The sequence below is a fragment of the Roseateles sp. P2_H4 genome (genome assembly GCF_056403315.1).
Genome location: NZ_JBFUFR010000027.1, coordinates 1 through 55,534, shown reverse-complemented (window position 1 = coordinate 55,534; position 55,534 = coordinate 1). Strand labels below are relative to the sequence as shown.

The window sequence follows — 55,534 nt, the reverse complement described above, 5'->3', positions numbered from 1 at the left end:
CTTCCGCTTCCCAGCCCCAGGCGTGGCTGCGCGATGCCGGGTTGCCGAAATGCTCGCGCAACCAGGGAATCATCGCGTCCACCACGCGGGGATCGCACGGCGTCGTGGCGCCATAGTCGAGGTAGATCGGGAAGTGCGGGGTCATGTCCATGGAACGACTTCTTTTGAGTTCTTCTGAAAGACTTACTTGCTGAACGCGCCACCCAGGGCAAAGACCGAGTTCGGCGCCGTCACGCGGATGGGCTTGAGCACCGGCTGGCTGGAGATGGCCCGCTTGACCGGCGCCGCCTCGACCTCGAAGCCCTTGGCGAGTTGCTCGTCGGCGAGCTTGCGCAGCGAGACCGAGTCGAGGTACTCGATCATCTTGGCGTTCAGATTGGTCCAGAGTTCATGGGTGATGCAGCGACCGCTGTCCTCACCCATGCAGTTTTCCTTGCCGCCACAGCCGGTGGCGTCCAGCGCCTCGTCCACGGCGACGATGATGTCGGCAACGGTGATGTCCTCGGCCTTGCGACCGAGCGAGTAACCGCCGCCCGGGCCGCGGGTGCTTTCCACCAGCTCATGGCGGCGCAGCTTGCCGAACAGCTGCTCCAGGTAGGAGAGGGAAATCTGCTGGCGTTGGCTGATCGCCGCCAGCGCGACCGGACCCGTGTTCTCGCGCAGCGCCAAGTCCAACATCGCGGTGACTGCAAACCGGCCTTTGGTGGTGAGACGCATACGAAACTCCTTTGCGAGGTGCCTGAACACGATTTGTCCAGGTCAAATGATTGGGGGTTAACCCGGAATAACCGGGACAATAGCCGAGCAAATCATTTCCGATCATTTTACTCGACTAATCGAGCCTCTCCCAGGGTTACTCACTAGCCCCTAGGTTTGGACGGGTTTCTTTGCTGCGCCGCAGCAGCCTCAGCGCGCCCCCACCTTGCGAGCACTGTCCAGAGGCACGATGTTGTCGTGGACGCGGGCCCCGAAGGCCTGCTCGCGAAGTTGCCCCAGTTGATCCCGAATGCGGGCCGCCTGCTCGAACTCCAGGTTGCGAGCGTGCTCCAGCATCTGCTTTTCGAGCTGGGCAATACGTTTGGCCAGATCCTTCTCCGACAAGTCCTCGATCTTGGCCGCTGCCAGCAATTTCGCGTCGTCGCGGCCGGATTCGGCGGAGTACACCCCGTCGATGAGGTCCTTGATGCGCTTGGTCACGCTGCGCGGCGTGATGCCGTTTTCCTCGTTGAAAGCCACCTGCTTGGCGCGGCGACGTTCGGTCTCGCCGATGGCCTTGCGCATCGACTCGGTGATGCGGTCGCCGTAGAGGATGGCCTTGCCGTTCAGGTTGCGGGCTGCGCGGCCAATGGTCTGGATCAGGCTGCGCTCGGCGCGCAGAAAGCCTTCCTTGTCGGCATCCAGGATGGCGACCAGCGACACCTCGGGGATGTCCAGGCCTTCGCGCAGCAGGTTGATGCCCACCAGCACGTCAAAGGCGCCCAGGCGCAAGTCGCGCAGGATCTCGACCCGCTCCACCGTGTCCACGTCGGAGTGCAGATAGCGCACCTTGACGCCGTTGTCGCTGAGGTAGTCGGTCAATTGTTCGGCCATGCGCTTGGTCAGCGTCGTGATCAGCACCCGCTCATTAACCTCGACGCGCAGGCGGATCTCCTGCAGCACATCGTCCACCTGCTGGGTGGCCGGGCGAACCTCGACGATGGGGTCGACGAGGCCGGTCGGCCGCACCACCTGCTCGACCACCTGGCCAGCGTTGTCCTGCTCGTATTGGGCCGGCGTGGCCGACACGAACACGGCCTGGCGCATCTTGCGTTCGAACTCGGCGAACTTCAGCGGCCGGTTGTCCAGGGCCGACGGCAGGCGGAAGCCGTACTCCACCAGCGTCGTCTTGCGCGCCCGGTCGCCGTTGTACATGCCGCCGAACTGGCCGATCAGCACATGGCTCTCGTCCAGGAACATGATGGCGTCCTTGGGCAGGTAGTCCACCAGCGTCGGCGGTGGGTCGCCAGGCTGGGCGCCGGACAGGTGCCGGGTGTAGTTCTCGATGCCCTTGCAGTGCCCCACCTCCTGCAGCATCTCGAGGTCGAAGCGAGTGCGCTGCTCGACGCGCTGCGCCTCGACCAGCTTGCCCTCCTTGACGAAGAAGTCGACGCGCTCGCGCAGCTCCGCCTTGATCGCGTCCGTCGCCGCCAGCACGCGGTCCCGCGGCGTCACGTAGTGGCTGCTCGGGTAGACGGTGAAACGCGGGATCTTCTGGCGGATCTGGCCCGTCAACGGGTCGAACAGCGACAGCGCCTCGATCTCGTCATCGAACAGCTCGATGCGGATGGCCAGCTCGGAGTGCTCGGCCGGAAACACGTCGATGGTGTCGCCGCGCACGCGGAAATGCCCACGCACGAACTCCATCTCGTTGCGCGTGTACTGCATGCGGATCAGGTGGGCGATGACGTCACGCTGGCCCATCTTGTCGCCCACGCGCAGCGTCATCACCATCTGGTGGTAGTCGCTGGGGTTGCCGATACCGTAGATGGCCGACACCGAGGCCACGATGATCACGTCGCGCCGCTCCAGCAGGCTCTTGGTGCAGGACAGGCGCAACTGCTCGATGTGCTCGTTGATCGCGCTGTCCTTCTCGATGAAGAGGTCGCGCTGCGGCACATAGGCCTCGGGCTGGTAATAGTCGTAATAGCTGACGAAGTATTCGACCGCGTTGTTCGGAAAGAAGTCCCGGAACTCGCTGTAGAGCTGGGCGGCCAGCGTCTTGTTGGGCGCAAAGATGATGGCCGGGCGGCCCAGGCGGGCGATGACATTGGCCATCGTGAAGGTCTTGCCCGAGCCCGTCACGCCCAGCAGCGTCTGGTAGCTGAGGCCGTCGTTGATGCCCTCGATCAGCTGGGCAATGGCCGTGGGTTGATCCCCCGCCGGAGGGAAAGGCTGGAACAGTTGGAACGGCGAGCCTTCGAAGCTGACGAATTCGCCCTTGCGTTCCTCCGAGTCACTTTCGGAGCCGGGCATGGCGTTCAAGGCTTCTTGCATGGGGAATTCCCTGGGTTCACGGGCAAAATTGCTGCGCTGCGAAACCAAACAGGTTAGCGCAGACCCTGATTCTTCAAGCCTCCCCTCCTGCCAACGTCCTTTCAGGAATGCCGTCATGTCTTTGTTCGCCGATGTCGCCCTTGCCCCTCGTGATCCCATCCTCGGCCTGAACGAGCAGTTCAATGCCGACACCCGCCCGGGCAGGGTCAACCTCGGCGTCGGCGTCTATTACGACGAGAACGGCAAGCTCCCGCTGCTGAAATGCGTTCGCGAGGCCGAAGCCGCCATGGCCGCCGCCCCCAAGCCGCGCGGCTACCTGCCCATCGACGGCATCGCTGCCTATGACAAGGCCGTGCAGAAGTTGGTCTTCGGCGCTGAGCTGAAGAAGGTTGCCACCGTGCAGGCCATCGGCGGCACCGGCGCGCTGAAGATCGGTGCCGACTTCCTGAAGCAGCTCAACCCCGGCGCCAAGGTGCTGATCTCTGACCCGAGCTGGGAGAACCACCGCGCGCTGTTCACCCAGGCCGGCTTCACGGTCGAAACCTACCCCTATTACGACGCCACCAACAAGGGCGTGAACTTCGACGGCATGCTGGCCGCGCTGAATGCCGCGCCCGCCGGCACCGTCGTGGTGCTGCACGCCTGCTGCCACAACCCGACCGGCTATGACATCACCGCCGCCCAATGGGCCCAGGTCGTCACCGCCGTCAAGGCCAAGGGCCTGACGCCCTTCCTGGACATGGCCTACCAGGGCTTCGGTTTCGGCCTGAAGGAAGACGGCGAGGCCGTGCGCCAGTTCATGGCGGCCGGCGTGGGCTTCTTCGTGTCGACCAGTTTCTCCAAGAGCTTCTCGCTGTACGGCGAGCGCTGCGGTGCGCTGAGCGTCGTCTGCAGCAGCGACGAGGAAGCCGTGCGCGTGCTGTCGCAGCTGAAGATCATGATCCGCACCAACTATTCCAATCCGCCCACCCATGGTGCTCAGGTCGTCGCCCAGGTGCTGTCCGACGACAAGCTGCGCGGCCTGTGGGAGGAGGAACTGGCCGGCATGCGCGTGCGCATCAAGGCGATGCGCGGTGCACTGGTGGCGGCGCTGAAGGCTGCCGGTGTGACCCAGGACCTCTCCTTCGTCACCGAACAGCTGGGCATGTTCAGCTATTCGGGCCTCACCGCCGCCCAGATGCAGCGGCTGCGCGATGAGTTCGGTGTCTATGGCGTGGACTCGGGCCGCATCTGCGTCGCCGCACTGAACGAGGGCAATTTGCCCACTGTCGCCAGTGCGATGGCGGCCGTCATCAAGGGCTGAATGCACCTTTGAAGTGCGCAGGATTGGCGGTTTGACCGGCAATCGAATGTTGCAGCGCACAAGGCCGAAAGCGTTTTCTGGCACCATCGGGGCATCCCAGGCCCCCTAGTTCAAGGTTTGCCATGCTGTATCAGTTCTTCGAAACCCAGCGCGCGCTGATGAGTCCCTTCTCGGAATTCGCAGCCGCGTCGGCCAAGCTTTACAGCCATCCACTGTCGCCGTTTGCGCACACGCCGATGGCGCAGCGCCTGTCGGCCGGCCTGGACCTGATGCACCGTCTGGCCAAGGACTACGAGAAGCCCGAGTTCGACATCAAGTCGGTCGAGGTCGATGGTGTCGACGTGGCGGTGCAGGAGCTGGTGGCGCTGGAGAAGCCCTTCTGCCGCCTGCTGCGCTTCAAGCGCTACACGGACGATCTGAAGGTGCTGTCCAAGATGAAGGACCAGCCCACCGTCCTGGTCGTGGCGCCGCTGTCGGGCCACCACAGCACGCTGCTGCGCGAGACCGTCAAGCAGCTGCTGAAGGACCACAAGGTCTACATCACCGACTGGACCGACGCCCGCATGGTGCCGCTGGAAGTCGGCCCCTTCCATCTGGACGACTACATCGCCTATGTGCGTGAGTTCATCGGCCACGTCGGCGGTGCCGACTGCCATGTGATGTCCGTCTGCCAGCCCACCGTGCCCGTGCTGGCCGCCATCTCGCTGATGGCCAGCGCCGGCGAGCCCACGCCGCGCAGCATGACCATGATGGGCGGCCCCATCGACGCCCGCAAGAGCCCGACGGCCGTCAACAACCTGGCCATGAACCGCAGCTACAGCTGGTTCGAGAACAACGTCATCTACCGCGTGCCGACCAACTTTCCCGGCGCCGGCCGCGAGGTCTACCCCGGCTTCCTGCAGCACACCGGCTTCGTTGCGATGAACCCGGACCGCCACCTGTCCTCGCACTACGACTACTTCCTGGACCTGGTGCGCGGCGACGATGACAGCGCTGAAGCCCACCGCAAGTTCTACGACGAGTACAACGCCGTGCTGGACATGCCTGCCGAGTACTACCTCGACACCATCAAGACGGTGTTCCAGGACTTCGCGCTGGTCAACGGCACCTGGGAGGTCGACGGCCACTTCGTGCGCCCGCAGGACATCACGACCACGGCACTGTTCACCGTCGAAGGCGAGCTGGACGACATTTCCGGCGCCGGCCAGACCAAGGCGGCGCACGACATCTGCTCCGGCGTGCCCAAGGCCCACCAGTTCCACTACGACGCCATCGGCGCGGGTCACTACGGCATCTTCTCGGGCCGCCGCTGGCGCGAGAAGGTCTACCCCGAGGTGCGCGACTTCATCGCCAAGTACGAGGCTGCGCCGCTGAAGAAGACCGCCAAGGTCACCGTGGCCAAGACCGCAGCCAAGCCGGCCGCCAAGCGAACACGCAAGGCGTGAAGCTCGCCGAGCTGATCGACGCCGCACTGCCGCAGACCCAATGCACGCGCTGCGGCTACCCGGACTGCCGCCGCTACGCCGATGCCATTGCCGCGGGTGAGGCCGAGATCAACCAATGCCCGCCCGGCGGAGCCGAAGGCGTGGTCAGGCTTTCCGAAATCACCGGCCGCCCTGCCCTGGCCCTGAATCCCGCCAACGGCATCGAAGCCACGCGCGGCGTCGCCGTCATCGACGAAGCCTGGTGCATAGGCTGCACGCTGTGCATCAAGGTCTGCCCGGCGGATTGCATCGTCGGCGCCCCCAAGGCCATGCATGTCGTCGTCACCGCCCAGTGCACGGGCTGTGAGCTCTGCGTGCCGGCCTGCCCGGTGGACTGCATCTCCATGCCCGAGGTGACGGCCACGACGGGATGGGCGGCCTGGAGCCCGCCCCAGGCCAGCGAGGCCCGCGAGCGTTACGCCTTCCGCCAGTTCCGCCGCCATCGTGAGGCCGAAGAGAACGAAGCACGCCTGGCCGAGAAGGCTCAAGCCAAGCTGGCGGATCTCCCGGCAGCGTCGGCAATCACCGACCCTGCCCAACTCGACCGCAAGCGCGCCGCCATCGAAGCCGCCCTTGCCCGTGCGAGAGCTAAACGGACATGACAATCGCGGCATGAACGCTGCGCAAGTCAAACGCTTCTTCGCTACCCTGAAGGCCGCCAATCCGGCTCCGCAGACCGAGCTGGAGTTCTCCAGCGTCTTCGAACTGCTGACCGCCGTGCTGCTGTCCGCCCAGGCCACCGACGTCGGCGTCAACAAGGCGACAAAACGCCTCTTCGCCGTCGCCAACACGCCGGCCCGGATCCTGGCGCTGGGCACCGCAGGCCTGGAGAGCTACATCAAGACCATCGGCCTGTACCGCAGCAAGGCCAAGCATCTGCTGCAGACCTGCCAGAGGCTGATCGATCTGCATGGCGGCGAGGTGCCGCGCTCGCGCGCCGAACTGGAAGCCCTGCCCGGCGTCGGCCGCAAGACGGCCAATGTCGTGCTCAACGTCGCCTTCGGCGAGCCGACGATGGCCGTCGACACCCACATCTTCCGCGTCAGCAACCGCACGGGCCTGGCGCCCGGCAAGACGCCGCTGGCCGTCGAGCTCGGCCTGCTGGAACGCGTGCCGACGGACTATCTCGTCGACGCCCATCACTGGCTGATCCTGCACGGCCGCTACATCTGCCAGGCGCGCAAGCCGCTGTGCAATGTTTGCGCCGTCGTCAACGAATGTGACTACGGTCGGAACCTAAAATCCGCCGCTGCCTGAACCCTCACACGCCATGGCCCAACTCAGCGATCTCCTTGAACGCGTCGAACGCCTGCTGTTGCGCCACGACGAGTTGACCCGCACCAACACCCTGCTGCTCGAGCAGGTGGCGGCCCTGACTCAGGAGCGCGACAGCCTGCGCTCGCGCCTGAACGCGGCGCGCGCCCGCGTGGACGCGCTGCTGGAGCGCCTGCCCGTCGAGACGCCCAAGGAAGACGCATGAAGCAGATGGAAGTAACCATCATGGGCCAGAGCTATCTGCTCGGCTGCCCCGAAGGCGGCGAGGCCGCCCTGACCTCGGCCGTGGCCCAGGTGGATCGCGAGATGAGTGCCATCCGCGACGCCGGCAAGGTCAAGGCGCGCGAGCGCATCGCCGTGCTGGCGGCCTTGAACCTCGCTTATCAGCTCGCCGACACCTCGCGCGAAACGCCAATGTCAACGCCCGAGCTCGATGCCCTCGTCAAGCGCCTGGATGAAGCACTCGGACACGATGGGCAACTGCTCTGAGTCGTAGAATTCACCCCGTCCATCGCTTTCCCCGGGGCTTTATTTCCTTCATCCGATGCTCTATGAGCAAGGGCTTGGAAAATGCCGGACGGGCGTGATCGTCTCGCGTCAGATGAACCCGAAGTCCGGTTGACCTCGCCCACCTGATTACCCCTGGGTGTTCAGGATCTCGGCCCCCAGGATTGCGGTGGACACCTTCTTCCCAGCGGCTCGCCGTTAGCATCAGCGCATGAACTACTGGCTGATGAAGTCGGAGCCCGACGAGGCTTCCATCCTCGATCTGCAGCGCGCCGGCACCCTGCCCTGGACGGGTGTGCGCAACTACCAGGCGCGCAACTTCATGCGCGATGACATGCAGCTCGGCGATGGCGTGCTCTTCTATCACTCGTCCTGCCCCGAGCCCGGCATCGCCGGCCTCGCCGAAGTCAGCAGCGCGGCCTATCCCGACGCGACGCAGTTCGATGCCAGCAGCCACTACTACGACGCCAAGTCCAAGCCCGAAGCGCCGCGCTGGGTGCATGTCGACGTGCGCTGGCGCGAGACGACGCGGCTGCTGAGCCTGAAGGAAATGCGCGAGGCGCCCGAGCTCGCGACCATGCGGGTGCTGGAACGCGGCAGCCGCTTGTCGATCACGCCGGTCACGCCGGCCGAATGGCAGGCGGTGCTGAAGCGACTGCACGTCAAATGACGGTCACCCTCGTCGCGGAGCTGCTCGCTCTCGGGCTGGCGGCCGGCTTTCTCGCGGGCCTGCTCGGCATCGGCGGCGGCATGCTGATGGTGCCCATCCTGACCTTCATCCTGAGTGGGCGCGGCGTCGAGCCGAGCCTGGCGGTGAAGATGGCCATTGCCACGTCGATGGCCACCATCATGTTCACGTCGCTGTCCAGCGTGCGCGCCCACCACCAACGCGGCGCGGTGCGCTGGGATCTGGTCAAGGGCCTGGCGCCCGGCATCCTGATCGGTGGCCTGCTGGCGGGAGCAGGTCTGTTCGCCCTTCTCAAGGGCGCCTGGCTGGCCCTGCTCTTCGCGGCCTTCGTCAGTTTTTCGGGCTGGCAGATGCTGCGCAACAGGCGCCCGGCGCCCAGCCGCCAGATGCCCGGCACGGCGGGCCAGTTCGGCGCCGGCGCGGGCATCGGCCTGCTGTCGGGCATGGTGGGCGCCGGAGGCGGCTTTGTCAGCGTGCCCTTCATGGTCTGGTGCAATGTGCCGGTGCACCTCGCCGTCGCGACCAGCGCCGCGCTGGGCTTCCCGATCGCAGTCGCCAACACGCTGGGCTATGTCATCGGTGGCTGGGGGCTGACGCCGGCCTTGCCCGGCACGGTGGGCTATCTCTATCTGCCGGCGCTGGGGTTGATTGCCGCCACCAGCGTGACGATGGCGCCGCTGGGCGCCCGCGCGGCGCATGCGATGGACGTGGCCCAGCTGAAGAAGGTCTTCGCGATGCTGCTGTTCGCGCTCGCGGCCTACATGCTCTACAAAGGACTCAGCGAGATCTAGCCGAAGGCGATGGAAGCCAGCACGACCTGGTTGCCGCCACGGCGCTGGGCTTCATGCACAGCGGCTTCGCTGGCGGCCATCAGCTCGTCCTGGCGCGAAGCCGTGTGCGGGAAGCTGGACACGCCCATCGAGATGGACAAGCCCAGGTCCTGGCCGTTCAGCACGACGATCTGGGCCGCGCACTGCCGGCGCAGTTGCTCCATGCGGGCATGGGCCGTGGCCAGACCCACGCCGGACAGCAGCACGGCAAAGCGCTGCGGCCCGATGCGGCAGGCCGAGTCCATCGCCCGCGTGTTGGCGCGCAGCATGCGGCCAATGCCTTCCAGCAGGCGCTGCTGGGCATCGTCACCCAGGCCGGTGATGACCGATGAGGCGTCCAACGCGATGATGACGAGGGCGAACTCCCGGTGCTCGCGCGACGACAGGTCGATCTCGCGCAGCAACTGGTCGTCGAACTGGGCGCGCATATAGAGGCCCGAGACGTCGTCGCGGCCCGAGCCCTGCTGCAGCTCGCGGCGGATCTGCTCGATGGAGGACTGCTGCTGCTCGATCTGGGCCAGGGCGCGCTGCAGATGCGCTTCGCGGTGGCGCTCCTCGGTGCGTTCATGCCAGACCGAAAGCAGGAAATCCTGACTCAAGGCCAGGCGGGTCACGCTGAACTCGCGGCGGCGGTTGTTGATTTCCAGCTTGTGCTCGCTGACCACCGGATGGCGCTGGGCCATGACCGTCTGCTCGACGCGACGCAAGGCCGTCGTCTCGTCGGCCTTGAGCAGTTCGGCGTCCGTGTGGCCGACGACGGCTTCACGCTCGAACAGCTGCGCCAGGCCCGCCGTGGCGAACACATAGCGACCGGTGGACACCGCCTTGATGGCCGCTTGGCTGCCCAGCGGCTCGATCAGGGACACCAGGCCAACGAGCGTCTCGCCGCCCAACTCGCCGTGGTCCGCCAGCCAATGCGCCAGGCTGCCTGGTGGCGGCTGCATCGCGGTCTGGTCAGCGGTCATGTCCATGAAATCGTTTTGATGCGATCGCACATTCGCAACAAAAAGTAGCGAATGCCAAGGGTGTCGGGGGACTGTAGTGGGGGCCAAGCAGCGCCAGCAAGACCGCGCCACCCCATGAATCGGGCCTCCCCCCTAGAAGACCCGTTTGCCGGCTGAGCTGAATCCTAACGAGTTTCGATGCGCTCACCTACGACAATGCCGCCCCATTCACGGGAGGTCTATGCAGGGATTCGATGCGGTGGTGGTGGGCGCCGGGGCGGCAGGCCTTTTCTGCGCTGCCCTCGCGGGCCAGCGCGGGCTCAAGGTGCTGCTGGTCGACCACTCGCCCAAGCTGGCAGAAAAGATTCGTATATCGGGTGGCGGGCGGTGCAATTTCACGAATCGCGAAGCCGGCCCGGCCAATTTCCTGTCCGAGAACCCGGCCTTCTGCCGCTCGGCCCTGGCTCGCTACACGCCCCAGGACTTCATCAAGCTCGTCCAGAGCCACGGCATCGCCTTCCATGAAAAGCACAAGGGCCAGTTGTTCTGCGACGACTCCGCCGAGCAGATCATCCAGATGCTGGTCAGGGAATGCGAAGCCGGCGGCGTGATCCGCTGGCAACCCTGCACGGTGGCCGACGTGCGAAGGCTTGCAGACGGCGGCTTCGAGCTGGACACCAGCCAGGGTCCCGTCAGCGCGCCGCGTGTCGTCGTCGCAACAGGTGGCCTCCCGGTCCCCAAGATCGGCGCCAGCGACTGGGGACTGCGGCTGGCCAAGCGCTTCGAACACGCCATCGTCGAGCCGCGCCCCGCGCTGGTGCCATTGACCTTCGATGCCGAGGCCTGGAGTCCCTTCGCCGCGCTGGCCGGCCTGTCGCTGCCGGTGGAGGTCAGCGTCGGCAGCGGCAAGGCCCGCATGCGCTTCCTCGAGGACCTGCTGTTCACGCATAGAGGCCTCAGCGGCCCGGCCATCCTGCAGATTTCCAGCTATCGCGCCGATGGACAGGCGCTGCAACTCAACCTGGCGCCCGATCTGCAGTTGGACAAGGCCCTCGTCGACGCCAAGAGCACCTCGCGCCGCCAGCTCGGCAATGAATTCGCCAGCCGGCTGCCCCAGCGCCTTGCAGCGGCCTGGCTGGAGCGCGCCGGCCTGGACGCGGCCCGCCCCTTGCCGGACTGCCGCGACGCCGATCTGCAACGCCTGGGCCGCAGCGTGCATGACTGGCAATTGATGCCCAGCGGCGACGAGGGCTGGCGCAAGGCCGAAGTCATGCGGGGCGGCGTCTCGACCCGCGACCTGAGCTCGCAGACGCTGGAAAGCAAGCGCGTGCCGGGCCTGTACTTCATCGGCGAGGTGGTCGATGTGACCGGCTGGCTGGGGGGCTACAACTTCCAGTGGGCCTGGGCCAGCGCCGCCGCCTGCGCCGAGGCCATGGCCACCGCCTCAAGAGAGGCTTCAATCAGGGCCTGAGCAAATCTTGGCAAGTCCTTGATTTCCCGGCTACAATCCTTGGCTTTGCTGGCAAACCCGCGCGTCGATTCGCTGCACTTCTCGAAGAAGATTGAAGAGAAGCAGTAATCCGGAACCTGCTGCTGATCTCAGCCGCGAATACCGAGCGCAATCTGAAGGAAATACATGACCACCATCCGCGTCAAGGAAAACGAGCCGTTCGACGTCGCCCTGCGTCGCTTCAAGCGCACCATCGAAAAGCTGGGCCTGCTGACCGAACTCCGCGCCCGCGAGTTCTACGAGAAGCCCACCGCCGAGCGCAAGCGCAAGAAGGCTGCGGCCGTCAAGCGCCACTACAAGCGCGTGCGCAGCATGCAGCTGCCCAAGAAGCTGTACTGATCGTTTCTGACGCCATCCGGAGCCTCGGCTCTGGTTGAACTCCAAGACCCGCCACAGGACGCTGTTGCGGGTTTTTGTCTTTTTGAACCGGATCTCCCCATGAGCCTGAAAGACCGCATCACCGAAGACATGAAGGCCGCGATGCGCGCCAAGGAAGCCGACCGCCTGCTGACCATCCGTGGCCTGCTGGCTGCCGTCAAGCAGAAGGAAGTGGACGAGCGCGTCGTCGTGGACGACACCGCCCTCGTCGCCATCGTCGACAAGCTGATCAAGCAGCGCAAGGACTCGATCAGCCAGTTCGCCGCCGCCGGCCGCGACGACCTCGTCGCCAAGGAAACCGCCGAGCTGGCCGTCCTGCAGGTCTATCTGCCCGAGCGCCTGTCCGCCGAGGCGGTGGCCGAGAAGGTGGCCGCCATCGTGGCCGAGCTGGGTGCCAGCGGCCCCGGCGACATGGGCAAAGTCATGGCAGCTGCCAAGGCCGCACTCGGCGGCGTGGCCGAGATGAGCACGGTCTCCAGCGCGGTCAAGGCCGCGCTGGCCAAGTAAGGAGGCACCATGAGCCTGCCCATGCAATCCATCGCCCCCGACATCTGCGCCGCCCCCCAATTGACGCCCGAAGCCATGGCTGAAGCCGCGGCCATGGGCTTCAAGAGCGTAGTCAACAACCGGCCGGACTTCGAACACGGCCCCGACCAGCCGACGTCGGCCGCCATCCAGGCCGCCGCCGAGGCCGCCGGCATGGAGTACCGCCACCTGCCCGTCGCCGGCGGCTACCAGTCGCCCGCGGAGATCGAGGCCTTCGCCCAACTGCTGGAAGAACTGCCGCGCCCGCTGCTGCTCTTCTGCCGTTCGGGCGCGCGCTCGACGCGGCTCTTCCTGCAGGCCCAGCAACTGGGCTGAACCCACCCGGGGCTTACCCTGAACGACGGCTCAAAGAAGCCGACGCCCCTCCAGCGGTCGCTACATTGGCGGCCGCTTCGCTTTTCTCCTGCCCAGTCTCATGAACGCCCTGCTCTCCCTGGCGCGGCGCATCGACAGCCTCAACGACCGCTTCGGCAAGCTTGCCGCCTGGGCCGTCTTGCTGTCCTGCTTCATCAGTGCCGCCAACGCCGTCGTCCGCTACAGCCTCGACTACAGCTCCAACTCCTTCCTCGAGATCCAGTGGTATCTGTTCGCGGCCTGCGTGATGCTGGGCGCGGCCCAGGTGCTGCGGCTCAACGAGCATGTGCGCGTCGACCTGGTCTACAGCCGGCTCACGGGCCATGGCAAGGTCTACGTCGACCTGTTCGGCCTCGTCGTCTTCCTGATGCCGGTCATCTGCTATCTGGCCTGGCTGTCCTGGGGCTTCTTCTACGTCAAGCTCAGCACCGGCATGGCGCCCGGTGATTCCGTCGCCAGCCTGGGCTTCATGCGCTACGCCACCAAGCTGCTGACGTCGGGTGAGCTGTCAAGCAACGCCGGCGGCCTGATCCGGTGGCCGGCTGCAATGGTGCTGCCGCTGGGCTTCGCCCTCGTCGCGCTCCAGGGGTGCGCCGAAATCATCAAGCGCGTGGCCTGGCTCGCGCACAAGTTCGACATGGACATCCATTACGAGAGGCCCCTGCAATGATCTCGATGGAGAGCTTCCCGCCGCTGATGTTCGCGGGGCTGATCGTGATCATGCTGATCGGCTTCCCCGTCGCGTTCTCGCTGGCGGCGCTGGGCCTGGCTTGCGGCTTCTTCGCGGTGAGCCAGGGCTGGTTCCCGCCGGAGTTCATGAGCGCGCTGCCGCAGAACGTCTTCGGCATCCTGTCCAACGACCTGCTGCTGGCCATCCCCTTCTTCACGCTGATGGGCTCGCTGCTGGAAAAGTGCGGCCTCGCGGAGGACATGCTCGACTCCATGGGCCAGCTCTTCGGCCCGGTGCGCGGTGGCCTGGGCTACTCGGTCATCATCGTCGGCTTCATCCTCGGCGCCATCACCGGCACCGTGGCCGGCCAGGTCATCGCGATGGCGATGATCTCGCTGCCGGTGATGATGCGCTACGGCTACAACATGCGCTACGCGACCGGCGTGCTGGCCGCGTCGGGCACGATCACGCAACTCGTGCCGCCCTCGCTCGTGCTCGTCGTGCTGGCCGACCAGCTCGGCCGCTCGGTGGGCGATATGTACAAGGGCGCCTGGGGCCCGTCCATCCTGCAGGTGCTGATCTTCGCCCTCTACACCTTCGTGCTCAGCCGCGTGAAGCCCCACCACGTGCCGGGCGTGCCCAAGGAGGCGCGCACGCTGCAGGGCTGGGCGCTGTGGAAGAAGTGCCTGCGCGGCATCGTCCCGTCGGCCGTGCTGATCTTTGCGGTGCTGGGCTCCATGGGCGGCCTGCCCGGCATCAACACCGCCATCTGCACGCCGACCGAAGCCGGTGCGATGGGCGCGGTGGGCGCCTTCATCCTGGCCGGCCTGCACAAGCGGCTGAACTGGCCGCTGATCAAGGAGACCATGCTGGGCACCATGCGCATCACGGCCATGGTGGTCTTCATCCTGATCGGCTCGCGCACCTTCTCGCTGGTGTTCCAGGGCGTGGAAGGCGGCCGCTGGATCGAGCACATGCTCAGCGACCTGCCAGGCGGCCAGATCGGCTTCCTCATCGTCGTCAACCTCTTCATCTTCTTCCTGGCCTTCTTCCTCGACTTCTTCGAGATCGCCTTCATCATCCTGCCGCTGCTGGGGCCTGTGGCCGACAAGATGGGCATCGACCTGGTCTGGTTCGGCGTCATGCTGTGCGTGAACATGCAGACGAGCTTCATGCACCCGCCCTTCGGCTTCGCGTTGTTCTATCTGCGCGGCATCTCGGACACGCTGTTCAAGAACGGCTCGATCCCGAAGAAGGTCCTCTCCAGCGACATCTACATGGGCTCCATCCCCTGGGTGTTCATGCAGCTCATCCTCGTGGCCATCGTCATCTTCTTCCCGCAGACGGTGACGGTCTTCCTCGACAAGGAAAAGGCGGTCGACCTGAACCAGGCGTCGGAGCTGCTGCAGCAGATGGGTGGCCACGAGAAGCCGGCGGACATGAGCTCCGACGATGCCAGCAAGCTGTTCGCGCCGGAGCCGGCTGCGTCGGCGGCCAGCGCACCAGCGGATGATGGCGACGCGGTGCGCCGCGCGCTGGAGGAAGCGGCGAAGAAGTAGGCGCCTGGAGCGCCAAGAAAAAAGCCCCGCGATGCGGGGCTTTGTTTTGAGGCTCGCTGATTTACAGCTTCTGCGCCTGCATGAAGTCGTCGAAGCCGGCTTCCGAGAAGCGGAACCACAGGTTCTGGTCGCGGCGGAAGTTGGAATAGTCCTCGTAGACCTTCTTCCAGTTCGGGTTCTTGGCCGACAGCTCGGCGTAGATGGCCATGGACTCCTTGAAGGCCGCGTCCATCGTGTCCTTGGGGAAGCGGAACAGCTTGGTGCCCGAGCCCACCAGTTGCTTCAGCGCACCCGGGTTCTTGGCGTCGTACTTGGCCTGCATGTCGATGTGGGCCATCGCGGATGCAGCCTCGACGACGGCCTTGTACTCGCTGGAGAGCGCGTCATACGCCTTGGTGTTGATGAAGAAGTCCAGCTGCGGGCCGCCCTCCCACCAGCCGGGGTAGTAGTAGTTGGGCGCGACCTTGTTGAAGCCCAGCTTCAGGTCGTCGTAGGGACCGACCCACTCGGCCGCGTCGATGGTGCCCTTCTCCAGTGCGGAGTAGATCTCGCCGCCGGCGATCTGCTGCGGCACGGCGCCCATGCGCTCCATGACCCGGCCCGCGAAGCCGCCGATGCGGATCTTCAGGCCCTTCATGTCGGCAACGCTCTTGATCTCCTTGCGATACCAGCCGCCCATCTGCGCACCGGTATTGCCACCGAGGAAGTTGACGATGTTGTAGTTGCGGTAGAACTCGCGCATCAGCTTCATGCCGTTGCCTTCCACCATCCAGGCCGTCATCTGGCGGCTGTTCAGGCCGAAGGGGATGGCGCAGCCCAGCGCGAAGGTCTCGTCCTTGCCGAAGAAGTAGTAGGGCGCCGTGTGGGCGATCTCGACGGTGCCGCCTTGCACGGCGTCAACCACCTGCAGGGCCGGCACGATCTCGCCGCCGGCGTGCACGGAGATCTGGAACTTGCCGCCGGTCATTTCGGAGACCTTCTTCGCGAACACGTCGGCCGCGCCGAAGATGGTGTCCAGCGACTTCGGGAAGCTCGACGCGAGGCGCCAGCGCACCTGCGCCTGGGCGTGCACGACGGCCGGGGCAGCGCCTGCAGCCAGCACACCTGCCAGGCCGGCGTGGCGCACAAAGGAACGACGTTCCATGGTCATTAAAGTCTCCTGTTTTCGGGTTTGCGAAGAGAAATATGCCGGGCGATTCTAGGAATCGCTCCATCGCCAGCCGGCCGGGATTTACCCAGGCGCTGACGCGTCAGATGCACGTCAGTTCCCCGCGAGCTTCATGCCGGTGACGAGCACCGAACCGATGGTCTTGGTGCCCATCGTGTACTCGTCGGCGCCGATGCCGACGATGTTGAGCAGCATGTCCTTGAGGTTGCCGGCGATGGTCACTTCATGCACCGGGTAGGCGATCTCGCCGTTCTCGACCCAGTAGCCGCTGGCGCCACGCGAATAGTCGCCGGTCACGTAGTTGACGCCCTGGCCCATCAGCTCGGTGACGAGCAGACCGGTCCCAAGGCGCCGGATCATCGTCGGCAGGTCGTCGCCGGGCGCCGTGGCGCGGCTCGTCATGCGCAGGTTGTGCGACCCACCGGCATGGCCGGTCGTCTTCATGCCCAGCTTGCGGGCCGAGTAGCTGGACAGGAAATAGCCCTGCAGCACGCCGCCTTCCACGACGGAGCGAGCGCGTGTGATCACGCCCTCGTCGTCGAAGGGCGAGCTGCCCTTGCCCTTCTTCACGTGCGGGTCCTCGGCGATGTCGATGTGCGACGCCGTGACCGGCTTGCCCAGGCTGTCGAGCAGGAAGGTGGTGCGGCGATAGAGCGCACCGCCACTGGTGGCCTGCACAAGGGCGCCCAGCAGGCCGATGGCGACCGTGCTCTCGAACAGCACCGGCACCTCGGCCGTCGCCACCTTGCGTGCCTTCAGGCGCGACAGGGCACGCTCGGACGCGTAACGGCCCACCGCCTCGGCCGAGGCCAGGTCGGCGGCGTCGCGCATGGAGCTGTACCAGGCGTCGCGCTGCATGCCCGCACCGCGGCCGGCAATCGGCGCGACCGACAGCGAGTGGCGCGAGCTGGCATAGCCGCCACGAAAGCCGCGCGTGTTGCCCATCCAGAAATGCGACTGCTGGGCCGACACGGCCGCGCCTTCGCTGTTGGTGATGCGCTTGTCCACACCCAGCGCCGCGGCCTCGCAGCGCAACGCGATCTCGGCCGCAGCGGCGGCGTCGACGGCCCAGGGGTGGAAGAGGTCCAGCTCGGGCCGCTGCGCCGCGTCCAGAGCCAGGTCGTCCGCATCGGGCAGGCCGGCGAACTCGTCCTCGGCCGTGAAGCGGGCGATGTCATAGGCCGCACGCACCGTGTCGCGGATGGCCTGGGGAGAGAAGTCCGAGGTGCTGGCATTGCCGCGGCGCTGGCCGAGATAGACCGAGATGCCGAGCGACTTGTCGCGGTTGCGCTCGACGTTCTCCAATTGGCCGAGTCGCGCGGACACCGACAGGCCGCAGCCCTCGGACACCTCGGCGCCGGCATCCGTCGCGCCGATCTTCTTCGCTTCGCCGAGCGCATCCTCGATCCATTGCTGGAACTGCTCGGGGCTGTAGGCAAAACCGTCTTTGGCTTGGGACATGAAAAGCGCTGAATTCGAGTGGGCGACAATCATAGGACTCGCCCGAACACGTCCACAGATGCAAGACAACACCCCCGAACACGACGCCGAGGACGACTTCGACGGCCCCAGCAAGTCCCAGCTCAAGCGCGACATGACCGCGCTGCAGAAGCTGGGCGACGAATTGCTGGCCCTGCCCGAGAGCCGCTGGGAGCCACTGGCCCTGCCCGAGATCCTGTACGACGCGCTGCGCGCCGCCAAGAAGATCACCAATTTCGAGGGCAAGCGCCGGCAGATGCAGTACATCGGCAAGCTGATGCGCAAGATCGACCCCGAGCCCATCCGCGAGGCGGTGGCGGCGTTCAAGCTCGGCCACGCCCAGGACAGCCTGAAGCTGCACCAGTCCGAACGCTGGCGCGAGCGCCTGCTGGCCAGTGACGACGCGCTGCAGGAATTCCTCGCGGCCCATGCCGAGGTCGACATCCAGCAGCTGCGCAGCCTCGTGCGCGCCGCGCGCAAGGACGCCGCCAACGAGCCCGAAAAGCGCAGCGGCCGCGCCTTCCGCGAGCTGTTCCAGTTCATCAAGGCTTCTGAGGTCGCGGCCGAAGATGAGTGAACCGGTTCGCATCGGTATCGTGTCGATCAGCGACCGCGCATCGACCGGCGTCTACGAGGACAAGGGCCTGCCGGCGCTGCAAGGTTGGCTGACGAGCGCGCTGCACAACCCCATCGCCTTCGTGCCGCGCCTGATTCCCGACGAACAGGCCGGCATTTCCGCGGCGCTGATCGAGCTCGTCGACACCGAGCACTGCGACCTGGTGCTGACGACCGGCGGCACCGGCCCCGCGCCGCGCGACGTGACGCCCGAGGCGACGCTGGCCGTGGCCGACCGCGTGATGCCCGGCTTTGGCGAGCAGATGCGGCAGATCTCGCTGCACTTCGTGCCGACGGCCATCCTGTCGCGCCAGGTCGCCGTCATCCGCGGCAAGGCGCTGATCATCAACCTGCCCGGCCAGCCCAAGGCCATTGCCGAAACGCTGGCCGGCCACGAGAAGGCCAGCGGCATCTTCGCGGCCGTGCCCTATTGCATCGATCTGATCGGCGGGCCCTACCTCGAGACCCGTGACGAGGTCTGCAAGTCCTTCAGGCCCAAGAGCGCGCAGCGCCCCGTCTAGCCTTCGACCGTTCCCGGCTCGGCCAGCGCCGCCGCCACATCGTCCAGGTTGCGATTGCTGCTGAGGCCGAAGCCGCCGACGATGCGCTGACCCCTGGCGCCCCGCCCGACGGCGGTGTGCACGCCCACCCAGGCATTGCGCCCGGACCGCTTGGCGGCATAGAGCCCCAGGTCGGCCAGATTGACGACCTGCTGCCAGCTGCGCGCCTGCGGCCGCTCCAGCTCGAAGGGCACGCAGGCGAACCCGATCGAGCAACTGACGGCGATCTCACCGCCGTCATCGAGTGCAAAAGGCGTGGCCGTGATGACGGCGCGCATGCGTTCGGCGAGTTCCTCGGCACGCAGGCGGTCGGTGTCGCGCGCAACGGCCAGAAACTCCTCGCCGCCCCAGCGCACCAGATAGTCGGACTCGCGCAGCACCGAGCGCAGCCGCGCGCCGAACTGCACCAGCACCGCATCACCCGATGCGTGCCCATGCCGGTCGTTGATGCGCTTGAAGGCGTCGATGTCGAGCAGCAGGAAGACGTTGTCGGTGTCCAGCGGTTGGCCGCCCGCGGCCAGCGTCTCCTGGGATCGGCGCAGGCCAGCCGCCAGGTCCTGCTCGATGTGCTCGCTCAGGAAGCGGCGGTTGTGCAGGCCCGTCAACGGGTCGGTCACGCTGCTCAGCTGCAACTGCGCCGATTTCTCTTCCAGCGCATGGTGCATCGCCCGCAGTTCGACCGTGCGCTCGCGCACCCGGTGCTCCAGCTCCAGCTGGCGGTGGCGCAGCAGCCGCGTGCGCGCCGCCACGGTCAACAGCACCAGCAGGCCCAAGGTCAGCGCCAAGGCGACGCGGAACCACCAGGTCTGATGCCAGGCTGGCCTCACCGTCACCGGCAGGGCCAGCTCACGTTCGCCCCATTGCCCGTCGCGGTTGGAGGCGCGCAGGCGCAGCTTGTAGTCGCCCGGCGGCAGATTCGTGTAGGCCGCCAGCCGCCGCGCCGCATCCGCCGCCACCCAGCCGCTGTCGTAGCCCTCCAGCTTGTAGGCATAGCGGTTGCGCTCGGGGGCCGAGAAGTCGCTGGACGCGAACTCGACCGCCAGGCTGTTGCCGTCGGCGGGCACGTCCAGCAGCGCGCCGCTGCCCGACGCGAGCGGCACCGAACTGCCGGCGATCTGCACGTCCACCACCAGCACCTGGGGGCGGTAGTTCCAGGTCTGCAGCTTCTCGGGCAGCACGACCGTCATGCCGCCCGCGCCGCCGAACAGCAGTTCGCCGCGCTCGGTGCGCGCCGCCGCCCCGGTCCAGTAGGTCGGGAAGACGACGCCTTCGGCACGCCGCAGCGCATGCGCGGTCATGCGAACGGGGTCGATGCGTGCCAGCCCGTTGTCGGTGCTGGCCCAGACCTGGCCCTGCAGGTCCTGCAGCAGTGCATTGACGGTGCCATCCGGCAGGCCCCGGGCCGTGCCGACGCGCAGGATGGAGTCGCCGCGGCCCGGTGCCGGCAGCACATCGATGCCGCCGCCATAGCTGCCCACCCAGAGCCGCCCCTCGGCGTCCAGCATCAGCGCCGTGACGAAACCCGCCGACAAGCCGCGGGCCAACGTCGGCCCGGCCGGGTATTGCACGGTCGCGCCGCTGAGGGGATCGAGCCGGTTGAGGCCGTTGCGCGTCCCGACCCAGAGTTCGCCGGCCGCACCGCGCGCCAGCACCATGATGCGCTGATCGGTCAGGCCCGGCGCCGCCGGTGCCACGGGCGCGGCGCGGCCGCTGGCCAGGTCCAGCCGCCACAGGCCATCGAACTGCCCGCCTATCCACAGCGTGTCGCCGTCGGCCAGCAGGGCCCAGGTGGAGGCGGCAGGGTCGCGGCCCGCCAGGTTCACGCGGCGCAGACGGCGCCCGTCGACATCGGTCCGATACAGGCCGCGCTTGGTGGCGATGAAGACGCCGCCATCCGCCACGCGCGCCATCCCGAGCACGATGTCCGGCGGCAGCGCGGCTTCGGGCCGGCTGGCGTCGGGCCGCAGCGCGCCGGTGCGGGCGCCGGTCGCGTCGAGGATGTCGATGCCGCTCTTGTGCGTGGCCAGCCACAGCCGGCCGCCGGGCATCGGCAGGATCCAGCTGATCTCGGCGCTGATGAAGCGCGAATCCAGCGCCTCGTCGACCCCGGCGCTGGCACCCAGGCGCGTCAGCACGCCGCCCTGGCGCGGGTCGTAGCGGCTCAGGCCGCGGTTGGAGGCCACCCAGACCAGGCCGGCCCGGTCACGGTAGAGGGTGCGCAGCGCGTTGTCCGCCAGGCTGACGGGCCAGGCCGGCACATGGCGGATGCGGCGCGTGTCGCGGCTCTCGATGTCGACGGCCACGGCGCCCTGCCCCAGCGTCGCCACCCACATCTCGCCCGCTTGCACCTCCAGCAGGCTGGCGATCTGGTTGTTGAAGAGCAGATCGTCCTTGTCGGGCACGCCGGCCTCGCGCACGTCGATGGCGGGCGCGTCGCCCTCGTGCCCGAGCACGAAGACGCCTTCGTGCAGGCTGCCGACCCAGATCTGGCCGGCGCTGTCCTGGGCCAGGGCCTGGGGCTGCACCGCACGGCCGGGGGCCAGCGGCACGGCTTGCAGCGGCGCGCCCGCGGCGGGGCGGCGGAACAGGCCCGCGGCGCTGCCGATCCAGAGCTGGCCACGCCGGTCGCGCAGCACCGACCAGACCTGGGCGCCGGCGCCTTCGGCCCAACCGCCGGCGGCACTGGCATGCTCGATGCGGCCACTGTCGGGGTCCAGGTGATCCAACCCGCCGTCGGTGACGACCCACAGCCCGCTGGCGCCGTCGTCGGCGATCTGCCGCACGCTGACATGGCTCAGGCCTCCTGCGCCACCGACCGGGATGGCGACGAAACGGTCCGTCGCCGGGTCATGCCTGAGCAGGCCCGCCGCGCTCGTGCCGACCCAGAGCCGCCCCTTGGCATCGCCATGCAGGGACTGCACATAGTTGTCCGGCAAGGCACCGGGCCGCTGCGCATCGGCCTTGTAGACCTTGAAGTGATAGCCGTCCCAGCGCGCCAGGCCGCCGAGCGTGCCGACCCACAGGAAACCCTGACCATCCTCGGCCATGGCCGTCGCGATGGCATTGGGCAGGCCCTGCTCCTGGGTCAGATGCTGGAAGCTGATGTCGGCCAGGCTGGACCAGCGCTTGGCGGCTGGCGCCGCCTGCGTGGCGAGGCAGGATGCGGCCATCGCCAGGCCAAGCGCCACGCGCCAGCCGGAGGAAAGCCACAGTCGGAACTCGCTCAGAAGCACAGCAGGGCGATCACAGGAGGCGGACCGTCACGGCCCGGAATCTGTGATTCTCATCCACGCCGACCCGGCCAGACCACAAGGCGGCGGCGGGTCTGGGCCTGTTCGGTCGCCTTAATCGGCGTATTGCGTCCAGTTGACCGGGCAGGCGGCGACTTTGGTGGCCTTGTTGGATGCACTGTCGGCCACCCAGCACTCCTCGAACACCGAGCAATAGCAGACCTTGACGCTGACCTTGGCCGGCAGCGCGTTGACGCGCGCCCACAGCGCCGCATCCTCGTGCCTGTTGAGGTGCAGGAAGTGCTTTTCCTCGCCCGGCCTCAGGATCTCGCCATTGGCCGTCGACAGGCGCCAGGTCAGGCCCGCCGCGTTGCCGTCGGTGCTGCAGCAATCCTTCAGCAGATCGCGAACGCTCTTCACCGGCTTGCCGTCGTAGCGGACCTCCATGCCCTGGATGCTCGCCGGGCCGATGCCCTTGTTCGTCAGCGAGAAGCGGATCAGGGAGGGCTGGCCGCGCTCATCGACATTGCTTGTCGAGTAACTGACCCGCGGCCAGGAGGTGGCCGTAACCATGCGCGTATTTGCCTCTGCCATCTGCTGCATCACGTGGCCATGATGGATGGCGAGATACAGGGACGCGAAGGACACCACCATGGCGCAGACCGAAGCCGTGATGTCGAACCAGCGGTGGCCGCTGTGGCTGCCGTGGTGATGCGAATGGACTTCCGGCTCTTCCATGGCTGCGTCTCCCTCATTTTTCATGGGGGCGCAGTCTAAGGGTCAGAAGGACCCTACTTGACCAGCCGGTTCATCTCCGCCGCATCAAAGGCCTCGTCGCGCTGGGCGTCGTCCGGCACGCAATCGCCCACCGGCTTGCCCATCTGCGTCGACAGCTTGCAGACCGCATTCCAGATCAGCGCAATCTGGTGCTCGTGGCCGGAGGCGCTGTCGATGAGGCCGCGCATGGCCAGCGCGACCGGGTCGTCGCCCTGGGTCACGCCATAGGCCGAGAAGCCCATCTTGGCGGCCGCCTCCTCGCGGGCCTGCTCGCTCTCGGCCTCGATGATGCGGGCCGGGTTGCCGACGGCCGTCGCACCGGCCGGCACCGGCTTGGTCACGACGGCGCCCGAGCCGATGCGCGCACCGGCCCCCACCGTGAAGCCGCCCAGCACGCTGGCATTGGCACCGACGATGACGCCGGGGCCCAGCGTCGGGTGGCGCTTGGCGCCCTTGACGAGTGACGTACCCCCCAGCGTCACGCCCTGGTAGATGGTGCAGCCCTCGCCGATCTCGGCCATCTCGCCGACGACGATGCCCATGCCGTGGTCGATGAAGACCTTGCGACCGATGCGCGCGCCGGGGTGGATCTCGATGCCGGTGAAGAACCGGCCCCAGTGCGAGATCCAGCGGCCCAGCCACTTGAAGCCGCGCTGCCAGAACCAGTGGGCGCGGCGGTGGAACATCAGCGCATGCAGGCCCGGGTAACAGGTCAGCACCTCCCACGCCGACCGGGCGGCCGGGTCGCGTTCCAGGATGAGGGCGATGTCTTCGCGCAGGCGTTGAAACATGGCGCGCAGTCTAGGAGCCCTGGCTTGGGCCTGCTGACGCTGAGGTCTTCTGCATCTGCCGCGCGATGCCGCGCAGGATGTGGATTTCCTCGTTCGTCAGGCCCGCCCGGTTGAAGAGCTGGTTGAGTCGCGGCATCAGCTTGCGTGGCGCGGCAGGGTCGAGATAGCCGATGTCGGTCAGCGCGGCCTGCAAATGCTCGAGCAGGCCCTGCACGGCGCGGGCATCGGCYAGTTCGGGGTCGGGCGTGCGGGCCTGCACGCCAAAGCCGCCCACGGCCTGGCGCAGGTCGTAGGCCAGCAGCTGCACGGCCTGGGCGAGGTTGAGCGAACCGTAGTCCGGGTGGGTCGGGATGCTCAGCACCGCGTGGCAGCGGTAGACATCCTCGTTGCTCATGCCGTAGCGCTCGGAACCGAACACCAGGGCCAGGCGCGGTGCAGCCTCGCGGGTGGCCAGTTCGGCGAAGAGCGAGCGCGGCTCGCGCGTCGGCGGTCCGAAGTCGCGCGGCGTCATCGCGGTGGCGCAGGCGAAGTCCACGCCGTCCAAGGCCTCGGCCAGCGTGTCGACGACGCGGGCCCGGGCCAGGATGTCGGCCGCGCCGCTGGCCATGGCCACAGCCTCCTCGTGGCAGAGCACGTCGGCAAAGCGTGGCGCGACCAGCACCAAATCCTTGAAGCCCATCACCTTCATCGCCCGCGCGGTAGCGCCCACGTTGCCGGCGTGGCTGGTATGGATGAGAACGAAGCGTGTGGATTCCACGGGTTTGTACGGAGCAGGCGGCTAGAATCGCGCGATTATCCGGGCCACCCTCGTGGCGGCCCGTCGCTCTTTCCTCCCGTCAGCCCCTTCTTCCCAGCGAGTGCCACGCATGCTGCAAACGTCTCACCATCCCATGCTCAATGTCGCCATCAAGGCGGCGCGTGCGGCTGGCGCCATCATCAACCGCGCCTCGCTGGACCTCGAAGCTCTGCGCATCAACACTAAGAGCCCGAACGACTTCGTGACCGAGGTCGACCACGCCGCAGAAGGGGTGATCATCGAGACGCTGCTGGGCGCCTACCCGGACCACGGCATCCTCGCCGAAGAGTCGGGCCGCACCCACGGCGCCAAGCATTCCGAGTTCGTCTGGATCATCGATCCGCTGGACGGCACCACCAACTTCATCCACGGCCTGCCGATGTACTGCGTGTCCATCGCGCTGGCGCATCGCGGCGTCGTGCAGCAGGCCGTCGTCTACGACCCGACCCGCAACGACCTTTTCTACGCCAGCAAGGGCCGTGGCGCCTTCCTGAACGACCGCCGCCTGCGCGTGTCCAAGCGCACCCGCATGAGCGACGCGCTGATCGGCACCGGCTTTCCCTTCCGCCGCGGTGACAACTTCAAGCGCTACGTGAAGATGTTCGAGGAAGTCATGCAGCACTGCGCCGGCCTGCGCCGCCCGGGCGCCGCGGCCCTGGACCTCTGCTACGTCGCCGCAGGCTACTACGACGCCTTCTTCGAGACCGGCCTGCAGCCCTGGGACCTGGCGGCCGGTTCGCTGATCATCACCGAGGCCGGTGGCCTGGTGGGCAACTTCACGGGTGAAGCCGACTTCCTGCACCAGCGCGAAGTGGTGGCCGGCAACCCCAAGATCTACGCCCAGCTCGTGACCATGCTGGCGCCCTACACCCGCGTCATCAAGGAAGAAGACGCCGCGGCACCGGCCGCACCGGTCGTCGAAATGGTGCCGGCAGCGGCCGCGCCGAAAAAGCGTGCCGCGGTGCGCATCAAGAAGGACGAGAACGGCGACGCGCCGGTCTGAGCGACGCGCCGATCCCCGAAACAAGCCCTCTCGCGAGGGCTTTTTCATTGGATCGGCGTGAAGGAGTTGGCGCCAGCCGCCTCTACGGGCTAACCCGGTCATCGGTGCGTGACTTCTGCACGGCCATACCCCTTACCTGTGGGGGCCCGACTGGCCAGAATGCGTGCTGCAACGCGGTCACAAGCCGCTTCGTTTCGCCCCCAATCAACCAGACCGAAAGACGCTACTGATGTTTGCCCGTTCCGCTGTCGCCCTCGCCCTCGTCGCCGCTGCTTCCCTGGCCCATGCCGATGCCAAGGTCCTGAAGAAGGTTGCCCCCGAGTACCCCAGCGAGGCCGTGAAGAAGAACATCAGCGCCGGCAGCGTGCGCGCCAAGATGACCATCGCCGGTGACGGCAAGGTTTCGGATGTCGCGATCGTCGAAGCCGAACCCAAGCGCGTCTTCGACCGCGCTGCCACGGAAGCCCTGAGCCAGTGGAAGTTCGAAGGCACGGGCGCCGCCCAGACGCACGAAGTCAAGCTGGTGTTCAAGTCGGAAGACTAATTAGACGCTTCGATAGTTCGAAGCTTCGCTGAATCAACAAGGCCCGCATTGCGGGCCTTGTTCTTTTATGGCTTTGCCCGTGATGGCACGCGGGTGTCGAGCGGCTTGGGCACATAGCCCGGCTCGAACCGGCAGGTCGACCCCAGCACCGCCCTCGCCTTCTCGCAGCCCGCCGCAATGCCGTCTGGCGTGGGCTTCTTCCCCTGCGTTGCCCACGTCGACAGCGCCTCCATCAAAGCCGCATAGGTTGGATCGCTGAGATAGCTGTGATCGCGGTCGCCGGTGTAGGTCTGCACCAGCGCCGCATCACGACCGACCGTCGCCATGGCGCGGCCAAAGCTCTCCTGCAGCTCGACCATGGCCGTGGGGTCGTGGATGGCATGCACCGTCAGCACCGGCACGGGGATGCGCCCGCTCAGGTCCGCGTCTGCCGCCAACGTGGCCACCGCCTGGGGATCGGCCGCGTAGCGCAGCACGCCCGCGTTCAGTGCGACGTCATCCGCCGAGCCCGTGTAGGCAACGCCGACATTGCCGAAGGGGCTGACGCCGCCGGTGCGCTTGAGCACAACGTCCTGGAAATGCCAGGTCGCCCAGTTCAGATGGGACTGGATGCTGCGCTCCGGAATGCGGATCACGTCGACAAGCGTCTTGACCTTGGCTGCCTGCTCCGGCGTGCGTTCGGCCGGCTTGCCCAGGCAGTCGTCGACCCGCCGCGCCAGCTCAGCCTGCGTCAGCTTCGCATCGGCAGGCAGACCCGTGTTCAGCGGGTATTGAGGCTCGCTGGGCAGCGGATGGTTGTGGCAGAGGTATTGGTAGACGACGCGCAGATCAAGCCGGAAGTCGTAGCTGCGCGTGCCGCCGCCGAGCACACCGGCCGTCAGCAGCACGGCGGCGTACGGCTTGCCTTCGGTGAACAGCTCCGCTCCCTTGGCCGCGACGCTCGCGCCCCAGGACTGGCCGTGCAGCCAGACATGCCTGGGCTTGGCCACCTTGGCGATGAAGAGTTGCCGCAGCCTCTCGGTGTCTTCCGCCGCGGCGGTCACCGCGACGCCGCCCTGGCGGTAGCTCGACGCCGCCCAGGCATAACCCAGGCGGGGCATGACGGACCAGCGCTCCAGGTCCTCGACAACGCGCTTGGCCGTCGGCGCGCCGAGAAATGGCCCGCCGTGAGCATGCAGCACCAGATCGCCGTTCCAGGCCTTGGGCATGGCGATCAGATAGAAGGCGCCGGCACCGTCCCGCCCGGCCAGGCAGGTGGTGCCCTCACCGACGTTGTGCGGGCAGGCCGTCGCCACGGGCGGGGTCTCGGCCGCGGTGTCGAAAGCCGCGGCGGGAGAGAGGCCCGCCGCCAGCGCCATCCATGCGCCCAGCCGCTTCATCGTCATCGTCCTCATCTCGCTGTCTTCCTGCTTAGAAGCTGTGGCGAACGCCGAACTCGACGCCGCTGCTGTTGCCACCGGGCACCGTCGTCGCCACGCCCACATTGAAGCGCACGCCGGTGCCCTTGTTGTCGATGCGGGCGACGTTGCCATAGAGCGCCGTGCGCTTGGACAGATCATGCACATAGCCGAGGGCGATATGCGTCGCGTCGCTGGCCACGCTCTTGGCGCTCAAGGTCGTGTAGGCAAAGCGGAGCTCGCCCTGCGGGCTCACCTGCCACTGCGTGCCGACCATGCGCGCCGTCGTCTTCGTGGTGCCGACCTTGTTCTCGCCCCACAGGCCCATCAGCTTGACCGGCCCGATCTGCCAGGCCATGCCGACATTGCTCTGCGTGTAGTCACCCGTCGCATAGCGCGTCTTCGAGGTCGCCACCGAGGCGTTGAAGGCCTCGTTGCGCCAGCCGATGCGGATGCCCTGCAACCGGCCGTCCTTGTGCGTCGGGCCGTCGCCCTGCTCGCCCAGGGCCAGCATCACATGGGCATAGACACCGCCCAGACCCGCGGGCAGGAAATAGCCGATGGAATTGGAGGCCCGCACATTGGTGCGTGCCGTCGTGCCGTTGGCGGGCGCCGGATAGAACATCAGCCCCGAACTGCCGACGCCATTGGTACCGAAGGGATGCATGGACGTCGTCAGGTTGCCGAAGGACGGCACATAGTCGCGGCCCAGCCGCAACTCGCCCCAGTCGCCCGAGACCTGCACGGTCGCGCGGCGGCCCCAGGTCAGGCCGCCGCTGACGGAGTCCTTGTTGTTGCTGCTGGTCGCGCCGCTGGTGCCGTCGTCCACGGCCACAGCCGACTCCAGCCAGAAGCCGACCTTGAGACCGCCCCCCAGGTCCTCGGTGCCGCGCACGCCGAAGCGGCTGGAGGTGTTGCCATCGCTGTTGACCAGCCAGCGCTTGCCCACGCCGTCGGCCTTGAGCTGCTGCACGCCGATGTCCATCAAGCCGAACAGCTGCACGCTGCTGTTGCTCTGCGCCTGTGCGCCCATGGCCGTGGCGGCCAGGGTCAGCAAGCTCACCCTCGAAAGTCTTGTCGTCATCCTCGTCTCCATGTGGTTGTTGTGTGGAATCCGGGGCGGACCTTAGTGACGGCACTCCATAGCGTCAAATACAGTAAACACACGACCTGAAGACATAAAAAGTATGGAGACAAAATGGAGCTGCGGCATCTGCGCTATTTCGTGACCGTGGCCGAGACCGGCCACATGACACGCGCCGCGGGGCTGCTGGGCATGCAGCAGCCGCCGCTGAGTCAACAAATCAAGGCGCTGGAGCAGGAGCTCGGCCTGGTGCTGCTGCACCGGCATCCCAAGGGCGTCAGCCTCACCGACGGCGGCCGCCAGTTCCTCGAGGAAGCCAAGCGCCTGCTGCGCGACTTCGGCGACATGCGCGACCGCATGGACCGCCTCGCCGGCGGCCAGTACGGCCTGCTGACGGTGGGCTTCACCAGCTCCGCCGCGGCCCACGCCTTCACGCCGGCGGTGTTGCGCGCCTGCCGCAGCGAACAGCCTGGCATCGCGCTGACCATGACCGAGGACAACGCCGCCGGCCTCATCGACGCCATCGCCAAGAGCCGGCTGCATTGCGGCTTCCTGCGCGTGCCCGTGGCCCAGCCCGAGGGCGTCAGTTTCGAGACCCTGCTGACCGAGCCGGCGCTGCTGGCCCTGCCCTTGGACCATCGGCTCGCAGCCGTGCCGCGGGCGTCGACGACGCCGGTGCCACTGGCCGAGCTGGAGAACGAGGACCTCATCCTGGTGCGCCGCCCCGGCGCGCCCGGCCTCTACGCCAACCTGCTGGACCTGTGCGAACGCCATGGCGTGAGGCCGCGCAGCTTCATCGAGGTCGACCGCATGATGATGAACATGAACCTCGTCGCGGCCGGCGCGGGCATCTCCGTCGTGCCCGCTTCGATGCGCGGCATGCATGCCCATTCCATCGTCTGCCGGCCGTTGGAGAAGCATGCCCAGCTTGAAGCGCCGCTGACGCTGGCCTACCGCGCGCACGACCAGGCCGGCCCGACGGGCACCTTCATCGCTCTGGCCCGCCGCATCGCCCAGGCCCACCGCGATGCGTAGGCGGTCGTTGTGGGCGCTCGCCGGGGCGGCCCTGTGCTGCGTCGCCCTTGCCGCGCCAGAGCCCTGGCCCACGCGGCCCATCCACCTCGTCGTGGCCTACCCGCCCGGCGGCGTCAGCGACGACACCGCACGCGGGCTGGCGCACTTCATGAGCGCGCGGCTCAAGGTACCCGTCCTCGTCGAGAGCCGTGCCGGCGCCGGTGGCCTGGTGGCCCTGGAGTCGCTGACGCACGCCGCGCCCGACGGCTACACGCTGGCCTATTGCGCCATCTCGCCGCTGGTCTTCGCACCGGCCGCGTCGGCCTCTGTGCCATCGGGGCGAGGCAGCGACGCCCTGCTGCATGACGTCGCGCCCGTGGTCAGCCTCATGGACACGCCGGTGCTGGTGCTGGCGCACCCGTCGTTCAAGCCAGCGACCTTTGCCGCCATGCTCGCGGCCGCGCGCGCAGCGCCGGGCCGGCTGCGCTGGGCGACCTCCGGCCAGGCCACGGTCGGACACATGGTGCTGGCGCAGATACGCGCCGCGGCAGGCGTCGACATCATCCACATCCCCTACAAGGGCGGCGGCCAGCAACTGACCGACGCACTGGCCGGGCAGTTCGAGCTGCTGTCGTCCAACGTGGCCGCACAGCAGCTGCAATACGTGCGGCAGGGGCTGCTGAAGCCGCTCGCCATCGGATCACCCAAGCGGCTGCCGGTGCTGCCCGATGTGCCAACGCTGGTGGAGCTGGGCTTTCCGGAGGCCAACCTGGTCTCGACCTTCGGCCTGTTCGCGCCGCGTGGCGTGCCCGAGGACAGGCTGAGGCTGATCAACGCCGTCGTCAACGAGGCCCTGCGCCAGCCCGAGATCCGCTCGAGGATCCTGGACGTCAGCAATCTGCCGACGGGTGGCAGTGCGGCAGACTTTGCGGCGCGTATCGCCAAGGAGCGCGAGCGGGCGCTCAGGGTGCCGGCAGACTAAGGGCGCGCATCGGTCGCCACCGCCCCCAGCAGACTGACGGGCCGGGTGCGGAACTGGTACGACGCCACGCCATCGCCCGGCCGCCCTGGCGGCATGAACATCGCCACCAGCACGGCGTCGCCCTCCCGCCAACCCACACCAGCGCGACCCACGACGGCCAGCCACCAGCGGCCATCAATGAACACCGGCAGGCGGCGCGGGTCGGCGTTGGAGAAGGTTGTCAGCATCGGGTCCAGCCGCTTGTCATCGGCGCCAAACAGCGGAAATGGCGGGTTCGTGTCGCCGATCGCACCGGGCGTGGCCAACGGTGGGTTCAGCGCGGCGACGACGACCGCGTCGGGGGAGCGGCCGCCGGCAAACGCCTTGGCATCGAACTGCACCTTGGAGGCACGGTCCGCTTCATAGGCCTGCGCCAGCTTCTCCGCCTCGGCCTGGCCCGCGGCGCAGACCTGAGCGCCAGGTGCACAGAAGCGTTTTTCTGGCGCCATCGCAGTGCCGCGCCTCAGCTTCAGACCGCAGGCCTGACCCCAGCCCTGCCCCGTCCATGCCGCGACGCGGTAGTGCAGATCCGGGCTGACCATGGACGGCGCGCCGCCCGCGATGAACGCCGGCCGGCCAAGCACCTGAGCGAGGCCGGCGGACTGGGTCATGCACAGGTCCATGTGCTCCAGATCGAAAGGCGGAGGCAGCCGCCGCGCCGGCCGGCCAGGCCGCGCCTCGACCAGCACCAACGACTGGCAGTTCGCCGTGCCGGCGAAGGCTTCGACCAGATACACCGGCGCACCTTCCAGCTGCTGCACACCCACGGATTGCCCCTCAGTCACGGCGAGCAGCTCACGCCAATGCGCGTCATTCGCCAGCGAGGTCACGGTGGGGGACTGTCTTGCGCTCCCAGTGGGCTTCACCCAGGCTGCCAAAGGATCGGGTGTTGCCCAGACTTCAGACGGCGCCCGCCGAGCTTCATCGGCCAGCCGCGCGCAGAGCGAAGGTTCGGCCGCTACGGCAGTGAGGCTGGTCAGCGCCAAGCCGGCCAGCAAAGCCTTGTTCATCGTGATCTCCCTGGGGTCGGCACCGGCCGCCGCGTAAACTGCCGCCCATTCTGAAGCCCTCCGCCGGGGGGCTTTGCTATTTGCCAGACGCCGATGACCCAGACCGCTGACTTCAGCGCCCATACACCCATGATGAGCCAGTATCTAGGGCTCAAGGCGGACTTCCCGGACACGCTGCTGCTGTACCGGATGGGCGATTTCTACGAAGTCTTCTACGACGATGCGCGCAAGTGCAATGCGCTGCTGGACATCACGCTGACGCAGCGCGGCCAGAGCGCCGGCCAGCCCGTCGTCATGGCCGGCGTGCCGGTGCATGCACTGGAGAGCTATCTCGCCAAGCTGATCAAGCTGGGCGAGGCGGTCGCGATCGCCGAGCAGGTGGGCGAAGTCGGCGCCAGCAAGGGGCCGGTGGAGCGCAAGGTCGTGCGCGTCGTCACGCCCGGCACCATCACCGACACCGAGCTGCTGGCCGACAAGCAGGACGCCGTGCTGCTGGCCGTCTCCGGCCACGGCCGCCGCCATGGCCTGGCCTGGCTGTCGCTGACCCAGGGCGAGATCGGCCTGGCCGAATGCAGCGACGTCGAGCTGCCGGCCTGGCTGGCGCGGCTGGCGCCGGCTGAGGTGCTGGTCAACCGTGAGCAGCAGCCGGCCGGCGTCATGAAGGCGCGCTTCCCGGTCACGAACCGGCCGAGCTGGCAGTTCGACGCGACGCTGGGCCAACGCAAACTGTGCGAGCAGCTGGCCGTTGCCAGCCTGCAGGGCTTCAATGCCCACGAGCTGCCCATCGCCCATGCTGCCGCCAGCGCCCTGCTGGCGTTTGCCGAGCACACGCAAGGTCGCGCCCTCGCCCATGTGCGCAGCTTGCGCGTGCAGCGCAGCGGCGACTTGCTGGACCTGCCACCCGCCACCCAGCGCAATCTGGAGCTGACACAGACGCTGCGCGGCGAAACCAGCCCCACCCTCTTCTCGCTGCTGGACAGCTGCAAGAGCGGCATGGGCAGCCGCACGCTGCGCCAGTGGCTGCTGCATCCCAAGCGCGACCGGGCGGAAGCCATGTCGCGGCACGGCGCCATCGCGGCGCTGCATGCCGAAGGCTTCGAACCGCTGCGGGAGGCGCTGAAGTCGGTCAGCGACGTCGAGCGCATCTCCGCCCGCATCGCCTTGCGCCAGGTGCGCCCGCGCGAGCTGACCGGCCTGCGCGCGACGCTGCAGGCCTTGCCCCAGCTGCGCGCCACCACGCCCGCTTCATTGCGCGACGCGAGCCTGAACCCGCCCGCCGACATCCAGGAACTGCTGGAACGCGCCATCGCGCTCGAGCCCGCCATCCTGACGCGCGACGGTGGCGTCATCGCCGATGGTTTCGACGCCGACCTGGACGAGCTGCGCGGCATCCAGCAGAACTGCGACGGTTTCCTGCTCGACCTCGAGACGCGCGAACGTGCGCGCACCGGCATCGCCAACCTGCGTGTGCAGTTCAACCGCGTGCACGGCTTCTACATCGAGGTCACACAGGGCCAGGTCGACAAGGTGCCGATGGACTACCAGCGCCGCCAGACGCTGAAGAACGCCGAGCGCTACATCACGCCGGAGCTGAAGGCGTTTGAAGACAAGGCCCTGTCCGCCAACGAGCGGGCACTGGCGCGCGAGAAGCTGCTGTACGAGCAGGTCATCGACGCCCTCATCAGCCGTCTGGAGCCGCTGACGGCGCTGGGCCGCACGCTGGCGGGGCTGGATGCGGGCCTGCAGGCGCGCCTGCACGAGACTGGCGGCACGGAGTTCATGCCCAACGACTGCAAGCTCGACGCGCGCACCCGGCTGCTGGTCATCACCGGCCCGAACATGGGCGGCAAGAGCACCTTCATGCGCCAAGTGGCGCTGATCGCGCTGCTGGCCGCCATCGGCTCCTATGTGCCGGCGACGAGCTGCCGCCTCGGACCGATGGATGCCATCCACACCCGCATCGGCGCGGCCGACGACCTCGCCAATGCCCAGTCCACCTTCATGCTCGAAATGACCGAGGGCGCGGCCATCCTGCATTCGGCGACCGACCAGTCGCTGGTGCTGATGGACGAGATCGGGCGGGGCACGTCGACCTTCGACGGCCTGGCGCTGGCATCGGCCATCGCCAGCCACCTGCACGACAAGACGCGCGCCTTCACGCTGTTCGCGACGCACTACTTCGAGCTGACGGAGTTCCCCGCCAAGCACACGCTGGCACAGAACTGGCACGTGTCGGCCGTGGAAAGCGGCGAAGACATCGTCTTCCTCCACGAGCTGCAGCCCGGCCCGGCCAGCCGCAGCTATGGCGTGCAGGTCGCCAAGCTGGCAGGCATGCCCGCCAGCCTGGTGCGCCAGGCGCGCGCCACGCTGGAGGCGCTGGAAGCGCGCCAGAACGCGGCGGACGACCAGTTCGACCTTTTCGCCGCCCCGCCCGCGCCACCGCCGCTGCCCGAGCCCAGCGAACTGCTGCAGGCCCTGGCCAAGGTCGACCCGGACGCGCTGTCGCCACGCGAGGCGCTGGAAGCGCTGTACCAGCTCAAGCGTCTGGCAAACGGCTGAACTTCATGACCCGGCGCCGCGCCGCCCTGGCCCTGCTGTCAGCGGCCGCCCTGCCCCTCGCCCGCGCGGCGGAGCCGCTGCGCATCACCGTTCCGCAACTCGCGCCCAGCGCGCATGAGCACGCCAGCTATTTCCCGCAATTGCTGCGGCTGGCGCTGGAAAAGACGCGCGCCAGCGACGGCCCCTTCGAGATCCGGCACTACGACGAGGCCATGAGCGGCCCGCGCCAGTTTGCCGAGTTGAAGAATGACGGCGCCCTCAACCTGGTCTGGGACGGAACCGACCCCAGGCGCGAAGCCGAACTGCTGCCGGTGCGCATCTCGCTGCTGCGCGAGCTCAACGACTACCGCGTCTTCCTGATCCGCAGGGGCGACCAAGCGCGCTTTCGTGCCGTGCGCAACCTGGCCGAGCTGCGCCAGTTCAGCGCCGGTGCAGGCGAGACCTGGCCCTCGACCGGCGTGTTGCGCGCCAACGGCCTGCCGGTGGTCACGTCCATCGGCTATGAACAGCTGTTCGCCATGCTGGCCGCCGGCCGCTTTGACTACATGCCACGCGGCGTCTACGAAGCCTGGTACGAGCAAAGCCAGCACGCCGGCCTGATCATCGAGGAAGGCCTGTTCCTGCACTACAGCGTACCCTTCTACTTCTTCACCAGCCGCAAGAATCCGGCCCTGGCCGATCGCATCGAACGCGGCCTGCGTGCGGCGCTGGCGGACGGCAGCTTTGACCGCCTGTTCCGAAGCATCCCCAGCTTCAAGCGCAGCCTCGATGAAATCCATGCCGGCAGGCGCCGCGTGATCGAGCTTCAGTTGCCCCGCGACTGAAGCCATCTGGAGTCCCCGCTCCAGAACGGCTGGCCAGTGCGCAGGCACACTGCGTGGCCATGACGAAAACGCTGGTCTTCTCCCATGCCAACAGCTACCCCGCGGGCTGCTACCGCGTGCTGTTCGAGCGCTGGCGCGCTGCCGGCTGGCGCGTCGAGGCGCTGGACCGCTTCGGCCACGATCCGCGTTTCCCCGTCACCGGCGACTGGCGCCGCTTGCGCGACCAGTTGATCCATTTCATCGAGCACGACGTCAAGCCCAAGGGCCAGGTTGCCCTGGTCGGCCATTCCCTGGGCGGCATGCTGAGCCTGATGGCCACCTGCCGCCGGCCCGACCTCATCGGCCGCCTGGTCATGCTGGACTCACCCGTCGTCTCCGGCATGAAGGCCGCCGCCGTGGCGATGGCCAAGACGACGGGATTGATCCACCGCTACGGCCCGTCCAAGATCGCCCGCGAGCGTCGCCATGTCTGGCCGGATCGCGAAGCCGTCCACAAGCATTTCTCTGCCAAGAAGCTCTTCGCCCGCTGGGACCCGCGCGTGCTGGCCGACTACATCGCCGCCGGCTTCGAGGACACCGAGGACGGCCAGGTGCAGCTGCGGTTTCGGCGCGAGGTCGAGGCTCACGTCTACCGCACCCTGCCCCACCACCTGCCCTTGCTGCTGCGCCTGCGCCCGCCGCAATGCCCGGTCGCCTTCGTCGGCGGCACGCGCTCGGCCGAGCTGCGCCAGGCGGGTGCCGCGGCGTCCATGAAGCTGGCCGGCGAGAACTGGCGCTGGATGGAGGGCTCGCACCTCTTCCCGTTCGAGAAGCCCGAGGAAACCGCGGATCTCGTGCTGGAGTTGCTGGCTTAAGCGCGGGCCGAGCGCCGGGCCGCTCCCAAGCCGGCCCGCGGGCGATGTGCTTTTGGCTCAAAGCCAAAAGCATCGCCGTCCCCTCGGGGACCGACTGGAATCGCCCGCGTTCAGCGCGGCGAGGCCAGGCGAGGGGCACACCATTTACAATCGCAATTTCCACCTCAGCAGGCTGTTCTGGCCTGCTGCACGACATGACCAAATACGTCTTCGTCACCGGCGGTGTGGTGTCCTCCTTGGGCAAGGGCATCGCGTCGGCCTCCCTGGCTGCCATCCTCGAATCGCGCGGCCTCAAAGTCACCCTGATCAAGCTGGACCCCTACATCAACGTCGACCCCGGCACGATGTCGCCCTTCCAGCACGGTGAAGTCTTCGTCACCGACGACGGCGCCGAAACCGACCTCGATCTGGGCCACTACGAGCGCTTCATCACGACAAGGATGAAGAAGGCCAACAACTTCACGACCGGCCAGATCTACAAGACCGTGCTCGAGAAGGAACGCCGCGGCGACTATCTCGGCAAGACGGTGCAGGTGATTCCGCACATCACCAACGAGATCCAGGAATACATCAAGCGCGGCGCCGAAGGCGTCGACGTGGCCATCGTCGAGATCGGCGGCACGGTGGGCGACATCGAGTCCCTGCCCTTCCTCGAGGCCGTGCGCCAGATGAGCCTGCGCGCCGGCCCGACCAACACGGCCTATGTGCACCTGACCTATGTGCCCTGGATCGCCGCGGCTGGCGAGTTGAAGACCAAGCCGACCCAGCACACGGTGCAGAAGCTGCGCGAGATCGGCATCCAGCCCGACGCGCTGCTGTGCCGCGCCGACCGCCGCATCCCCGACGACGAGCGCGAGAAGATCTCGCTGTTCACCAACGTCGCCGAGTACGGCGTGATCTCGATGTGGGACGTGAACACCATCTACAAGGTGCCGCGCATGCTGCACGAGCAGGGCCTGGACCAGCTCATCTGCACCAAGCTCCAGCTCAACACCAAGAGCACCGACCTGAAGCGCTGGGACACCCTGGTCTACGAGGTCGAGAACCCCAMGACCGAGATCAAGATCGCCATGTGCGGCAAGTACACCGACCTGTCGGACTCGTACAAGTCGCTCAACGAGGCGCTGCGCCACGCCGGCATCCACAACCACGCCGGCGTGAAGATCGAATACGTCGACAGCGAGACGCTGACGCCCGAGACGGTCGACACCCTGGCCAAGTTCGACGCCATCCTCGTGCCCGGCGGCTTCGGCAAGCGCGGCGTGGAAGGCAAGATCCTGGCTGCGCAATACGCCCGCGAGCACAAGCTGCCCTATCTGGGCATCTGCCTGGGCATGCAGGTCGCGACCATCGAGTACGCCCGCCACATGGCTGGCCTCGAGAACGCCAACTCCACCGAGTTCGACCCCGCGACGCCCCATCCCGTCATCGCGCTGATCGACGAGTGGCAGGACGCCGACGGCAGCATCCAGAAGCGTGACGAGAAGAGCGACCTCGGCGGCACGATGCGCCTGGGCGCGCAGAGCTCCGACGTCAAGCCGGGCACGCTGGCCGCGAACATCTACGGCCCCGTCGTCACCGAGCGCCACCGCCACCGCTACGAGGCCAACGAGCACTACCTCGACCGCCTGCAGAAGGCCGGCCTCGTCATCTCGGCCATTACCCAGCGCGAGAAGCTGACCGAGATGGTCGAGCTGCCGCAAGAGGTGCACCCCTGGTTCGTCGGCGTGCAGTTCCACCCCGAGTTCAAGTCCACTCCCTGGGGCGGCCATCCGCTGTTCACGGCCTTCATCAAGGCCGCGCTGGAACACCATCAAAAGGCCTGAGGGGACAAGTCATGAAGCTCTGCGGATTCGATGTCGGCATCGACAAGCCTTTCTTCCTGATCGCCGGGACCTGCTCCATCGAGGGGCTGCAGATGTCGCTCGACGTCGCAGGCCTGCTGAAGGAAGCCTGCACCACCCTCGGCATTCCGCTGATCTACAAGGGCTCCTTCGACAAGGCCAACCGCTCGTCCGGCACCACCAAGCGCGGTGTCGGCATGGAAGCCGGCCTGAAGATCCTCGACGAGGTGCGCCGCCAGACCGGCCTGCCGGTGCTGACCGACGTGCACGACGCTGGCCAAGTGGCCGAGGTCGCCAGCGTCGTGGACGTGCTGCAGACCCCGGCCTTCCTGTGCCGCCAGACGGACTTCATCCGCGCGGTCGCGCAGTCGGGCAAGCCGGTCAACATCAAGAAGGGCCAGTTCCTGGCCCCCTGGGATATGAAGAACGTCATCGACAAGGCCCGTGCCGCCGCGCGCGAGGTGGGCCTGTCCGAAGACCTCTTCCTGGCCTGCGAGCGCGGCGTCAGCTTTGGCTACAACAACCTGGTCGCCGACATGACCAGCCTGGCCGAGATGCGCAACACCGGCGCGCCGGTGGTGTTCGACGTCACCCACTCGGTGCAGAAGCCCGGCGGCCTCGGTGGCTCCAGCGGCGGCGCCCGCGAGATGGTGCCCGTGCTGGCCCGCGCCGGCGTGGGTGTCGGCGTGGCCGGTCTCTTCATGGAGACCCACCCCAACCCGGCCGAGGCCTTCAGCGACGGCCCCAACGCCGTGCCGCTCAAGCACATGAAGACGCTGCTGGAGCAACTTGTTGCGCTCGACAGGGTCGTCAAGAAGCAACCTCTTCTCGAGAACGACTTCAGCTGCTGACCTGTCCACCACCCATCAGCGTGGAGCGGGCCGAGCGCTGGGCCGCTCCCGAGCCGGCCCGCATCTCCTCGGGAGATCGGGTGCGGTACGCCGCAACCGAGAGGCTCACATGACTGCCGCCTACATCCTCGCCAACGTCAAGGTCACCAACCCCACGCAATACGAGGATTACCGGCGGCTCTCGACGCTGGCGATGAAGGAACACGGCGCCGAAGTGCTGGTGCGCGGCGGCAAGACGACCGTGCTCGAAGGCGACTGGACGCCCGAGCGCGTCGTGCTGCTGAAGTTCCCGACGCCGGAAGCCGCGCAGGCCTTCTACGACTCGCCCGAGTACGGCGCGGCGCGCGAGGCCCGTGAGGGCATCGCCGTCATGCGCATGGTCTTGATCGAAGGCGTCTGAGCGGCGTGGCCATCGTCGTCGCACTGCTGCTGGGCGCGCTGGTTGGCGGCCTGGCCCTGGAAAGCGCGGGGGGCGCGCTTCTCGGTGCCGCCATCGCCTGGCTGGGCTGGCGTCAGATTCAGCAAGGGCGGCGCATCGCCAGCCTGGAGCAGCAGCTGACAGCACGCACCCCCGCGAACCTGCCGGCGACCGCAGCCGCGCCGGCGGTGGTGCTTCCCCAGCCCGTCCCGACACCCTCGCCCACCGCCGAGGCCGCGCCGTCGCGGGATGAAGCAGCAGCCGCCGTGCCGGAAGCGCCGGTCATCACGACACCCGTCGTCGCCGCACTGCCACCTCCTCGTCCCCAAGCCGAGCCCGCCCCACCTGCCCCGGCGCAGGCACCGCGCCGACCCATCCCCATGCCCGCCTGGGCCCAGCGCATCGCGGCGGCCAACACCATCGTCAAGGTCGGGCTGGCGATGCTCTTCCTCGGTCTCGTCTTCCTGGCCCGCTTCGCGGCGGAGAACGTCACCGTGCCGCTGGAAGTGCGCCTGGCCGGCATCGGCGCGACGGGCGTCGCGCTGCTGGTGGTCGGCTGGCGGCTGCGCCTTCGCTCGCGCGGCTACGGCTTGCTGCTGCAGGGCGGCGGCGTGGCGGTCGTCTACCTGACGCTGTTTGCCGCCGTGAAGCTGGCTGGCCTGGAACCGCTGGCCCTGGTGTTCGCGCTGATGCTGGCCGTCTCGCTGCTGGCGGCACTGCTGGCCGTGCGGCAGGACGCGCAGGCGCTGGCCGTCATTGCGGCTCTCGGCGGCTACGCCACGCCGCTGCTGCTGTCCACCGGCGGCGGCGCCATCGCCATGCTGCTGGGCTATGACTTCGTGCTTGGCCTGGGCGTGGCGCTGGTCGCCTGGTTCAAGCACTGGCCGCGCCTGAACCTGATCGCCTTTGGCTTCACGGCCCTCATTGCCAGCGCCTGGGGACTGACGGCCTATACGCCCGCCGACTACGCCGTCGCCCAGGGCTTTTTGATCGCCTTCTGGCTGCTGTTCACCGCCGTGCTGTTGATGCCGGGCCGCCGCGCGAAAAACCCGATTCAGCCCGAGGTCTGGCTGCAGGCCACGCTGCTGTTCGGTGTGCCCGTCTTCGGCTCAGGGATGCAGTACGCGCTGCTCAAGCCCGATTCCATGGCTATCGCCCTGGCTGCGCTGCTGGTCGGCGGCGCCTATGTGGGCCTGGCGGCCTGGGCGCGGCGCCGCCCGGCCCACGCCCTCGTGTTCGAGGCCTTCATCGCGCTGGGCGCCGTCTTCGGCACGCTGGTCATTCCATTCGCCCTCAGCGCCGAGGCCACGGCGGGCGCCTGGGCGCTGGAAGGCCTGGGCGCCGTGTGGCTGGGCCTGCGCCAGGCCCGGCTGCGCGTGCTGGCCACCGGCCTGGCGCTGATGGTGCTGGGCGGCTTCACGCTGATGATGGCCCTGTCCCGGTATGACGCTGCGGGCCTGCATGCCCCGTCACAGCTGCTGAACGCTGTGCTGATCGCGGCGGCCGGCCTGGGTGCGGCGCGTTTCCTGGGCCGTGACGACAGCCGCCCCCTGCATGCGCCGGGTGCCTTCGCGCTGGTCGGCTGGGGGACGGTGTGGCTGGCAGTCGCGGCAGGGGTCGTGCTCGATCGATGGGTGCCGGAGCCTCACGTCTGGGCCGTCAGCCTCGCGCTGATCGCAGCGGGCAGTGCCGTGCTGCTGGGCCTGCAGGCACTGTGGCGCTGGCCCACGGTGGCCTGGCCGACAGCGCTGCTGCTGCCTGCCTGGGCCGTGCTCGGCGCCCTCGGCGCCTTCCTGCATGACGCACCACTGTCGGCCGGCGGCGTCTGGGCGCTGCCGCTGGCCTGGGTCGCGCAGGCGCTGGTGCTGCAGCGCACGGCGCCGCATTGGCCCAAGCCGCTGCGCGAAGCCACGCACGCCGGCAGCCTGCTGGCCTTCGCGCTGCTCGGTGCGCTGCAGGGCAGCTACTGGACGGCCGACCTCGGCGATCCTGGCAGTGCCTGGGGCTGGCTGGGCTGGCTGCTGGTGCCAGCGCTGCTGCTGGCCGTCGTGCTGCGCCAGTTGCGCAATGCCCCTGACCAGCAAGCCTGGCCGCTGCGCCTGGCGCCCACGGCCTATGCCCAGATGGGTGCCGCCGTGCTGAGCCTGGCGCTGTGCGCCTGGGTGCTGATCGCCAACTGGGCCAGCCCCGGCAATGCCCAGCCGCTGCCCTACATCCCGGTGCTGAACCCGCTGGACCTCGGTATTGCCGCCGCGCTGCTGGCCGTCGTCGCCTGGCTGCGCAGCCCGGCCGCGGCCGCCGTCGGGCTGCCACCCGCCTCGCTGGCCGTACCGGCGGGCCTGGCCTTCCTGTGGCTCAACGGCATGCTGATCCGCAGCTTCCACCACTGGGGCGGCGTGCCCTACCACGTCGACGGCTGGCTCGAGTCGCGCGGCGTGCAGACCGGCCTGGCCCTGCTGTGGAGCACGCTGGCCCTGGTGTTGATGCTGCTGGGCACGCGCCGCCATCAACGCATGCCCTGGCTGGCCGGCGCGGTGCTGCTGGGCGGCGTCGTGCTGAAGCTGATGCTGTTCGACCTGCAGGGCAGCGGCACCGTGCTGCGCATCGTCTCCTTCATCGGCGTGGGCGTGTTGATGCTGGTCATCGGCTACGTCGCGCCCCTGCCCGGGTCTTCTTCACACGATGAGAAAAAGCCTGTTGCTTGAGCTGCTGGTGCTGCTGGCGGCCACTTCGGCCGCCGCCGCCCCGTACCGCGCGCCGGTGCAGATCACCCAGCCCGCGCCCTTCCTGACGCTGGAGGCCACGGCCGAGGCCTGGCAGCACAGCCTGGGCAGCGACCTGCGCGACTGGCAGTTGCTCGACGCCCAGGGCCGGCGCGTGCCGTTCGCGCTGCTGCCTGACAACCTGCTCGCCACACCCGAGCGCGAGTTGAAGCTGTTCGCGTTGCCGCCCGCACCCACCACGGTCGCCTCCGCGCCGCCCAACCGCGCGCCCGCCGGCTGGCTGCTGGACCTGGGCGAGCCCGCAGCCTGGCCCGCCGAGCCCCGCCAGCTGCGGCTGCGCTGGCCCGAGGCTGCCGCGCCCTTCCAGGCCGGCTACCGGCTCGAGACCAGTGCCGACCTGCAGTCCTGGCAATGGCTGGGCACCGGCCAGCTGCTGGGCCTGCGCACGACCGAGGGCGCGCCGCTGGCACAGCCCCTGGTGGCCCTGCCGGGTCGCCCGCTGCGCTATCTGCGCCTGGTGTGGGACGACGCCGCGCGCGCCGTGCAGCCTGACGCCGCCACACTGCTGGCCCAGCCCGCGGGCGCCGGCCCCCAGCAGACGACCCGCACCGCCGCCCTGCCCGCACCCGATGCCGACGGCGGCTGGGTCATCCCCCTCGGCGGCCCGCAGCCGCTCATGAGCCTGACACTGGCCGGCAACCAGGGCACCTGGGTGTTGCCCGTGCAGGTCCAGACCCGCGCCAGCGCCAAGTCGCCCTGGCAGACGGTGGCCCGCAGCGTCTTCTACCGCGTCGACCGCGGCCCCGCGCCGGCCGACACGGCGCCCGCCCTGGCCCTGGGGCTGGGCGCCAGCGAGCTGCGCCTGCTGCCGCCGCCAGGCACCGCGCTGCCGCCGGCCAACAGCCTGCGCCTGGACTGGAGCGTGCGTGTGACCCGCGTCGTCTGGGCCGCCCAGGGCGAGCCGCCGTTCAGCCTGCAGGTGGGTGCCGCAGCGCCCGAGACCGGCCCGCGCCCGCTGGCCGACGTGGTGCCCGACTGGTCGCGCGAGCAGGCGCGCCTGGGCCAGTCTCAGCTGGGGGCGTTCACGCCGCAGGCGACGACAGCAAGCGCTGAACCCGCCCTGCCCCCACGCCGCCTGCTGCTGTGGGCGGTGCTGGGCGTAGGCGTCGTGCTGCTGGCGGCCGTCACCTGGCGGCTGTGGCGCCAGGGACCGCAGACCACCAGCACTTAAACTCCGGCCCCAACGCCCCGGCCGCTTGTTGTGACACGGTAACGCCCGCTTGGCACACTTCTGCCCGCCCGATTTTTCACTTCCTGGAGACACTGAATGAGCGCCATCGTTGACATCGTCGGTCGAGAAATCCTCGACAGCCGCGGCAACCCCACCGTCGAATGCGACGTGCTGCTGGAGTCCGGCGTCATGGGCCGTGCGGCCGTGCCCTCGGGCGCATCCACGGGTTCGCGTGAAGCCATCGAGCTGCGCGACGGCGACAAGAGCCGCTACCTGGGCAAGGGCGTGCTGAAGGCCGTCGAGCACATCAACACCGAGATCTCCGAGGCCGTGCTAGGCCTGGACGCCTCCGAGCAGGCCTTCCTGGACAAGACGCTGATCGACCTGGACGGCACCGAGAACAAGAGCCGCCTGGGCGCCAACGCCATGCTGGCCGTGTCGATGGCCGTGGCCCGCGCCGCAGCCGAAGAGTCCGGCCTGCCGCTGTACCGCTACTTCGGCGGCATGAACGGCAACCAGTTGCCCGTGCCGATGATGAACGTCATCAACGGCGGCGCCCACGCCAACAACTCGCTGGACCTGCAGGAGCTGATGATCGTCCCCGTGGGCGCGCCGAGCTTCCGCGAGGCCCTGCGCTGGGGCGCCGAGGTCTTCCACGCGCTGAAGAAGATCCTGCACGACAAGCACATCTCCACCGCCGTCGGCGACGAAGGCGGCTTCGCGCCCAGCGTCGAAAGCCATGAGGCGGCCATCCAGCTGATCCTGCAGGCCATCGACAAGGCCGGCTACCGCGCCGGCGACCAGATCGCCATCGCCCTGGACTGCGCCGCCAGCGAGTTCTACAAGGACGGCAAATACGTGCTCGAAGGCGAAGGCGGCATCCAGCTGAGCTCGCAGGAGTGGACCGACATGCTGGCCACCTGGGTCGACAAATACCCCATCATCTCCATCGAAGACGGCATGGCCGAAGGCGACTGGGACGGCTGGAAGATCCTGACCGACCGCCTGGGCAAGAACGTGCAGATCGTCGGCGACGACCTGTTCGTCACCAACACCAAGATCCTGCAGGAAGGCATTGCCAAGGGCATCGCCAACTCCATCCTGATCAAGATCAACCAGATCGGCACGCTGACCGAGACCTTCGCCGCCATCGAGATGGCCAAGCGCGCCGGCTACACGGCCGTCATCTCGCACCGCTCGGGCGAGACCGAGGACAGCACCATCTCCGACATCGCCGTCGGCCTCAACGCCGGCCAGATCAAGACGGGCTCGCTGTCGCGCTCGGACCGCATGGCCAAGTACAACCAGCTGCTGCGCATCGAAGAAGACCTGGGCGACGTCGCCGTCTACCCCGGCCGTGCTGCCTTCTACAACCTCAAGTAAATCTTGAAGGTTCTTGCCGCGGTCCTGGCCATCTTCCTGATCGCCATCCAAGCCCAGCTCTGGGTGGGCCGGGGCAGCATTCCGCACGTCGCTCAGCTCCGCACGGAGCTGGGCAAGGCCCAGGCCGACAACGACAAGGCCCGGGCCCGCAATGCCCAGCTGCAGGCCGAACTGCGTGATCTGCGCGAGGGCCTGGAGATGGTCGAGGAGAAGGCCCGCTTCGAGCTGGGCATGATCAAGTCCGACGAAGTCTTCGTGCCTATCGCGGCAGGTACAGCACCGACCGCCGCCTCGTCAGTCAAGCGCTGATGCTTGCCACCCTCTGGGCGGCGCTGCTCGCGCCGGCCTTTTCAGCCTTCGGCAGCCCCATCTCCTGGCTGGAGCTGGTGGCCTTCGTGCTGGCCGTCTGGATGGTGGTCTGCAATATGCGCGTCCACCTGCTGGCCTGGCCGCTGGCCCTGATCAGCTCGCTGATGTATTTCGCGCTGTTCTGGGACGGCAAGCTCTATGGCGAGGCCGCACTGCAACTGGTGTTCGCCGCACTGGCGCTGTGGGGCTGGTGGCAATGGCGTTTTGGCCGCACCCGCGAGGGCGAGGTCCTGAAGGTGCGGCGCCTGGGCTTGGCAGGCCTGCTCAGGCCCGCGCTGCTGACGCTGGCGGCCTGGCCGCTGCTCGGCCTCTTCCTGGCCAAGGTGACCGACAGCCCCCTGCCCTATTGGGACGCCTTCCCGACCGTGGCCAGCCTGCTCGGCCAGTGGTTGCTGGCGCGCAAATACGAAGAGAACTGGCCGACCTGGATCGTCGTCAACGTGGTCAGCGTCGTGCTGTTCGGCCTCAAGGGCTATTGGCTGACGGTCATCCTCTATGCCGGCTTCATCCCGATGAGTGTCATCGGCTGGCGTGCGTGGAGAAAATGAGCTCACCCCCTACGCGCTACGCGCGCCCCCTTCGAGGGGGCACTGCCAGTGGCCCGGCAAAGCCGGTTCCACGGCAGTCGCTTGGCCAGTCACCGCACGGCAAGCTTGGTCACGCGCAACTTGCGGAGTCGGCATGGCAAGAGTGATTGCCTTGTTGGGCGCGGAATGCACCGGAAAATCCACGCTGGCCCCGGCGCTGGCGCGGCATTTCGGCGCCGGTCTCGTCACCGAATACCTGCGCGAATGGTGCGACAGCCATGGCCGCACGCCGCTGCAGCACGAGCAGGCCCACATCGCCGCCGAGCAGGCCGCGCGCATAGCGGCCGCATCGCGCGAGCATGAGCTGGTGATCTGCGACACGACGCCGCTGATCACCGCGCTGTGCAGCCAGCATTACTTCAATGATGACGCGCTGCTGGCCGACGCCCTCGCCTTCCAGCGCCGCTGCGATCTGACCTTGCTGTGCGCACCTGATCTGCCGTGGGAGGCCGATGGCTTCCTGCGCGACGGGCCGGAGGTACGGGCGCGCTTCGACGCCCGCCTGCGTGCAGCCCTGGCGGGCCAGGGCCTGCCATGGATCGATATCCATGGCAGCACGCAGGCCGAGCGACTGGCGCTGGCCGTGCATGCCGTGAAGGGATCCCCCGGCTGAAGCGACCGGAAGGCCTCACTGCGCCCGCAACTGCCCCAGCGCGTCGACGGAGCGATTGACGGCGCGGTCCAGCGTCGCGGCCAGTGGGGTGCCGGCATGGTCGGCCGAGATCGCCGACAGCTTGGCTGCAAAACCCAGATGCAGTTCCGCATACCAGTTGGGGTGAGGATCGGGCTCGGGCACCGGCGGCCAGTGGATGGGCCACTTGATCTTGCGCGGCTGCGTCGGGCACCAGTCGTCCAGGTCCTGGTTCATCGTCTTCCAGGCCAGGCCAAGGCGGTCGCTCACCCAGGCCATGTGGGCGAATTCCTGCGCCAGCGCGGCGCCGATGAGCTCGGGCGGCCCGGGCGGTAGCGGCTGGGGATTCAGCGCCACGGCGCTGAAGCGATCGTGCAGCGACAGGCCCTGGGGCCCGCGCGGGATGACGTCGAAGATGGCCGGGATGCGGCGACCGATGAGGGCTAGCAGTCTTTGATCGGAGGTCATGTCCACTCCAGTGACCGGCATGGAACGGCGATACCGGGGCGCCCGACGGGGGCCTCGAACTGGGCGGCCGCTCCTAACAAGCTAGTCGCTGGGGCTGCAAACAACCATCGTATGGGCGGAGGACGGCGAGCCGCTGCGGCCAACGACCTAGGGCTTGTATTTGCCGTCAGGCGCTTCAGTCCACCAGCTTGCGAACGACCTGTTCCAGCGTCGTGCACCCCTTGCGCGACGTAGCCACGCTGAAATCTATCCAGCCTTCGTTGAAGCCGTCCAGCATGCGCATGCGGGGCTCCGGGTTGCGCATGCCGTCGCGGCGAAAGCGCGCCTCCCAGCGCTCGCGGGGCACCACTTCGGCGTGCACCGGCCGGCCCAGTGCGCTGGCCAGCGCATCCGCCAGATCCGCAGGCGCCAGACGGCGTGGCCCTTCCAGATCGACGATGCGCCGGCCCGCCCAGTTCTCCTGCAGCAGCTCAGCCGCCGCTTCGGCGACATCGGCCGTCGCCACCATGGCGACCGGCCGGTCCAGCGGCTGCAGACAGGAGGCCAGCAGGCCTGTCTCGCGCGCTGGAGCCACGTCCCAGACCAGGTTCTCGATGAACCAGGCGGCCCGAAGGAAGGTGACCGGCAGGCCCAGGCCACCCAGCATGTCCTCCATCAAGCCCAGTTGGCTCAGCAGATTGGGCTCGTCAGCCTGCGCACCGATGGTGGACAGTGCGACGACGCGACCCGGCCGGGCCACTGACAAGGCCTCGGCCAGCGCGCCGACGTGCCGGCGGGTTTCGTCGAAATCCGGCGCTGGATCGAACACCGGCGGCAGCAGCACGAAGACGGCCGTCGCACCGCGAAAGGCCTCGGTCAGCGCCGTGGCGTCATGCATTGCCGCCAAGGCCACTTGGCAGCCCCGCGCCCGCCAGGCCTCGGCCTTGTCTGCATCGCGCACAACCGCCCTGACCGGCAGGCCCGCCGCCAGCAAATGCGCGGCCAGCTGGCCGCCCACCTGCCCCGTGATTCCCGTGACTACAAACATCGCTCTCTCCTTGCCGCCCACCACGGGCCGCGTTGGAGCGGATTCTTCGGAATCCGGCGCTTCGAAGCGATAGCATGAATGTCATTTGATTCATGCGCAGCAAGCATCCATGAATTCGCTGACACCGCAACTGCTGGATGGCTTTCGCGTCATGGTGGCCATCGTCGACGCGCGCAACTTCGGGCGCGCCGGCGAGGCGCTGGACATGTCGCAGTCGGGGGTCAGCCGCGCCGTGGCGCGCCTGGAGCAGCGCCTGGCCATCCGCCTGTTCGACCGCACGACGCGCTCCGTGCGCCTCACCGACGAAGGCCGGCGCTTCTACGAACGTGTGCTGCCGCTGCTGGGCGAGCTGGCCGAGGCCGCGGAGACGGCCAGCGGCTCGGCCGCCGCCGTGCGCGGCAAGCTGCGCGTCAATATCGACCCCTTCTTCTCCCGCCTCATCCTCGGCCCGCACCTGGGCGCCTTTCTCGACACCCACCCCGAACTGGAGCTGGAGCTGCGCACGCGCGACGACCTCGGCGACCTGGTGGCCGAAGGGTTCGACCTCGCCATCCGCTTCGGCCACCCGCAGACCTCTTCGCTGGTGGCGCGCAAGCTGCTGGAGGCGCGTGTGCTGACGGTGGCGTCACCGGCCTATCTGCGCCGCTTCGGCCGGCCCGAGCACCCGCGCGACCTGCAGGCCGGCCATCGCTGCATCCTGTTTCGCGATCCGGCGACCGGCCGCCCCTTCGACTGGGAGTTCCATCAGGGTCGACGCAAGCTCGTCGTGCCCGTCGAGGGCGTGCTGACGCTCAACGATGCCGGCACCTTGCAAAGCACCTGCCTGGCCGGCCATGGCATTGCGCAGATGTTCGAGCTGGCCGAGGACGAGCTGCTGGCCGGCGGCCAGCTCGTCAACCTCTTCCCGGACTGGTCGGATGAGCGCTTTCCGCTCTATGCCTACCACCCGTCGCGCCGGCACATGCCGGCCAAGACGCGGGCCATGCTGGACTTCATCGTCGGCCTGGCGGCTTCTTCGGCCGTCAGCGGCCGAGCAGCAGGTAGTCGAACAGCTGCGTCCCGCCCGCGCCGCCCAGCGGCACCAGGATGGCCTTGAGCAGGGGCTGGTCGAAGAAGGACGCGAAGGCGCCGTGCTGCTCGTTCTCGACCTGCGCGATCAGCCGCTTGAAGGGCTCCACCAGGCCGGTCAGCGGCGCGCCGCTGCCGGCCATCCAGCGCAGGTCGGCCTGCATGGATTCGAGGGCGCGGCGGCGCGTGTTCTCGGCCGCCTGCTTGAGCAAAAAGGTCAGCCCGACCAAGACTGCGATGTAGAAGCTCACGCCCACGGCGATGGCCGGCGTCAGCGCCCAGTTGTCGAACAGCCGGCTGCGCGCCACCACCAGCAGCGCCAGCACGACGAAGGGGCCGATCACCAGCCGCGAGATGGGTGCGCTGCGCCGGGCCACCACCTGCACGTCGACCCAGTCGTCCAGCAGCGTGTGCATGGTGAAGCCGCTGCCGTCCTTGTTGCGGTCTTCCGGCTTGGCGCAGAAGCGCTGCGCCCACAAGGCCTTGTGCTCGTCGCCCAGCGCATTGGCGAACTGCGCGATGGTGTCGGGTGGGTAGTAGGTGCGGCCGGCGTTCAGATGGCGCACGAAGCGCGTCAGCAGCACCGTCGAGTCGGCCACCGCCACGATGAGCAGGGGCAGCAGCAGCATGGCCGCGTACAGCGTCACGCGCACTAGGCTGCGATGCTCCTTGCCGCGCGCCGGCACCTCGGGGATCTGGCCGTCGTTGATGCCGAAGAACAGCAGCAGCATGATGGCCAGCGTCAGCACATACCAGAACAGCGTGCGGATGAGGCGCGGCGTGGCCTCGCCGCGTTCGCCGTACTCGACCCACAGCTGCTTGAAGTCGCAGCTGAAGCCCACACCCGGCTTCCAGAACATCACGCTGGCATGGGCGAACCAGCCGCCCAGCAGCACCTTCAGGCCATGTGGCTCGGGCGGGGACAGCTTCAGCCAGTAGGAGTCGCGCTTGAGCTGCTCCTGCGTGGCGGCCCAGGTCCAGTCCAGCGTCCACAGCAGCGTGAACAGCGCCAGCAGATGAAGGAGGTGGGACGGCCAGGCACTGACGCCCTCCAGCCAGGCCGTGGGCTCGCAAGTGAGGCAAGGGGCCTTGCCCGGCAACCAGCCGCCGTGCGGCCAGGCCAGCCACATCCACGCGCCGGCAATGCCCAGCAGCAGCGCGGCCAGCACGCCCACCAGCTGCCGCCGCTCGCCGGCTTTCCAGGCCGTGAGGCCCAGCATCAAGGCGCCACCGGCCGCCAAGGCGGCCAGCAGCCGCGCGTGGCTGAAGTTCATGCGGCCGGGCAGCACGAACTCGATGAGGCTGGCCATGGCATAGGACAGCAGCACCGCATGCAGGGTGACCAGGGCGATGGCGGTGAGGTCCATGGTGCGCGGCGGGCCGCCGCTGGCACCCAGCAACACCCGGCGGGCCTGGCGCATGGAAGGCGTTGAGGGCCAGGCGAACAGCATGCAGCCGATCAGCGCCGCCATCAGCAGCGCGACGAAGATGCGCCCCGGCGCCGCCTGGTGCGGTCTGTCCAGCAAGGCATACCCCGCCAGCGGCACCATCTCCGAGCGGCCCATCTCATAGACCGAGGTGTTCTTCAGCACGCGGTCCAGGGCCCTGGCTTCGCCGGCCTTGCAGGCGTCGCTGCGGCAGCCGGCACGGCGCGCGGCGGCGTAGGTGCTGGTCTGGTAGATGTCGCGCAGCGGCGGCGTGCCGGCCTGCAGGTCGACCTCGCCCTGGGACGGCGGGTAGAAGGCCAGCGGCAGGCTGCTGGCCACCACCAGATTGCGCGTGAAGGACTGCGTGCGCGGGTGCAGATAGCGCGCGTCCATGTCCGTGGTGAAGAACATGCGATCCGAGAAGGTCTCGTGCAGGGCCTGCAGCACCAGCAGCTTGTCGTGCACGTCGTTGGCAAAGATGCCGATGGCGCCGATGGGCAGGCTGTCGTCCACGGCTTCACTGCGCTTGAGCTCGCCGCTCAGCCGGCGCAGATAGTCCAGCTGGTCGCGGCTTTCGGGCCACTCCAGCGGTGGCGCCTTGGCCGCCGCCGTGGCGAGCGCGGCAGCGGCGCTGGCTTCCTTGGTGGTGACGCCGTCGATGCCGCGAAAGAAATAGATGACCTTGAGGCTGTCCTGCAGCGCTGGCGGCAGGCAGTCGCGCAGCTGCTCCACCAGCGCCTGGGCATAGATGGAGTCGCGCTCGGCCACCACGACGATGCGGCGGTGCTTCTGCGGCAGGCGCAGCCGCACCTCCTTCACCAGGTTCTCGATCAGGTCCGCGTCGCTGCCCACGGTGCGCACCATGTGCACGGGCTGCGGCTTGCCCTTGCTGCCGACCAGGCGGCTGAAGTGCTGCGTCAGGAAGGCGTCCAGCCCGTCGTCCACCCCGGTCACGTCGCGGGCGTACTGCTGCAGCTCCGGCAGCATGCGCTCGGGCGCCGTGGACGAGGGGTTGTAGAACTCGGCCCGGGCCAGCAGGCGGTAGCCGTCCAGCACGTCGTCGGGAAGCACCTGCCTGGCGTCGATGTCCTCGCCGCGCCGCGCGCAGCGGGCGGCGTCGCTGCGCGCCACGCCGCCACCGGCGATGCCCGCGGCGTTGTTCAGGTCGGCGGCGCAGCGCAGGTCGCGCAGCGCGGTGCGCAAGGCGTCGGTGGACGATGGGCCGATGATGGCCAGGCGCGGCAGCGCGTCCTGGTGATCGTCGGCAAAGCGCACCTTGGCGCGGGTGCGGGCGGCCTTGCCCATCAGCTGCTCGGTCAGCCGGGCCACCGCGTCCAGCTTGCGCAACGGCAAGGCGGTTTCATCGACCCACAGCAAGGCCACCTGGGCGTAGCGCGACGGCGGCTCGGTGCCGTTCTCCCGGCGCAGCGACAGCAGCTCGTAGGGCACCAGATAGCCGGCGCCGACCGCCGCCTTGTCGACAGGGCCGGCCTTGCCCTCGGTATTGCCAACATTGCCGTCCAGCAGCTTGAACTCCAGCAGGCTCAGACGCTCGGCGTTGTCGGGCACGTAGTCCTGCGCCAGCAGACCCGCCAGCGTCGCGTAGCGGATGCGACGCCGCGCCTCTTCGGCGCCGACGAAATCGGCCCCCGGCATCAGCGCCAGCACGATCAGCGTGTCGTCGATGCGCTTGTTCTGGTCGCCATCCAGCCTGGACAGCAGATTGCGCGGGTCGCGCAGCTTGGGCATCAGGTTGCCGCAATCGCCGTCCACCTGCTGCGCGGCCTTGCGCTGGCGCTCGCAGCGTTCGGAACGCTCCACCTCATAGCGGCGCAGCGCGGCGAAGGGGTCTTCCCAGAGCCGGGCATTGATCTCCAGGTCGGGGTCCAGCGGCGCCTGCGCGCGCGCCTTCTCGGCCGGGCGCAGCGCGTCGAAGGCATGCGGCACCAGCTGCGTGCTGGCGACGAAGGCCATCAGCACGGCCACGCTGGCCCACGGGAAACTCCCGAACACGCCGCCCTTGGAATCCGACATCAACGCCTCCCGGCTCCCGAAAAACGGCGCCAGGAGGCGAAAGTCTCAGCTCGCCGGGGTGGCGTCAATCACTAGGACGGCGAACATCCTCAGAAGTCGGGATGCCCGTTGCCCCGTGGCGACCGCGGGCCTACTGCATCGTGGGGAAACCGCCCGTTGGATGGGTCCGTTCGTCGAACAGAGCGCCCACGTCCACCGCGTCGAAGCGGTAGTGGCGACCACAGAAATCGCAGCCGATCTCGACGTCACCGCGCTCGGCCAGCACGCTGTCGACCTCATCCCGGCCCAGGCCGCGCAGCATCTGCCCGACGCGCTCGCGCGAGCAGGTGCAGGCAAAGCGCGGCTGCTGGGGCTCGAAGCGCGTCACCGTCTCCTCCCAGAACAGGCGGCGCAGCACCGTGTCGGCGTCCAGCGTCAGCAGTTCCTCGGCGGTCAGCGTGGCGGCCAGGATGGAGATGCGGTTGAAGGCGTCGGACAGGCCGATGTCGTCTTCGTTGCTGGAACGCTGCCCCCACGCCGGCAGAGCCGGCTGCCCCCCCGGGGGGCTCGCCTCGGCTTGGGACGGCCCGGCGCCGCGTCGGCCCTCCAGATTGCCCTCCCCTTGGATGGGCAGGCGCTGGATCAGCAGGCCGGCGGCGATGTCGCCGTTGGCCGCCAGCACGAGCTTGGTGTCGAGCTGCTCGGATTGCAGCATGTAGTGCTCCAGCACCTCGCTGACCTTCTGCAGCGGCTCGCGCTGGTCGCCGTGCAGCGGCACGACGCCCTGGTAGGGCTGCTGGCCGGGGAATTTGTCCTTGGGGTCCAGCGTGATCGCGCAGCGGCCCTGGCCGTTCACATTGACCATGGCCTCCAGCGTCGCACCCGGCTCGACCGTGCCGACGCACTTGGCTGTGGCACGGAAGGCCAGGTCCGGCTGCACCTCGGCCACGGCCAGCTTGACGGGGCCGTCGCCGAACACCTGCAGCACCAGCGCACCGTTGAACTTGATGTTGGCCTGCATCAGCACGGCGGCCGCGCTCATCTCGCCGAGCAGATTGCGCAGCTCGGGCGGGTATTCGGCGCCGGGCTCGCGGCGCGACAGCACCTCTTGCCAGCCTTCGGTCAGGCGCACCAGCATGCCGCGCACCGGCAGGCCGTCGAACAGGAATTTGTGAAGCTCGCTCATCGGATTCTTTTCAGGCCGGCCGCATAGCGGCGGCCGTTGTTGACATAGTGGGCCGCGCTGGCCTTCAGCCCGGCGATCTGGGCCTCGGTCAGTTCCCTCACCACCTTGGCCGGGGCGCCGACGATCAGCGAGCCGTCGGGGAATTCCTTGCCCTCGGTCACCAGCGCCCCGGCGCCGACGACACAGTTGCGGCCGATGCGTGCGCCATTCAAGACCACGGCACCGATGCCGATGAGGCTTTCGTTACCGACCGTGCAGCCATGCAGCATGACCTGATGGCCGACCGTCACGTTCTGGCCGATGACCAGAGGAAAGCCGTGGTCGGCATGCAGCACCGAGCCGTCCTGGATGTTGCTGCCGGCGCCGATGGTGAGCGTGTCGCTGTCGCCGCGCAGCACGGCGTTGAACCAGATGCTGACGCCCTCACCCAGCATCACGCGGCCGATGACCTCGGCGCTGTCGGCGACCCAGGCCGATTCGGCCACGTCGGGGAGGTGCTCGTCGAGCTGGTAGATCGCCATCGCGGCCTCGTGCAAAAGAGGCGGATTTTAGAATCCCGCCCAATGTCCGACCTTCGCTTGGCCACGCTCGGCCCCCTCTTGATCGCCGACGCGCCCGCCAAGGCGCGCGCGACGCTGGCGCTCGACGCCTCGCTGCCCGTTGATGCGACCGCCGTCATCGCCGAGCCCGCCGGCATTCCCGGCCGCCCAGATCGGCCCCGCCTCGTCGGCCACATCACGCTCAAGCCCCCTTCGATGCGCACCCCGGCCGGCATTGCGGCCCTGGTGCACGCCATCGCCCACATCGAGCTCAACGCCATCGACCTGGCCCTGGACATCTGCTGGCGCTTTCCCGGCATGCCCGAGGCCTTCTACCGCGACTGGCTGCGCATCGCCCAGGAAGAGGCCAAGCACTTCACGCTGCTGCGCGAGCACCTGCTGACCCTGGGCTTCGACTACGGCGATTTCGACGCCCACAACGCACTGTGGGACATGGCCGAACGCACCCGGCACGATCTGCTGGCCCGCATCGCGCTGGTGCCGCGCACGCTGGAGGCACGTGGCCTGGACGCGTCGCCGGCCGTCAAGCGCAAGCTCGTCGGTGCCGGCGACCACCGCGCCGGCGAGATCCTGGACATCATCCTGCGCGACGAGATCGGCCATGTCGCGGCGGGCAACCGCTGGTATCGCTTCCTCTGCGAGCAGCGCGGGCTGGACCCGATTGCCACCTATGCCGAGCTCGCCGACCGCCACCAGGCACCCAAGCTGCGCGCGCCCTTCAACCTCGAAGCCCGCCGCGCCGCCGGCTTCGACGAGGCGGAACTGACCGCCCTCCAGCAAACCTCCTCCTGATGTCCCGCGTCCAAGCCAATCTGCTGCTCACCCTCGTCGCGCTGATCTGGGGCTCGGCCTTCGTCGCCCAGAGCCGGGGCATGGCCGACGTCGGCCCCCTGCTCTTCACCGGCGTGCGCTTCCTGATCGGTGCGGCCGTCGTGCTGCCGCTGGCGGTGCTGGAGTGGCGCCGCCTCGGTCGCGAGGGCCGGCCGTTGTCGGGGCTCGACGGCTGGCATATCGCCGGCCTGGGCGGCCTGATGACGCTGGGCGCCGTCATGCAGCAGATCGGCATCCAATACACCAGCGTGACCAACGCCGGCTTCCTGACCGCCGTCTACGTGCCGCTGGTGCCGGTGCTGGCCTGGCTGCTGCTGCGCCAGATCGCGCACTGGTCGGTCTGGCCGGCCGCGGCGGGCTGCCTGGTGGGGGCCTTCCTGCTGTCCGGCGCGCACGAGCTGAGCATCGGCCTGGGCGACCTCTGGGTGGCCGGCTCGGCCATTCCCTGGGCCCTGCATGTGCTGATGGTGGGCCGCTGGGCCGACCGCATGGGCGCGCCCTTCCTCGTCGCCAGCGGCCAGTTCGCGATTTGCGGCGGGCTATCGCTGATCGCCGCCTTCGTCATGGAGCCGGTGCGCTGGGCCGGCATCGCAGCGGCGGCCTGGCCGATCGCCTACACCGGCGTCGTGTCGGTCGGCATCGCCTTCACGGCCCAGGTCGTGGCCCAGCGCTACGCGCAGGCCGCAGACGCCGCCATCATCCTGTCGTCCGAGACGCTGTTCGCCGCCGCCTGCGGCTATCTGCTGCTGGGCGAGCGCCTGAACACCGCCGGCCTGATCGGCTGCGGCCTGATGCTCGCCTGCATCCTGCTGGTGCAACTGTTGCCTCTGGTGGGAACCCTGAGACGTCGGCAAATTCTTACAAGGCCGTCAAATTAGCTTTTAGACTTCGCTGTGCTGCACAGGAGCCCCGCATGAGCGCTGACGTTTCCAAGCTTGACGCCTACTGGATGCCGTTCACGGCCAACCGCCAGTTCAAGCAGTCCCCCCGCCTGCTGACCCAGGCCGACGGCATGTTCTTCCGCGACGACAAGGGTCGCGAGATCCTCGACGGCATCGCGGGCCTGTGGTGCGTGAACGCGGGACACAACCGCAGCAAGATCGTCAAGGC

53 protein-coding genes and 1 pseudogene (1 of these 54 cut by a window edge) are annotated in these 55,534 nt (G+C 68.1%); 36 read left to right on the top strand and 18 right to left on the bottom strand.

The features are described from left to right. From AC1DW3_RS19910 to uvrB, 3 genes are all read right to left on the bottom strand, one after another. Nucleotides 1–151 carry the 5' end (the start) of an IscS subfamily cysteine desulfurase gene (locus tag AC1DW3_RS19910; protein WP_477934110.1) on the bottom strand. The gene continues 1,070 nt to the left of window position 1, outside the view, so 151 of the gene's 1,221 nt are visible here — the first part of the coding sequence; the start codon lies at nucleotides 149–151; its stop codon lies beyond the left edge, outside the window. A gap of 32 nt (nucleotides 152–183) precedes the next feature. Beyond that, nucleotides 184–717, bottom strand: coding sequence for a Fe-S cluster assembly transcriptional regulator IscR (gene iscR, locus AC1DW3_RS19905; RefSeq protein WP_025563988.1), 534 nt, complete (start codon nucleotides 715–717; stop codon nucleotides 184–186). Between the two features lie 189 nt (nucleotides 718–906). Continuing rightward, nucleotides 907–3,033: an excinuclease ABC subunit UvrB gene (uvrB, locus tag AC1DW3_RS19900; RefSeq protein ID WP_477934108.1), complete on the bottom strand. Its 2,127-nt coding sequence runs from the start codon at nucleotides 3,031–3,033 to the stop codon at nucleotides 907–909. Nucleotides 3,034–3,148: 115 nt separating this feature from the next. On the opposite strand from uvrB, the gene AC1DW3_RS19895 reads away from it, so the two are divergent. The 8 genes from AC1DW3_RS19895 to AC1DW3_RS19860 all read left to right on the top strand — a co-directional run bounded on the left by AC1DW3_RS19895 (nucleotide 3,149) and on the right by AC1DW3_RS19860 (nucleotide 9,081). Further along, the gene (locus AC1DW3_RS19895) at nucleotides 3,149–4,336 is read left to right on the top strand and encodes an amino acid aminotransferase (RefSeq protein ID WP_477934106.1); all 1,188 of its coding nucleotides are present in this window, start codon (nucleotides 3,149–3,151) and stop codon (nucleotides 4,334–4,336) included. A 122-nt stretch (nucleotides 4,337–4,458) separates the two neighbouring features. After that, entirely contained in the window at nucleotides 4,459–5,781 is a 1,323-nt protein-coding gene (locus AC1DW3_RS19890) for a polyhydroxyalkanoate depolymerase (protein ID WP_477934104.1), read from the top strand. Further along, nucleotides 5,778–6,422, top strand: coding sequence for an electron transport complex subunit RsxB (gene rsxB / locus AC1DW3_RS19885; protein ID WP_477934102.1), 645 nt, complete (start codon nucleotides 5,778–5,780; stop codon nucleotides 6,420–6,422). The genes AC1DW3_RS19890 and rsxB overlap by 4 nt, the downstream gene beginning before the upstream one ends. 10 nt (nucleotides 6,423–6,432) lie before the next feature. Then, complete coding sequence (gene nth / locus AC1DW3_RS19880; RefSeq protein WP_477934100.1) at nucleotides 6,433–7,077, top strand: endonuclease III; 645 nt, start codon at nucleotides 6,433–6,435, stop codon at nucleotides 7,075–7,077. Nucleotides 7,078–7,090: 13 nt separating this feature from the next. After that, nucleotides 7,091–7,300, top strand: coding sequence for a DUF904 domain-containing protein (locus AC1DW3_RS19875; RefSeq protein WP_477934098.1), 210 nt, complete (start codon nucleotides 7,091–7,093; stop codon nucleotides 7,298–7,300). Next, complete coding sequence (locus AC1DW3_RS19870; RefSeq protein WP_477934096.1) at nucleotides 7,297–7,584, top strand: cell division protein ZapA; 288 nt, start codon at nucleotides 7,297–7,299, stop codon at nucleotides 7,582–7,584. Before AC1DW3_RS19875 ends, AC1DW3_RS19870 begins: the two co-directional genes overlap by 4 nt. 229 nt (nucleotides 7,585–7,813) lie before the next feature. Continuing rightward, the gene (locus AC1DW3_RS19865) at nucleotides 7,814–8,272 is read left to right on the top strand and encodes an EVE domain-containing protein (protein ID WP_477934094.1); all 459 of its coding nucleotides are present in this window, start codon (nucleotides 7,814–7,816) and stop codon (nucleotides 8,270–8,272) included. Continuing rightward, nucleotides 8,269–9,081 carry a sulfite exporter TauE/SafE family protein gene (locus tag AC1DW3_RS19860; RefSeq protein ID WP_477934092.1) on the top strand — a complete coding sequence of 271 codons (813 nt, stop codon included), beginning with the start codon at nucleotides 8,269–8,271 and terminating at the stop codon, nucleotides 9,079–9,081. Before AC1DW3_RS19865 ends, AC1DW3_RS19860 begins: the two co-directional genes overlap by 4 nt. Here AC1DW3_RS19860 and AC1DW3_RS19855 read toward each other — a convergent pair. Further along, on the bottom strand, nucleotides 9,078–10,091 hold the full coding sequence (locus AC1DW3_RS19855; protein ID WP_477934090.1) for a GGDEF domain-containing protein: 1,014 nt from the start codon (nucleotides 10,089–10,091) through the stop codon (nucleotides 9,078–9,080). The two genes, AC1DW3_RS19860 and AC1DW3_RS19855, sit on opposite strands and share 4 nt — an antisense overlap. A gap of 214 nt (nucleotides 10,092–10,305) precedes the next feature. Between AC1DW3_RS19855 and AC1DW3_RS19850 the strand changes: the two genes are divergently transcribed. From AC1DW3_RS19850 to AC1DW3_RS19825, 6 genes are all read left to right on the top strand, one after another. Further along, entirely contained in the window at nucleotides 10,306–11,535 is a 1,230-nt protein-coding gene (locus tag AC1DW3_RS19850; protein ID WP_477934088.1) for a BaiN/RdsA family NAD(P)/FAD-dependent oxidoreductase, read from the top strand. A gap of 165 nt (nucleotides 11,536–11,700) precedes the next feature. Continuing rightward, nucleotides 11,701–11,913, top strand: a complete 213-nt coding sequence (rpsU, locus tag AC1DW3_RS19845; protein ID WP_012346814.1) for a 30S ribosomal protein S21 — start codon at nucleotides 11,701–11,703, stop codon at nucleotides 11,911–11,913. Between the two features lie 99 nt (nucleotides 11,914–12,012). Beyond that, nucleotides 12,013–12,459 (top strand): GatB/YqeY domain-containing protein, encoded by a 447-nt coding sequence (locus tag AC1DW3_RS19840; RefSeq protein ID WP_477934084.1) that lies wholly within the window; start codon nucleotides 12,013–12,015, stop codon nucleotides 12,457–12,459. A 9-nt stretch (nucleotides 12,460–12,468) separates the two neighbouring features. Continuing rightward, nucleotides 12,469–12,813: a TIGR01244 family sulfur transferase gene (locus AC1DW3_RS19835; protein WP_477934082.1), complete on the top strand. Its 345-nt coding sequence runs from the start codon at nucleotides 12,469–12,471 to the stop codon at nucleotides 12,811–12,813. A 100-nt stretch (nucleotides 12,814–12,913) separates the two neighbouring features. Beyond that, nucleotides 12,914–13,522, top strand: coding sequence for a TRAP transporter small permease subunit (locus AC1DW3_RS19830; protein ID WP_477934080.1), 609 nt, complete (start codon nucleotides 12,914–12,916; stop codon nucleotides 13,520–13,522). Further along, on the top strand, nucleotides 13,522–15,081 hold the full coding sequence (locus AC1DW3_RS19825; protein ID WP_477934224.1) for a TRAP transporter large permease: 1,560 nt from the start codon (nucleotides 13,522–13,524) through the stop codon (nucleotides 15,079–15,081). Before AC1DW3_RS19830 ends, AC1DW3_RS19825 begins: the two co-directional genes overlap by 1 nt. Nucleotides 15,082–15,142: 61 nt before the next feature. Here AC1DW3_RS19825 and AC1DW3_RS19820 read toward each other — a convergent pair whose 3' ends face one another. Then, nucleotides 15,143–16,225, bottom strand: a complete 1,083-nt coding sequence (locus AC1DW3_RS19820; RefSeq protein WP_477934078.1) for a TRAP transporter substrate-binding protein — start codon at nucleotides 16,223–16,225, stop codon at nucleotides 15,143–15,145. Between the two features lie 117 nt (nucleotides 16,226–16,342). After that, nucleotides 16,343–17,710 (bottom strand): metalloprotease PmbA, encoded by a 1,368-nt coding sequence (gene pmbA, locus AC1DW3_RS19815; protein WP_477934076.1) that lies wholly within the window; start codon nucleotides 17,708–17,710, stop codon nucleotides 16,343–16,345. A gap of 58 nt (nucleotides 17,711–17,768) precedes the next feature. Here pmbA and yjgA point away from each other — a divergent pair, with 58 nt between their 5' ends. Both yjgA and mog read left to right on the top strand, forming a co-directional pair. Continuing rightward, nucleotides 17,769–18,305, top strand: a complete 537-nt coding sequence (yjgA, locus tag AC1DW3_RS19810; RefSeq protein ID WP_477934074.1) for a ribosome biogenesis factor YjgA — start codon at nucleotides 17,769–17,771, stop codon at nucleotides 18,303–18,305. Further along, nucleotides 18,298–18,864 carry a molybdopterin adenylyltransferase gene (mog, locus tag AC1DW3_RS19805; RefSeq protein WP_477934072.1) on the top strand — a complete coding sequence of 189 codons (567 nt, stop codon included), beginning with the start codon at nucleotides 18,298–18,300 and terminating at the stop codon, nucleotides 18,862–18,864. The genes yjgA and mog overlap by 8 nt, the downstream gene beginning before the upstream one ends. Here mog and AC1DW3_RS19800 read toward each other — a convergent pair. The 4 genes from AC1DW3_RS19800 to AC1DW3_RS19785 form a co-directional block, all read right to left on the bottom strand. Then, entirely contained in the window at nucleotides 18,861–22,073 is a 3,213-nt protein-coding gene (locus tag AC1DW3_RS19800; RefSeq protein WP_477934070.1) for a two-component regulator propeller domain-containing protein, read from the bottom strand. The genes mog and AC1DW3_RS19800 overlap by 4 nt on opposite strands. A gap of 174 nt (nucleotides 22,074–22,247) precedes the next feature. Further along, the gene (locus AC1DW3_RS19795) at nucleotides 22,248–22,871 is read right to left on the bottom strand and encodes a hypothetical protein (protein ID WP_477934068.1); all 624 of its coding nucleotides are present in this window, start codon (nucleotides 22,869–22,871) and stop codon (nucleotides 22,248–22,250) included. Nucleotides 22,872–22,924: 53 nt separating this feature from the next. Further along, nucleotides 22,925–23,701: a serine O-acetyltransferase gene (gene cysE / locus AC1DW3_RS19790; protein WP_477934066.1), complete on the bottom strand. Its 777-nt coding sequence runs from the start codon at nucleotides 23,699–23,701 to the stop codon at nucleotides 22,925–22,927. 10 nt (nucleotides 23,702–23,711) lie between these two features. Beyond that, complete coding sequence (locus AC1DW3_RS19785; protein ID WP_477934064.1) at nucleotides 23,712–24,458, bottom strand: RNA methyltransferase; 747 nt, start codon at nucleotides 24,456–24,458, stop codon at nucleotides 23,712–23,714. Between the two features lie 109 nt (nucleotides 24,459–24,567). Between AC1DW3_RS19785 and AC1DW3_RS19780 the strand changes: the two genes are divergently transcribed. After that, a complete protein-coding gene (locus AC1DW3_RS19780; protein WP_477934062.1) occupies nucleotides 24,568–25,500 on the top strand; it encodes an inositol monophosphatase family protein in 933 nt (310 codons plus the stop codon). 229 nt (nucleotides 25,501–25,729) lie between these two features. Further along, nucleotides 25,730–26,044: an energy transducer TonB gene (locus tag AC1DW3_RS19775; RefSeq protein ID WP_477934060.1), complete on the top strand. Its 315-nt coding sequence runs from the start codon at nucleotides 25,730–25,732 to the stop codon at nucleotides 26,042–26,044. Between the two features lie 65 nt (nucleotides 26,045–26,109). Here the strand turns inward: AC1DW3_RS19775 and AC1DW3_RS19770 are convergent, their stop codons facing one another. Both AC1DW3_RS19770 and AC1DW3_RS19765 read right to left on the bottom strand, forming a co-directional pair. After that, nucleotides 26,110–27,402 (bottom strand): hypothetical protein, encoded by a 1,293-nt coding sequence (locus tag AC1DW3_RS19770; protein WP_477934222.1) that lies wholly within the window; start codon nucleotides 27,400–27,402, stop codon nucleotides 26,110–26,112. 52 nt (nucleotides 27,403–27,454) lie between these two features. Beyond that, nucleotides 27,455–28,525, bottom strand: coding sequence for a porin (locus AC1DW3_RS19765; protein WP_477934058.1), 1,071 nt, complete (start codon nucleotides 28,523–28,525; stop codon nucleotides 27,455–27,457). 114 nt (nucleotides 28,526–28,639) lie between these two features. Here AC1DW3_RS19765 and AC1DW3_RS19760 point away from each other — a divergent pair, with 114 nt between their 5' ends. Together AC1DW3_RS19760 and AC1DW3_RS19755 are read left to right on the top strand one after the other, a co-directional pair. Beyond that, a complete protein-coding gene (locus tag AC1DW3_RS19760; protein WP_477934057.1) occupies nucleotides 28,640–29,560 on the top strand; it encodes a LysR family transcriptional regulator in 921 nt (306 codons plus the stop codon). Next, nucleotides 29,553–30,521, top strand: a complete 969-nt coding sequence (locus AC1DW3_RS19755; RefSeq protein WP_477934055.1) for a Bug family tripartite tricarboxylate transporter substrate binding protein — start codon at nucleotides 29,553–29,555, stop codon at nucleotides 30,519–30,521. Before AC1DW3_RS19760 ends, AC1DW3_RS19755 begins: the two co-directional genes overlap by 8 nt. On the opposite strand, the gene AC1DW3_RS19750 is transcribed toward AC1DW3_RS19755, so the two are convergent. Further along, the gene (locus AC1DW3_RS19750) at nucleotides 30,518–31,570 is read right to left on the bottom strand and encodes a hypothetical protein (protein WP_477934053.1); all 1,053 of its coding nucleotides are present in this window, start codon (nucleotides 31,568–31,570) and stop codon (nucleotides 30,518–30,520) included. The genes AC1DW3_RS19755 and AC1DW3_RS19750 overlap by 4 nt on opposite strands. 93 nt (nucleotides 31,571–31,663) lie before the next feature. On the opposite strand from AC1DW3_RS19750, the gene mutS reads away from it, so the two are divergent. From mutS to AC1DW3_RS19690, 12 genes are all read left to right on the top strand, one after another. After that, nucleotides 31,664–34,129, top strand: coding sequence for a DNA mismatch repair protein MutS (gene mutS / locus AC1DW3_RS19745; protein WP_477934051.1), 2,466 nt, complete (start codon nucleotides 31,664–31,666; stop codon nucleotides 34,127–34,129). A 5-nt stretch (nucleotides 34,130–34,134) separates the two neighbouring features. Then, nucleotides 34,135–34,953: a hypothetical protein gene (locus tag AC1DW3_RS19740; RefSeq protein ID WP_477934049.1), complete on the top strand. Its 819-nt coding sequence runs from the start codon at nucleotides 34,135–34,137 to the stop codon at nucleotides 34,951–34,953. Nucleotides 34,954–35,012: 59 nt separating this feature from the next. Beyond that, nucleotides 35,013–35,807: an alpha/beta fold hydrolase gene (locus tag AC1DW3_RS19735; RefSeq protein WP_477934047.1), complete on the top strand. Its 795-nt coding sequence runs from the start codon at nucleotides 35,013–35,015 to the stop codon at nucleotides 35,805–35,807. A gap of 194 nt (nucleotides 35,808–36,001) precedes the next feature. Beyond that, the gene (locus AC1DW3_RS19730) at nucleotides 36,002–37,633 is read left to right on the top strand and encodes a CTP synthase (protein WP_477934045.1); all 1,632 of its coding nucleotides are present in this window, start codon (nucleotides 36,002–36,004) and stop codon (nucleotides 37,631–37,633) included. Between the two features lie 11 nt (nucleotides 37,634–37,644). After that, nucleotides 37,645–38,502, top strand: coding sequence for a 3-deoxy-8-phosphooctulonate synthase (gene kdsA, locus AC1DW3_RS19725; RefSeq protein ID WP_477934043.1), 858 nt, complete (start codon nucleotides 37,645–37,647; stop codon nucleotides 38,500–38,502). Nucleotides 38,503–38,611: 109 nt separating this feature from the next. Further along, nucleotides 38,612–38,902 (top strand): DUF1330 domain-containing protein, encoded by a 291-nt coding sequence (locus AC1DW3_RS19720; RefSeq protein ID WP_477934041.1) that lies wholly within the window; start codon nucleotides 38,612–38,614, stop codon nucleotides 38,900–38,902. 5 nt (nucleotides 38,903–38,907) lie between these two features. Next, nucleotides 38,908–41,625, top strand: a complete 2,718-nt coding sequence (locus AC1DW3_RS19715) for a DUF2339 domain-containing protein (RefSeq protein WP_477934039.1) — start codon at nucleotides 38,908–38,910, stop codon at nucleotides 41,623–41,625. Continuing rightward, the gene (locus tag AC1DW3_RS19710) at nucleotides 41,603–42,874 is read left to right on the top strand and encodes a DUF3999 family protein (protein ID WP_477934037.1); all 1,272 of its coding nucleotides are present in this window, start codon (nucleotides 41,603–41,605) and stop codon (nucleotides 42,872–42,874) included. Before AC1DW3_RS19715 ends, AC1DW3_RS19710 begins: the two co-directional genes overlap by 23 nt. Nucleotides 42,875–42,970: 96 nt before the next feature. Continuing rightward, nucleotides 42,971–44,257: a phosphopyruvate hydratase gene (gene eno, locus AC1DW3_RS19705; RefSeq protein WP_477934035.1), complete on the top strand. Its 1,287-nt coding sequence runs from the start codon at nucleotides 42,971–42,973 to the stop codon at nucleotides 44,255–44,257. A 3-nt stretch (nucleotides 44,258–44,260) separates the two neighbouring features. Further along, nucleotides 44,261–44,566, top strand: coding sequence for a septum formation initiator family protein (locus AC1DW3_RS19700; protein WP_477934033.1), 306 nt, complete (start codon nucleotides 44,261–44,263; stop codon nucleotides 44,564–44,566). After that, a complete protein-coding gene (gene pnuC, locus AC1DW3_RS19695; RefSeq protein ID WP_477934031.1) occupies nucleotides 44,566–45,174 on the top strand; it encodes a nicotinamide riboside transporter PnuC in 609 nt (202 codons plus the stop codon). Before AC1DW3_RS19700 ends, pnuC begins: the two co-directional genes overlap by 1 nt. A gap of 133 nt (nucleotides 45,175–45,307) precedes the next feature. Then, a complete protein-coding gene (locus AC1DW3_RS19690) occupies nucleotides 45,308–45,826 on the top strand; it encodes an AAA family ATPase (protein WP_477934029.1) in 519 nt (172 codons plus the stop codon). Between the two features lie 15 nt (nucleotides 45,827–45,841). Here AC1DW3_RS19690 and AC1DW3_RS19685 read toward each other — a convergent pair whose 3' ends face one another. Together AC1DW3_RS19685 and AC1DW3_RS19680 are read right to left on the bottom strand one after the other, a co-directional pair. Further along, nucleotides 45,842–46,312, bottom strand: coding sequence for a hypothetical protein (locus AC1DW3_RS19685; protein ID WP_477934027.1), 471 nt, complete (start codon nucleotides 46,310–46,312; stop codon nucleotides 45,842–45,844). 175 nt (nucleotides 46,313–46,487) lie between these two features. Beyond that, nucleotides 46,488–47,339, bottom strand: coding sequence for an NAD(P)H-binding protein (locus AC1DW3_RS19680; RefSeq protein WP_477934025.1), 852 nt, complete (start codon nucleotides 47,337–47,339; stop codon nucleotides 46,488–46,490). A gap of 109 nt (nucleotides 47,340–47,448) precedes the next feature. Between AC1DW3_RS19680 and AC1DW3_RS19675 the strand changes: the two genes are divergently transcribed. Next, nucleotides 47,449–48,435 (top strand): LysR family transcriptional regulator, encoded by a 987-nt coding sequence (locus AC1DW3_RS19675; RefSeq protein ID WP_477934023.1) that lies wholly within the window; start codon nucleotides 47,449–47,451, stop codon nucleotides 48,433–48,435. Here the strand turns inward: AC1DW3_RS19675 and AC1DW3_RS19670 are convergent. From AC1DW3_RS19670 to AC1DW3_RS19660, 3 genes are all read right to left on the bottom strand, one after another. Beyond that, nucleotides 48,362–51,868, bottom strand: a complete 3,507-nt coding sequence (locus tag AC1DW3_RS19670) for a hypothetical protein (protein WP_477934021.1) — start codon at nucleotides 51,866–51,868, stop codon at nucleotides 48,362–48,364. The two genes, AC1DW3_RS19675 and AC1DW3_RS19670, sit on opposite strands and share 74 nt — an antisense overlap. A gap of 130 nt (nucleotides 51,869–51,998) precedes the next feature. Next, nucleotides 51,999–53,033, bottom strand: a complete 1,035-nt coding sequence (hslO, locus tag AC1DW3_RS19665; RefSeq protein WP_477934019.1) for an Hsp33 family molecular chaperone HslO — start codon at nucleotides 53,031–53,033, stop codon at nucleotides 51,999–52,001. After that, a complete protein-coding gene (locus tag AC1DW3_RS19660; protein WP_477934017.1) occupies nucleotides 53,030–53,554 on the bottom strand; it encodes a gamma carbonic anhydrase family protein in 525 nt (174 codons plus the stop codon). The genes hslO and AC1DW3_RS19660 overlap by 4 nt, the downstream gene beginning before the upstream one ends. Before the next feature lie 42 nt (nucleotides 53,555–53,596). On the opposite strand from AC1DW3_RS19660, the gene AC1DW3_RS19655 reads away from it, so the two are divergent. The 3 genes and pseudogenes from AC1DW3_RS19655 to AC1DW3_RS19645 all read left to right on the top strand — a co-directional run. Further along, nucleotides 53,597–54,385 (top strand): ferritin-like domain-containing protein, encoded by a 789-nt coding sequence (locus AC1DW3_RS19655; RefSeq protein ID WP_477934016.1) that lies wholly within the window; start codon nucleotides 53,597–53,599, stop codon nucleotides 54,383–54,385. Next, a complete protein-coding gene (locus AC1DW3_RS19650; RefSeq protein ID WP_477934014.1) occupies nucleotides 54,385–55,302 on the top strand; it encodes a DMT family transporter in 918 nt (305 codons plus the stop codon). The genes AC1DW3_RS19655 and AC1DW3_RS19650 overlap by 1 nt, the downstream gene beginning before the upstream one ends. 35 nt (nucleotides 55,303–55,337) lie before the next feature. Next, nucleotides 55,338–55,534, top strand: a pseudogene (locus tag AC1DW3_RS19645) (omega-aminotransferase AptA); the annotation flags it as partial.

Coding starts and splice junctions, on each gene's coding strand:
- hslO (WP_477934019.1), bottom strand. CDS start 53,033: ATGAGCGAGCTTCACAAATTCCTGTTCGACGGCCTGCCGGTGCGCGGC.
- AC1DW3_RS19875 (WP_477934098.1), top strand. CDS start 7,091: ATGGCCCAACTCAGCGATCTCCTTGAACGCGTCGAACGCCTGCTGTTG.
- AC1DW3_RS19710 (WP_477934037.1), top strand. CDS start 41,603: ATGAGAAAAAGCCTGTTGCTTGAGCTGCTGGTGCTGCTGGCGGCCACT.
- AC1DW3_RS19865 (WP_477934094.1), top strand. CDS start 7,814: ATGAACTACTGGCTGATGAAGTCGGAGCCCGACGAGGCTTCCATCCTC.
- AC1DW3_RS19750 (WP_477934053.1), bottom strand. CDS start 31,570: ATGAACAAGGCTTTGCTGGCCGGCTTGGCGCTGACCAGCCTCACTGCC.
- AC1DW3_RS19650 (WP_477934014.1), top strand. CDS start 54,385: ATGTCCCGCGTCCAAGCCAATCTGCTGCTCACCCTCGTCGCGCTGATC.
- AC1DW3_RS19890 (WP_477934104.1), top strand. CDS start 4,459: ATGCTGTATCAGTTCTTCGAAACCCAGCGCGCGCTGATGAGTCCCTTC.
- AC1DW3_RS19855 (WP_477934090.1), bottom strand. CDS start 10,091: ATGGACATGACCGCTGACCAGACCGCGATGCAGCCGCCACCAGGCAGC.
- AC1DW3_RS19860 (WP_477934092.1), top strand. CDS start 8,269: ATGACGGTCACCCTCGTCGCGGAGCTGCTCGCTCTCGGGCTGGCGGCC.
- rpsU (WP_012346814.1), top strand. CDS start 11,701: ATGACCACCATCCGCGTCAAGGAAAACGAGCCGTTCGACGTCGCCCTG.
- AC1DW3_RS19680 (WP_477934025.1), bottom strand. CDS start 47,339: ATGTTTGTAGTCACGGGAATCACGGGGCAGGTGGGCGGCCAGCTGGCC.
- cysE (WP_477934066.1), bottom strand. CDS start 23,701: ATGTTTCAACGCCTGCGCGAAGACATCGCCCTCATCCTGGAACGCGAC.
- mog (WP_477934072.1), top strand. CDS start 18,298: ATGAGTGAACCGGTTCGCATCGGTATCGTGTCGATCAGCGACCGCGCA.
- AC1DW3_RS19670 (WP_477934021.1), bottom strand. CDS start 51,868: ATGTCGGATTCCAAGGGCGGCGTGTTCGGGAGTTTCCCGTGGGCCAGC.
- AC1DW3_RS19775 (WP_477934060.1), top strand. CDS start 25,730: ATGTTTGCCCGTTCCGCTGTCGCCCTCGCCCTCGTCGCCGCTGCTTCC.
- mutS (WP_477934051.1), top strand. CDS start 31,664: ATGACCCAGACCGCTGACTTCAGCGCCCATACACCCATGATGAGCCAG.
- AC1DW3_RS19850 (WP_477934088.1), top strand. CDS start 10,306: ATGCAGGGATTCGATGCGGTGGTGGTGGGCGCCGGGGCGGCAGGCCTT.
- AC1DW3_RS19835 (WP_477934082.1), top strand. CDS start 12,469: ATGAGCCTGCCCATGCAATCCATCGCCCCCGACATCTGCGCCGCCCCC.
- AC1DW3_RS19720 (WP_477934041.1), top strand. CDS start 38,612: ATGACTGCCGCCTACATCCTCGCCAACGTCAAGGTCACCAACCCCACG.
- AC1DW3_RS19755 (WP_477934055.1), top strand. CDS start 29,553: ATGCGTAGGCGGTCGTTGTGGGCGCTCGCCGGGGCGGCCCTGTGCTGC.
- AC1DW3_RS19740 (WP_477934049.1), top strand. CDS start 34,135: ATGACCCGGCGCCGCGCCGCCCTGGCCCTGCTGTCAGCGGCCGCCCTG.
- pnuC (WP_477934031.1), top strand. CDS start 44,566: ATGCTTGCCACCCTCTGGGCGGCGCTGCTCGCGCCGGCCTTTTCAGCC.
- AC1DW3_RS19685 (WP_477934027.1), bottom strand. CDS start 46,312: ATGACCTCCGATCAAAGACTGCTAGCCCTCATCGGTCGCCGCATCCCG.
- AC1DW3_RS19870 (WP_477934096.1), top strand. CDS start 7,297: ATGAAGCAGATGGAAGTAACCATCATGGGCCAGAGCTATCTGCTCGGC.
- AC1DW3_RS19655 (WP_477934016.1), top strand. CDS start 53,597: ATGTCCGACCTTCGCTTGGCCACGCTCGGCCCCCTCTTGATCGCCGAC.
- iscR (WP_025563988.1), bottom strand. CDS start 717: ATGCGTCTCACCACCAAAGGCCGGTTTGCAGTCACCGCGATGTTGGAC.
- AC1DW3_RS19660 (WP_477934017.1), bottom strand. CDS start 53,554: ATGGCGATCTACCAGCTCGACGAGCACCTCCCCGACGTGGCCGAATCG.
- AC1DW3_RS19830 (WP_477934080.1), top strand. CDS start 12,914: ATGAACGCCCTGCTCTCCCTGGCGCGGCGCATCGACAGCCTCAACGAC.
- AC1DW3_RS19735 (WP_477934047.1), top strand. CDS start 35,013: ATGACGAAAACGCTGGTCTTCTCCCATGCCAACAGCTACCCCGCGGGC.
- pmbA (WP_477934076.1), bottom strand. CDS start 17,710: ATGTCCCAAGCCAAAGACGGTTTTGCCTACAGCCCCGAGCAGTTCCAG.
- kdsA (WP_477934043.1), top strand. CDS start 37,645: ATGAAGCTCTGCGGATTCGATGTCGGCATCGACAAGCCTTTCTTCCTG.
- AC1DW3_RS19770 (WP_477934222.1), bottom strand. CDS start 27,402: ATGGCGCTGGCGGCGGGCCTCTCTCCCGCCGCGGCTTTCGACACCGCG.
- AC1DW3_RS19760 (WP_477934057.1), top strand. CDS start 28,640: ATGGAGCTGCGGCATCTGCGCTATTTCGTGACCGTGGCCGAGACCGGC.
- nth (WP_477934100.1), top strand. CDS start 6,433: ATGAACGCTGCGCAAGTCAAACGCTTCTTCGCTACCCTGAAGGCCGCC.
- AC1DW3_RS19820 (WP_477934078.1), bottom strand. CDS start 16,225: ATGGAACGTCGTTCCTTTGTGCGCCACGCCGGCCTGGCAGGTGTGCTG.
- eno (WP_477934035.1), top strand. CDS start 42,971: ATGAGCGCCATCGTTGACATCGTCGGTCGAGAAATCCTCGACAGCCGC.
- AC1DW3_RS19795 (WP_477934068.1), bottom strand. CDS start 22,871: ATGGAAGAGCCGGAAGTCCATTCGCATCACCACGGCAGCCACAGCGGC.
- yjgA (WP_477934074.1), top strand. CDS start 17,769: ATGCAAGACAACACCCCCGAACACGACGCCGAGGACGACTTCGACGGC.
- AC1DW3_RS19765 (WP_477934058.1), bottom strand. CDS start 28,525: ATGACGACAAGACTTTCGAGGGTGAGCTTGCTGACCCTGGCCGCCACG.
- uvrB (WP_477934108.1), bottom strand. CDS start 3,033: ATGCAAGAAGCCTTGAACGCCATGCCCGGCTCCGAAAGTGACTCGGAG.
- AC1DW3_RS19780 (WP_477934062.1), top strand. CDS start 24,568: ATGCTGCAAACGTCTCACCATCCCATGCTCAATGTCGCCATCAAGGCG.
- AC1DW3_RS19675 (WP_477934023.1), top strand. CDS start 47,449: ATGAATTCGCTGACACCGCAACTGCTGGATGGCTTTCGCGTCATGGTG.
- AC1DW3_RS19800 (WP_477934070.1), bottom strand. CDS start 22,073: ATGGCCGCATCCTGCCTCGCCACGCAGGCGGCGCCAGCCGCCAAGCGC.
- AC1DW3_RS19690 (WP_477934029.1), top strand. CDS start 45,308: ATGGCAAGAGTGATTGCCTTGTTGGGCGCGGAATGCACCGGAAAATCC.
- AC1DW3_RS19840 (WP_477934084.1), top strand. CDS start 12,013: ATGAGCCTGAAAGACCGCATCACCGAAGACATGAAGGCCGCGATGCGC.
- AC1DW3_RS19895 (WP_477934106.1), top strand. CDS start 3,149: ATGTCTTTGTTCGCCGATGTCGCCCTTGCCCCTCGTGATCCCATCCTC.